This window comes from Streptomyces sp. NPDC056580 (assembly GCF_042793175.1).
GTDB lineage: Bacteria > Actinomycetota > Actinomycetes > Streptomycetales > Streptomycetaceae > Streptomyces.
The window spans coordinates 57,204-113,084 of sequence record NZ_JBHTVE010000020.1; the positions used below are offsets into that span (position 1 = coordinate 57,204).

A 55,881-nucleotide genomic window follows, 5' to 3' on the forward strand; every position below is an offset into this window, starting at 1 on the left:
CCTTCCTATTTCTGCTGGGGCAGGCCGACAGCCCTCGCTGATCCCACCCTCGGCCCCGTGCTCGTCTACCCCGTCACGGCACGGCCTCTCGACGTCGTCCCCGAGAACGACAGCCGGGTCGACCGCCTGCTGGGCCGCACGAGGGCATCCGTTCTCACCGAGGTCGCCCGCGGACGGCCCCGGAGCACATCCGAAGTCGCCTCAGCCGTCGGCATAGCGCTGCCGAGCGCGAGCTACCAGTTGACCGTCCTGCGCGACGGCGGACTGGTGACAAGCCACCGGGAAGGACAGCACGTGCGCCACTCGGCGACACCCATCGGCCACCGGCTCCTCGACGGAGACCGGGCAAGACTGCACTAGGGCCTGTCCCCCCGGCGGGGAGCGATCGCGCCGGCGCCGGCCGCACGAGCGGGGCGGCGGCCGCGATCCTCCCGAAGTCCCGCACGGGTCCCCGGAACGCCGGCCAACCGGGGGACGTTTCGAGCAGCATCGAATTCGTTGCCCCACTCCCGGACCCTGAGCACGATCGTTCGAAGCGCCTGCACGTCACGGGGGAGTGGAGTGAGACAGCAAGGCCGCCACAGCGCCCGGCCAGGCGCCGGCACGGGCCGGAGCCCGCAGGCACACGCCGGCGCCGCAGACGCCGTCAGCGCCACCGGCCGCCGTCGGCCGAGACGGGCCACCGGCGCCGACCTCCGAGCGGCACCGGCGCAGGCACCGGTCCGGACGGCCCGGACGACCGCCCACCACATCGAGAACGAGACCGACTGATCGACGACCCGGGCCGACGCCCGTGACCACGGCGTCGACACTCGCAGGGGGAAAGCGTCATGCACCGCAGCACTTCCGTCACCCTCGCACGCACCGTGCGTCCCGCACACCGATCGGCTGCCGGGGGCAGCCATGTCTGATCTCCGCGTGCCGTTCGCGCACGTGGACGCCGAGAACGGCCGGCTGCTCGCGGCCTTCGCCACACCGCTTGCCCAAGGCCTCGCCTCCGGCCGGTTCATCGGCGGCGACGACGTCACCGAGTTCGAGACCCGGTTCGCCCGGCTGCACGGCGCGGCGCACGCGGTCGCCGTGGGCTCCGGCACCGATGCGCTGAAGCTGACCATCCGGGCGCTGGGCCTCGACCGCCGGGGAACAGGCATCACCGTCGCCAACACCTTCCTGGCGACGGTCGGCGCGATGGTCACGGAGGGCGTGCGACCCGTACTGGTCGATGTCCGCGGTGACGAGAACATCGACGTCACCGCCGTCGAGAAGGCGATCACACCGGAGACGACGATGGTGGTCGCCGTACACCTACGGGGCCTGCCCGCGGCCGTCCACGCGCTGCGCGAACTGTGCGCGGCACGTGGTCTGACGCTCATCGAGGACTGTGCGCAGGCCGTGCTCGCCGCGGTGGGCGGCGTCCCGGTCGGGACGTTCGGCGCCGCGGGCTGCTTCAGTCTGCACCCGCTGAAGAACCTCGGAGCCTGCGGAGACGCCGGAGTCGTGGTGACCGACGACCCCGACCTCGCCGCCGAGATACGGCTGCTGCGCAGCCACGGCCTGCGGGACCGGGACACCGCCGTGCGGTGGGGCGAGAACTCCCGCCTCGACGCGCTGCAGGCGCGCCTGCTGAACCTGAAACTCGATCACATCGAGGAGTGGACACGGCGCAGACGCGACCTCGCCCGCCTCTACGACGAGGAACTGTCCGGGCTGCCGTTGACCACCCCGGCCGGCGACGACGGACACGTGTACCACCGTTACGTGATCCGCGTGGCAAACCGCGACGCACTCCGCGCGCGCCTGCGCACCGCGGGCATCGAGACGGCCGTGCACTACCCGGTGCCCGTGCACCGTCAGCCGGCCGCCCTCGACGGAAGCGTGGACGTGGCCGGCGGCGCGCTCCCGGTCACCGAGCAGCAGGCCGAGGAAATCCTCTCGCTGCCACTGCACCCGCTGCTCGGCGAGGACCAGATCCGCTACGTCGTCCGGCGGATCGAGGAGTCCCTCTGATGCCTACGCGCCGGGGGGGCGACACGCCCACCCGCACACGGACCGTCGACACACCGAAAACCTACGAGGGGGAGCACATGAAGGACCTCGCCGAGCGCGGGGGTGGTGAGTGGCATGGCTAGGACGGGCAAGGTCCTCACCGTGCCGCTGGGCCGCAGGATCCGCGACCACCTGGCGCAGACCGGGGCGACCGTGGGTCTGTGCCACGGATGCTTCGACATCCTCCACCACGGTCACGTGCACTACCTCACCCAGGCGGCGGCCCAGGCAGACGTCCTGATGGTCTCCGTCACCGCAGCACGCCACATCGACAAGGGCGTGGGCCGCCCCGTCTTCGGCGACCGGGCGCGTACGTCCGTGGTCGCGGCCCTCGGCATGGTCGACTACGTCGTCCTCAGCGACGCTCCCACCGCAGTGACCGTCATCCGCGAACTGCGCCCCGACCTCTACTTCAAAGGCGCCGACTACCGGAACGCGGCCGATCCGCGTCTCGACGCGGAACTCGCGGCACTCGCCGACGTGGGCGGCGAGTACGTGCTCACCGACGACCGCGTGAGCGACTCCTCGACACGCGCGGCCCGCATGCTGCTCGGAGCGGAGGGACGATGACAGTGCTCCCACTCGTCCCGGACGCCGACGGCCTGGTCGTCCTCGACATCGACGGCACCCTCCTCGACACGCCCCATCTGGCCGCCTGGCGCCAGGCCCTGCGGGAGCTCGGTGACCTTCCCGAGGAGCGGGCGGCCCGCCTCACCTCGCGCGCCTACCAGCGGCGCGTCGCCGGCCGCGACCGGCTGACCGGGGCCGACGCCGCCCTGCGGATCGCGGGCATGACACCGAGCCCCGACCTGGTCGAAGGCCTCGCCGACCACAAGCAGCGGCTTTTCCGGCACCTGATGCACACCACCAGGCTCTTCCCCGACGCCCGGCGCTTCCTCGCAGGGGCCGCGGCACACCGCACGCCACTCGCGTTCTGCACGGCGTCTCGCAACGCGGGCGAGCTGCTGCGCCGCTGCGTCGCCGGCGAACCGTACGCGCCCTGGCTCGTCCCACGCCTCGACCGCAGCCTCGGCGACCACGGCCACCGCGGGGGCGTACCGCGAGGCGAGGCGCTGCTGCGGGTCGTCGAGGCGTGGGACGGGTATCCGGCGGGCTGCGTCGTCGTGGACGACGCGCCGCACGGCGTCGAAGCCGCCGTCGCCCTCGGCATGCGCGCCGTCCTGATCGATCGCTCCGGCGCACTGCCGCCCGCTCCCGCGGGACGGACCGCCGTCACCTCGCTCGACGAGACGACCTGCGCTCCCGTCGACCCCGCGCGGCCGGTGCGCCGCCCCACCACTCACTCGGAGGCGTCCTCGGCATGACGAACACTCCTCGCCCCCCGTTCGTCCTCGTCACCGGCGGCGCCGGCTACATCGGCTCGGTGCTCACCCGTCGTCTGCTGGCGAGCGGCAGCCGCGTCCGGGTCCTGGACACCCGGGTCTTCGGCGACGGGCTCGCGGACGTCCACGACGCACGGCTGGAGAACGTGCTCGGCGACATCCGCGACGCCGACCGGTACCGCGACGCCCTCGACGGCGTCGACGTCGTCGTGCACCTGGCCGCGGTCGCCAACGACCCCAGCTTCGACCTCGACCCCGAACTCGGGACATCCGTCAACCACGAATGCCTCGAACATGTGATGCGGCTGCCGCGGGAGACGGGCGCCCGCCGGTTCGTCTACGCCTCCTCCGCCAGCGTCTACGGCATCAGCGAGGCCCCCGAGGTCGACGAGAGTCACCCGCTGGTGCCCGTCACCGACTACAACCGCTACAAGGCGAAGGGCGAGGAACGGCTGTTCCCGCTCACCACCGACGGGTTCGAGACCGTCGCCGTACGCGCCGCCACCGTCTGCGGAGTCTCCCCGCGCCAGCGCCTGGACCTCACGGTGAACCTGCTGACCGCACAGGCCGTGGCAAAGGGCGAGGTCACCGTGTTCGGCGGCCGGCAGTACCGGCCCAACATCCACGTCGAGGACCTGGTTTCGGTCTATGCGCGCCTCGTGCTCGACGAACGGCTCGGACCGCTGAACGCCGCGCCGCTCAACGTGGGCCACGAGAACCTGCCCGTCGCTGCCATCGCGGACCGCGTCGCCGGCTGCGCCGAGGCGCTCACCGGCGCCCCCGTCGCCGTCACCACCACGAGGTCGGACGATCTCCGTTCGTACCGCCTGACCTCCCGCCGTCTCACCGAGACCCTGGGCATCACCCCTCGGCGAACGGTCGACGACGCCTGCCGCGAGGTCGCCGCGGCGATCCTCGACGGCCGTATCCCGAACCCCCTCACCGACGAGCGGCTTCACAACGTGCGCTGGATGAAGCGGCACCAGGGCCGTCTGTCCGCCGGGCGGCCGGCATGACCCGTACCCCACCAGAGGGCGCCGGTCACCCTCGCGCGCTCACGCTCAGCGCACCGCCCTGGCTGGTGGAGATCACCGATCCGCCCGCCGACGAGCGTTCCCTGTGCGACGCCCTCACACACTTGGCCAACGGCCGCCAAGGCGTGCGCTCCCGGCCTGACCCGTCGGACGGCCAGGCCGAACCGGGCTTCCACGTCACCGGCCTCTACGACACCGGCCTCGACGTCACCCGCGAACTGGTCAATCTGCCCCACCCGCACGGCCTGGCCGTCCGCCGGGGCGGCGAGCCGCTGCGCACGGCAGGTCTGCGCACGGTACTCGACATGCGGCAGGGCGTCGTCGTCCAGCAGCGGGAGCTGACGGCGCGGGACGGCGCCCGCTGGGAGCTGGAGACCGTCTGCCACCTGCATGCCGTGCACAGCCGGCTCGGCGTCCTGACCGGATACCTGACACCGCTGTCCGAGGCGCCCGAGGCCACCCTGGAGGTCTTCTGGGACAACAACACTGGCAACCCCTACCTGGGCGGCGTCCTGCCGCACCTGCGCACCTACCACGTCGAGATGCGCGGCACCCGGCGCGAAGGCGACCACCTGCACCTCGACTGCGCGCTGCGCGGCACCGGCCGCACCTTCCGCCTGCGCAGCAGACTGACGGTGTACCCGAAGTGCGAGCGCCGCCCGCTGGACTCGCCCGGCCGCGCGGGGGAGATCCTGGTCCTGCCGCCGGGACACCGCGCCCTCCGATTCGACCTGCTGTGGTCCGTGCCCGGACCCGGTTCCGACCCGCTGGACGAACCAGGCACCGACCCCGAGGCACTGCTGGCCGCGCACCGGGACGAGTGGGAGCGCCGCTGGCGGCGCCACGACATCGTCGTGGCGGGCGACGAGACGGCCCAACAGGGCGTCCGCTTCGCTCTGTTCCACCTCATGCAGCAGGAACTGCCCGTCGACGGGCCCCGCCTCAGTCCCGCACGAGGCCTGTCCGGCCCGTACCACTCCGGTGCCACGTTCTTCGACACCGAGCTCCACAAGGACGCCTTCTGGACCTGGACGGAGCCCGCGGTCGCCCGCGCCCACCTCGCCTTCCGCCACGCCACCCTGCCGGCGGCGCGGGAGTTCGCCGCGGCCACCGGGCACACCGGGGCACGCTTCCCGGTCGCCGCCGACGACCTCGGCCAGGACGCCGGACCCCATCACGTGCGCGACGCGCACGGCGGGGGGAGCGACCAGTGGAACGTACGCGAGGCCGTACACATCTCCGCGGATGTCGCCCACGCCGTCGTCCGCCACCACCGCGTCACCGGTGACGAGCGCCATCTGCTCGACGAGGGTCTGGAACTCCTCCTGTCCACCGCCGAGTTCGCGGCCAGCGTGCTGGAGCGGCACGAGCCCGGCCGACCCTGCGGAGCCCGCTCGGTGACGGGGCCCGACGAGTACCACCCGCACGTCGACCACAACCTCTTCACCAACGCCATGCTGCGCGAGAACCTTAGTCAGGCGTTGCGCCTGGACGCGCACGCCCGGCGGACCGATCCGGTGGCCGCGGCCGACGCCAGGGTCCGGGCCGGCGTCGACGAGGCCCGCCTCGCCCGCTGGCGCGAACTCGCCTCCACCGTCCACGTGCCCGTCCCCGCCACCGGCCCGCCCGCCCAGCACGAGGGCTACTTCGACCTGCCCGACTGTGCTCCGCGCACCGACCCGGGTTCGCCCGCGCCCCGCCTGCTGCCCGACGAGCGCGCCCAGGCGGCGAGCGGGCAACCGCTGCCGACACGGGCCGTCAAGCAAGCCGACGTCGTCCTCCTCGCCCACCTGCTGCCCGGCCTCTTCACCCCTGAGACAGCCGCGGCGATCCTGGACTTCTACGAGCCGCGCACCGCCCACGCGTCGTCCCTGAGCTTCGCACCCCACGGTGTGGTCGCCGCCCGCCTCGGCAGGACAGCCGACGCCCGCCGCTTCCTGCTGCGCTCCGCCCGGTACGACCTCGATCACCAGCCGCGCACCGCCTACCGGAACGGACTGCATCTGTCGGCCTACGCGGGAGCCTGGCAGATCCTGGCCGAGGGAATGCTGGGCCTCACCGCGGACGACGACGGCCTGCTCCGGCTCGACCCGCACCTGCCCGCGCACTGGAGCGGCCTCACCCTGCGCATCGGGATACGGGGCAGGCAGCTCACCGTCGAGGTGGACCAGCGCCAGGTCCGCCTCACCCTGGCGCGGGGACCCGCGTTGTCCGTCCGGATCGGTGACATGGCGCTGACCCTGGCGCCCGGCGAACCCGCCAGTGCCGCGCTGCCCCGCCCACACGAGGAGAGCCACCATGCCCCGAACGACCGTGCCGACCGACCCGGCATGCTGGTTCCGTGAGTTGCTCGGCACCGCCGACGACGACCTCGAACGCTTCCGCCTCGAAGCGCTGCGAATGACCCTGCGGTACTGCCGCGACACCGTGCCCTACTACCGGGAGGCCTTCGCCGGCCTGCCCGAGCCCGAAGCGCTCGCCGACCTCGCCGCCTATCCGCTGCTGCCCTCCGCCCGCATCGCCGCGTACCGGCACCCCGTGCTCAGCGAAGCTGTCGGGACCGACTTCGTGGTGTGCAGCGGTGGCACCAGTACCCAGGCGTTCACCAGGACCGCGCCCGCCTCCACCTCACCCAAGATGATCCACCGCTCGTTCGCCGAGTACCCGCATCTGACGGCGTTCCGCGACTGGTGGTACCCGCGCATGGGCTACGGATATTCGTGGGACGCGCGGCCCGGCGACGCCCGCTACATCATCATGGAGGACGAGCACGGCATCCGGTACATCGAGCCCCGCCGCGGCCCGCTGCGGATGCTCAACTTCCCCCTCTACAACGAGTCGCACTTCCACGTCGCCCGCGACGTCCTCACCACCCACGGGCCGGGCGACCCCTCCCTGCGCGTGTCCGAACTGCGCGGCACCTACCGCAAGGTGCGGCTGCTGACCATGTACGCGCTCGAACACGGCTGGAACCTCGCCGAGGAGGCCTCAGTGCGACGCGTCGTCGCCGCGGGCTTCTTCACCTCGGTGCGCTGGCGCGCGCTGTTCAAGGAGGCGTTCGGCGCGGAGCTCGTCCAGGAGTACGGCCTGACCGAGTTCCACCAGGGGTACGCCAACGAGTGTCTGCACTGCGGTGCCCACCACTTCGCCCCGATCGTCGTCGAGGAGGTGGTGGACCCCCGGGATCCGGCACGCGCCGTCGGCGCGGGCGAGGTGGGAAGGCTCGTCCTCACCCACCTCTACCCGACCGCTCTGCGCCAGGTGCTCGTCCGGTACGACAGCGGCGACCTGGTCCAGGTCGGCGACATCTGCGACGTGGTGGGGGCACGCGGCTACCGGCCTGTCGGACGGCTGAAGAACACCCTGACGGTGCCCGTTCCGGACGGTGAACTGCTTTTGTCCACCGGACACTTCATCGACGCCGTGGACATCCCCGAAGCTGCCTTCCACGTACGTGACCTGCTTGAGCACAGTCACGTCACCCGGTTCACCGACTACGGCGCACCGAAGTTCAACATCCACCTGGAAGACGACCGGAGCGGTCCCGTCGTACGGCTCGACCTGGAGCTGAAGAAGTCCCTGGCCGCCGGCGCCGCCCGCCGCCTGCGCGATCGCGTCGAGGCCTCCCTCTTCCGCAGCCATCCAGAGGTGCGCAACCGCCTCGAGAAGGAGGAGTTCGCGGTCGACGTCCAGCTCCACGAGCCCGGCGCCCTGACACAGAACATCCCGGGGTGACCCTCCCGGCCGCCGACCCGCACCACGACACACCGACCCACCTGGGGGATCCGTGAAGGACACACTCGACCGCATCGCGCCACGGCCCGGGCCGACCGCACCCGCACGTTCCTGGCCGCTCCTGGACACCGAATTCGACCGGCGCACCGCACCGGTGCTGGACGCGCCAGACGGGAGGCTCGTCCAGAGCGACCTCGACCGGGCCTACCTGTTCACCGCGGACCGCCACGTGCCCTACGGCCGGCCGCTGGCCGTCGAGCCCGGCCGCCGCGAGGACCTGGCCCGGTTCGTCGCCGCCTACCACCGAGCCATCGAGACCGTCGTCGGCGCCTACCCGACCGATCACCGGCTGCAGTCCGTCCTGTCGATGCCGCCCGCGCTGCGCGCCGACCTCCGCGCCCGACCCCACCCGGCTGACACCCGCGTGCACTTCATGCGGGTCGACGCGCTGCCCCAGCCGGACGGTTCGCTGCGCGTCCTGGAGACCAACGCCAACTGCCCGGGGGCGCTGGTCGTCGCGGGCCTCGCCGCCCGCCGGTGGCGCCACCACCTCACCACCTGGGGAGAACGGCTCCCCGAACCCCTCGACGGCGAGGATCCGTTGTGGATGGGGCGGTGGTTCCTGCGGGTGGCCCGCGAGGAGACCGGCGAGACCCCGGCCACCGTGGCCCTGCTGCGTCACGAGGGCGGCAACCGACTCGAACTCGATCTGATCCGCGCGGCGTTCGAGGAGCTCGGGGTGCGCACCCTGGAGGCCGATCCGCGCGAGGTCCGAACCGCCGCGGAGGGTGCCGTGGTACGGGGAGTACCCCTGCGCCACGCCTATCTCAAGGTCGGGCTGCAGGAGTTCTGCGCGATGCGCGGCGACGCGCGGGAGTTCGTGGAGGCCGTACGGGCCGGTGACCTGTTCGTGCAGAACCGGCAGCTGGGACGCTGGGTCGGCGACAACAAGCTGTGCCTCGCGGTGCTCTCCGACCCGGCCTTCCACGACCTCTTCGACAAGGACGACCTGGCCCTGCTCGCGCCGGCGGTGCCCTGGTCGCGCAACGTGGCCCGGCTGACCTCCGACCTCGTCACCGCCATCCGGCGCACGCCGGCCGACTACGTGCTCAAGAAGCCCCTGGACACGCGGGGCCGGGGAGTGGTCGTCGGCCGCGAGATCCGCGATCCAGCCGCATGGGACAGCGCCGTGGACCTCGCCCACCGGGAGGGATGGCTCGTGCAGGAGTACTGCTCCACTCCCGAGATCGAGACGGGCTCCGGCGAGACGAGGGGGCACGACCTGGCCCTCGCCGCCGTCAACGGCGTCCTGTCCGCGGCCTTCCTGCGCAGCAGTGAGGAGGCACGGGTGAACATCGCCCGCAGCGGACGCCTCCACCCCCTGTACCTGTGACCCCCGCCGAGAAGGGCCCGCGATGAAACTCCAGGGCAAGGTGGCGGTCGTCACCGGCGCGGCCCGTGGTATCGGCCGGGCCGTGGCCGCCCGCTTCGCCGCCGAGGGGGCGCACGTGGTGTGCGTCGACCGTTCGGCGCAGTCCCTGCACACGACGGTGGACGCCATCACCGCGGCCGGCGGCAGAGCCGTCGCCGTGACCGCGGACGTCTCCCGCGACGAGGACAACGCACGCGTCACGGACGCCGCACGGTCACTCGGCCGCCTCGACGTCCTGCACGCCAACGCCGCCGTACAGACGATGGGCGGCCTGGAGACCACGACTCCGCGGGACTGGGACGAGATGTACGCGGTCAACGTCCGCGGTGTCGCACTCGGCATCCGGCACGCGCTGCCTCTGCTGCGCGAGTCGGGAGGCGGCTCGATCGTCATCACCTCCTCCCTGCTCGGCATCACCGGAGACCCGGACCTGGCCGCATACGGGGCCACCAAGGGCGCGCTGCGTGCGCTGTGCCGCTCGGTGGCCGCGGCACACGGTCCCGACGACATCCGCTGCAACACCATCTGTCCCGGCGACGTCGAGACCGAACTGCTGGAGGAGTTCTTCGCCTACCAGGACGACCCCGTGGCGGCACGCGCCCGCGTCACCGAGCGCTACCCGCTGCGCAGGTTCGCGACGCCCGACGACGTGGCGGGGGTCGCCCTCTTCCTCGCGAGTGACGACGCCCGCTACCTCAGCGGGATCGACATCCCCGTCGACGGCGGGCTGCTCGCCCGCATCTACTGACAGAGAGGACGCCAGGCATGGTGAGCACCGGCCGCCCACCCCCGCGTGTCGTGGTGGTGACCGGCGTGGGAGGCGTGGGCAAGACCACGGTGGGACGCCTGCTGGCCGCCGAACTCGACGCTGACTTCTGCGACGGCGACTGGCTGCATCCGCCGCACAACGTCGAGAAGATGCGCGCGGGCCACCCGCTCGACGACGGTGACCGGGCGCCCTGGCTGCGCGCCCTGGCCGCCCACATCGAGGGGACCCTGGAGCGCGGAGGCAGGCAAGTGGTGTGCTGCTCCGCCCTCAAGAAGGCCTACCGGGACGTCCTCGCCGTCTCCCCGCACGTGTTCTTCGCCCATCTCACGGCGGACCCCGACCTGATCAGGGCCCGCCTGGCCGACCGGTCGGGGCACTTCTTCCCGGCCTCGCTGACCGACTCCCAGTTCGCCGACCTCGAACCGCTGGCGCCCGGAGAGAGGGGCGCCACGCTCCACGCGGCGCCGCCTCCGGAGCGGATCGTCGCTGATCTGCTGCGCCTTCTGCGCGGCCCCGCCACCGCCGTATGACCCACGCCGGGCTCACACCGGCCGCCGACTCCTGGAGGAGGAACAGGACATGAACACCCCCGACGGAGGCGGACCGCCGGCCGACGTGGCCGTCGTCGGCCTCGGCGTGATGGGTGCCAACCTGGCACGCAATCTCGCACGCCACGGACACCGGGTGGCGGTCCACGACCGGCTCCCCGCGAAGGGCGCCGCCCTGCTCGGCCGACACGGCCACGAAGGCCGCCTGCTGCTCACCGGCACCGTGGGCGAGCTGGCCGCACGGCTCACCCGGCCCCGCCGGGTGCTGCTGCTCGTCCCGGCCGGCGCGGCCACCGACGCGGCGATCGACGCCCTCACCGACGTACTGGAACCCGGCGACGTCCTCGTCGACTGCGGCAACGCGCACGCCGACGACACCGAACGGCGTGCGGCTGCCCTGCGAAGCCGTGGCCTCCACCTCGTCGGAGCGGGCGTCTCGGGCGGCGAGGAAGGCGCCCTGCGGGGGCCGAGCATCATGGCGGGCGGCACCGAGCAGGCCTGGGAGGTCGTCAGGCCGCTCCTGGAATCCGTGGCCGCGAGGGCCGGCGCCGCGGTGTGCTGCGCCAGAGTCGGTCCCGGCGGGGCCGGGCACTTCGCGAAGACCGTCCACAACGGCATCGAGTACGCGGTGATGCAGGCCCTCGCCGAGACCTGCGACCTCGTGCTGCGGCGGACGGACAGGGGCCACGCCGGGCTCGCGGAGCTGCTCGCCCGCTGGAACGAGGGCCTCCTCGAGTCGTACCTCGTCGCCCTCACCGCGGCGGCCGTCGCCCGCGTCGACCCCGTCACCGGCGCGCCCTTCCTCGACGTGGTCGACGATGGGGCCGACCAGCTCGGAACCGGCCGCTGGGCCGCCCAGGCGGCCCTGGACCTCGGCGTCCCGGCGGCACCCCTCACCCAGGCGGTGTTCGCCCGCTCGCTCTCCCGGGACCGGAAAGGACGGGCCGCCGTACGCGGCGCGCTCGGTCCGCTCCGGGTGACCCGTGCCCGGTCCGGCGCGGAGCCGGCCGAGGCCGACCTGCACGACGCGCTGCTCGCCGCGACGGCCGTCGCCTACGCACAGGGACTCGACGTCGTCCGCGCCGCCGACGCCGCCCGCGGCCGGGCCACCGACCTCGTCCGGCTCACCGGGCTCTGGCGGGCCGGCTGTGTCATCCGAGGGCGCCTCCTCGACCAGATCGCCGACACCCTTGCCGCCCGGCCCGACACGCCGCACCTGCTGGCGGCCGAACCACTGGCCCCCATCCTCCGCACCGGCACGGCGGCCCTGCGCCGGGTGGTCCTCGACGCCTTCGCCACCGGGGTTCCCGTCCCTGCGCTCGCGTCCGTGCTGACCCACCTCGACCAACTGCGCACCACCCGCATGGCCACGGCCGTGGTGCAGGCGCAGCGGGACGCCATGGGCGCCCACGCCTACCGGCGAGTGGACCGGTCCGGCACCTACCACACCCGGTGGAACGGCGACGGCGCCGAGATCCGGCTCGACGCCTGACATCCGCGGAAGCGAAGAACTCGAAGAGTCCGAGAAGAAGGAGCCGTACGAGGTGACGACGTCGATGGGCCCGCGACACGTGGGCGTGGTCGGGCTCGGGCCGATGGGGGCGAACCTGGCGCTGAACCTTGTGGACACCGGGCACTGCGTCACCCTCCACAACCGCACCCGGGGCCGCACCGACGAGGTGCTCGCCTCGGTGACGCGACCCGATGCGGCCACCGGTGCCGACAGCCTCGCCGCACTGGTCGCCTCCCTGCCCCGGCCCCGTACCGTCGTCGTGCTGGTCGCACCCACCGGTACCGGCGAAGTCCTGGCCGGGCTGCGCCGACTGCTCGACTCCGGAGACACCGTGGTCGACGGGGGCAACTCCCCACACGAGGACACCGAGCGGCGCCAGGCCGCCTTCGCCCAGCGGGACCTCGGACTGCTCGGCGCCGGCGTGGCCAGCGGTGTGGACGGCGCCCGCCGGGGGCTGAGCGCCACACTCGGCGGTGATCCCGAGGTCTACGCGGCGGTCCGTCCCCTGCTCGAAGCCGTCGCGGCCCGTGTGGACGGTGAACCGTGCTGTGTGTACGCAGGGGCGGCCGGCGCCGGACACTACGTCAAGACGATCCACAACGGCGTCGAGTACGCCCAGATGCAGCTCGTCGCCGAGACGGTGACCTGGCTGCGCGTGGCCACCGGACTCGCACCAGCCGACCTTGCGGCCGAACTCGACCGCTGGAACCAGGAGTTGCGCTCCTACGTCGTGCAGACCGCGGTCGACGCGCTGGCACGCGTCGACGAGGAGACGGGCGCACCCTTCCTGGACGTCGTCGACGACCGGGCCGTCCAGCACGGCAGCGGCCGGCGCGCAGCGATCGGCGCACTGGACCTGGAGGTCGCGTCGACGGCCTTCAGCGAGGCGTCCTCGGCCTGGTACCTCTCCAGCGACCGGCAGCTGCGCGCCGCCGCGACCGCCCACCCCGCCCCTCACCACCGCAGCGTCCTCCCGGCCCGTGACGCGCTCCGCGTGGGGCGGCACGCGCTCGCCGCCTCGCTCCTCGTCGTGCACGCGCAGGCACACCGTCAGCTCGCCGCGGCTGTCGAGCGGCGGGGCACCGCCCACCCGACCGCCGTCCTGCACAGCTGGCGGGCCGCCTGCATCCGGTCGTCGTCGCTCGACCTCGTGCACCGGACGGCCGCGACCCGTGACGGCCAGGTGCTCGGCGCACCCGAGGTGGTCCGTGAGACGGCCCGCCACACCGGCGGCTGGCGCGCGTTCGTCGCGGACGCGGTCGTCCGGGGTGTCGCCGTCCCCTGTACGGCCTCCGTCCTCGCGTACCTCGACGGCGCCCGCACCGCCCGATCGTCCGGGGCGGTCGTGCAGGCCCTGCGCAGCCGTCTCGGCGGCAACCCCCACGGTCGGGTCGACCGCCCCGGCTCCTTCCGCACCGACTGGACGGAGGCGCGGACATGACCGGCCACGGCACGCTCTTGCGCGAACTGGACGAGGACGGCCTCGACGGACTGGCCGCGCGAGTTCTGGCATCGGCCCGTCCCGGCGACTTCGCCGTCCTGGACGCGGACAACACCCTGTGGCGTCACGACCTGTGCGAGGCGCTCCTCGCCCTGCTGGAAGCGGAGGGCGTCCTGAGCGTCAGGCGCCTCGACCCGGCCCTGCGCGCTTTCGAGCCGGCCGAGGACGGCAGTCTCTACGCCCATGCGCGGACGCTGCCCGGGCGAGTGGGAATCGACGCCGCATACCGCTGGATGACACGGGTTTTCGCCCACTTGCCCGTCGACCTGCTCAAGGAGCAGGTCGACCGGCTGATGCGCCGGTCGGGACCCGTGCCCTATCTGGTCCGCGTCGACGGGCGCAGCACCGTCGAGCACGTGGACCCGCCCGTGATCCATCCCGCGCAGCGGCGTCTCGTGCGGAGCCTGCGCGAAGCGGGGCTGGGCGTCCACGTCGTGACCGGTGCGCTGGGCGTGGTCGCGCGCATGGTGCTGTGCGATCCGCGGTACGGCTTCGCTCTGCCGCTTGCGGCGGTGCACGGCGCCCGCCTCGCCCCCGTGCCCGGGGACACCGGCAACCTGACGGGCACACTGGCCATCCGTGAACCCGTCACCTGGTACGCGGGTAAACCGGCGGTGGTGCGGGCCCGCGTCGACCGAGTGCGTCGCCCCTTGCTGGTGGCCGGCGACTCACCCAGTGACTGGGAGCTGCTCGCGCACTGTGACGCCGACCGCGGCGTACGCCTGTGGGTGGACCGCAGTGAGCGTCACACCAGGGCGCTGGTCGAAGCGCTGGATCAGGGCCTGTTCGTGCCCGGTGCGGGGGATCGCACGGGTATGGTCGCGGGCTGGGTCCGCGTCACTCCCGAGCAGCTCGCGTCATGACGGCCGACGAGAAGGCCGCGTCGGCCGCCGCACCGGCCCGCCCGGCCGCACCCGACGGCGGACGTGAGCCGTCGCCCTTCGGCGACCGGGGCTTTCGCCGGCTGTTCCTGGCCGCCGCGGTCAGCCAGACCGGCACCCAGGTCACCGCCCTCGCAGTGCCGGTCCTCGCCGTGACGACGTTGGACGCCGGACCCGCCGCGGTCGGCGGCCTGGGCGCGCTCAGCACGGCGGCCTTCCTCGTCGTCGGTCTTCCCGCGGGTGCCTGGGTGGACCGGTGGCGCAGACGACGCGTCATGATCGTCGCGGACCTCGTCCGCGCGGCGCTTCTCGCCTGGGTGCCCGTGGCCGCCTGGCTCGGCGTACTCGCGCTGTGGCAGCTGTACGCGGTGGTGGTGTGCACCGGGGTTGCCACCGTCTTCTTCGACGTCTCGTCCCTGAGCCTCCTGCCCGGGCTCCTCGGCCGGGATCGCCTGCTGCGGGCCAACGGCGCGCTGAGCGGCATGTACGCCACGAGCGAGGTGGCCGGCCTCACTGCGGGCGGTGTTCTGGTGCAGACGCTCACCGCTCCGGTCGCGCTCCTCCTCGACATCGCCAGCTACTTGTGGTCGGCCGCCTGCCTCCGCGGCATCCCCGCGCGAGTCGACGGCCGGCCGCGTCCCGCCGGAACCACCCTGCTGCGCGAGGTCGGAGAGGGACTGCGCTACGTCCTCGGCCACCCGGTCCTGCGCCCCGCCCTGTTGGAGGGCGCCTGCATCAACGCGGGCGCACAGATGTGCTTCACCCTGCTGCCGGTCCTCTTCCTGCGCGATCTGCACTTGTCGGAGGGCGCCCTGGGCGCGTATCTCGCCGCGGGCGGCGTCGGGGTCTTCGCCGGCTCCACGGCGGCGCGCGCGCTCGGAGAGCGGCTCGGTCAGGGGCGGGCGCTGTGGCTCGTGGGACTGGCGGCCATGCCTGCGGTGGCGCTGGTGCCGCTCGTGGACCGCGGACCGCTGCTGTGGGTGACCGCCGTGGCCTGGATCGCGGTCACCTTCCGGGTCGGCGTCAACACCGTCATCAAGGCCAGTTTCCGTCAGCGCGTCACCCCCGACCGGCTGCTCGGCCGGATGAACGCCACCTTCCGCTTCCTGCTCACCGGATCGCTCACCGTCGGTGCCGCTCTGGGCGGCCTGCTCGCCCAGGGTGCCGGGGTGCGCAGCGCCCTCTGGGCGGGAGCAGCCCTTCTCGGCCCGAGCTGGCTAATCATCCGTTTCTCGGCCGTTCGGACCTTGCGCACGCTCGACGGCGGCCTTCACGGAAAGGACCCAAGCGATGCATGACCCGACCCACGACTACCTGGAGCGGTGCCGCGCCGAGCACGGTGCGCTGCGCTCGGTCGTCGACCGTCTCGACCTGCCGCCCCGCTTCCGGGCCGCCTACGACGGCAGACTCACCTCCCGGCCCTTCTTCGCCCGCGAGAGTGTCCTGCAGGACCTCGCACGCGACCTCGCCGCCCTCTACGACCTGTTGACCTCGGTTCCCGAGCGTATGTACGACGGAGATGTCGGGCGGTACGCCGAGGCGCTCAACATCCCACCGGCCGAGGCAGCGCTCATGCGGCGCGTCGACGACCACCGCCCGCCCTTGCACGCCCGCGCCGACCTCTATCGGGACGGCGACTCCTTCACCCTTCTCGAACTCAACATCGGCAGCCAACTGGGCGGTATCGACCTCGCCGAGATGTCCCGGGCCCTGCTGCGGGACGAGGAGTTCGCCCACTTCGCCGACCGGCACGACCTGCGCCACGGCGACCAGGGGGCCGAACTGGTCGCGTCGGTGCGGGAGGCGGCCGAAGCCGCCGGCGTCCTCGGCGACCCGACCGTGGCCCTCGTCGAGGCCGACGGCACGTTCGCCCGGTATCCGCTGGTCTTCGCAGCGATCGAGGAGATGCTGCTCGCCCTCGGTCTGCGGGTGCTGCCGGCCGAACTCGGCGAGGTGAGCACCCGCGACGGCCGGGTCCGGGTGCGCGGCGAGCGCGTCGACGTGGTGCTGCGCTTCTTCTCGCCCGACCAGATATCCCGTGACCAGGACGCGCTGAACAAGGTCCACGAACTCCTCAGCCTCCACGAGCGTGGCGCCGTGGTCCTGTTCACCCCGCCGGAGCACTATCTCTACTCCAACAAGGGCACCTTCGCCCTGCTGTCGGCGGCCCGGAGCCGTGGACTCCTCGCCCGGCACGAACAACTCCTGGTCGACCGGCTTCTGCCCTGGACACATCTGCTGACCGAGGACCGCGCGCTAGTGGAGGGACAGGACGTCGACGCGCTGGACTACTGCCGTGAGCACCGCGCCGACCTGATCGTGAAACCGGCCGCCGACTTCGCCGGCAACGGTGTCGTAGCCGGGTGGGAGTGCGGACCACGCGAATGGACGGAGCTGCTGCGTGACCGTCGTTCTCGCGGCGGGGTCGTCCAGCGGCGCGTCGTGCCCTGTCCGGAGTACGTGGTGGACCCGCGGACCGGGGAGACGACCGAACTCGTCGGCAACTGGGGCGTCTACCTCACGCACCGAGGGCTCGCCGGCTCCCACGTGCGAGCCCAGCCCGCGGGCAGCGGCGCAGTGATCAGCTTCGGTGGCAACACGGCCACCACGATGTCCCCGGTCATGTACGCATGAACGGGCTCACCGTCCCCGTTCCCGAGGCCCGGCGCGAGCAGGGGCCGCACCGCGGCCGGCTGATCCGGTCCTTCCACGACCTCGGCACCCTTGACCCGCACCGCCCAGTCGTCACCCTCTTCAGCGGGGGACTCGACAGCACCTATCTCCTGCATCGCCTAAGGCAGTCGGGCTTCGCCGAGGTGCACGCCCTCAGCGTCGCCCTCGGCGGCGAGGAAGGCGACGACGGCGCACGTGCGACCGCCGAGACGCTGGGTGCCATCACGCACACGGTGGACGCCAGGGAGGCCTTCGCCACGGAGTTCGTCGCTCCCGCCATCGCCGCGCAGGCCGTCTACCTGGACGCACACCCGGTGAGTTCCACGCTCAGCCGACCGCTGATCGCGCGGATCGCACTCCGGCTCGCCGGCGAACTCAATGCCCGCGCCGTCCTGCACACGGCGAACCGCTCACAGAACTCGCTGCGCCGCCTCAACGGGGCGATGGGGCTCCTGGGCTGGTCCGGCCACTACGGCAGCCCCTACGACCTGTGCCCGGTGGACCGGGAACGCAAGATCGCGGAACTCGCCGCGGCGGGAGTCGGCCACCTCAGCGGCCGGACCGTCAGCGGCGACGCCAACCTGTGGTGCCGGGAGTTCGAGTCCGGTGTCCTCGACGATCCCGAGGACCACGCGGTGCCCGAACACCTCTACCGCTGGAGTGTTCCCGGAGGGCGACGGCCCCCCGGGTCCGACGAGATCATCGAGATCGGCCTCGAGAGCGGTATCCCGGTCGTCCTCGACGGCCGCCGGCTGCCGCTGCACGACCTCATCGGCGAACTCAACACACGGGTGGGAGCCCACGGCCTCGGCCGCTACAGCGGGCTGGAGCACCTGGAGGGCGGGCAGAAGGTGCTGGAGGTCCGCGAGATGCCGGCCGCCTGGCTCCTGCTGCGTACGTCGAGGCACTTGGAGCACGCGACCCTCACCGCGGAGACCGTGCGCGAGAAGTTGCACATCGAGCAGATCTGGGTGCGCGAGGCCCTGGAAGGGCGCTGGTACGGCGAACTCCGCACGGCCGCACAGGCGTTCATCGACGCTTGCACCCCTCACGTAACAGGGTCCGTGAGATGGCGCCTCACCGACGGACGCGCGCATACCGTCGGGATCGTCGCCCACCGCCCACGGTACCTACGGGACCGCGAGGCGTGGGAGAGAGAAGGCGTCCGCGCGGAGACGGAGACATACCGGGACGTGGCGTGTGCGTCACGGCGTACCTTCCCCGGGGTGACCCCGAGGGCGTTGCGGGAGGGCCGTCTCATGACCTGACGACGGGGCAGGTGGTCCGGCCGCGGCGCTCATGCCGAGCGCGGCGAGATCGACACCTGGCCCCCTCCTGCCCTGTTCCCTGCCCCGCCGCCTGGCGCCCGCCAGGCGGCGGGGCAGCCGTCTGCCCAGCCGAGCGGAGTGCGGCCACTACCCGCCCGCTGGGCGCGCGGACGGCCAGGGTGAACCGTGCCATGAGGACCTCCCACCCGACGCCCGGGGTGGTCGAGCCCCGGCCGTGAGGGAGTGATCGATGAGCCCTTCATGGCGAAGCACCCCTATGCCCCCCGCTGTCGCCCACCTGCCCCGCAACAGCGCCAGGCGCCCGGTCCCGGGCGACATCGCCTGGTACACGCCCGACGACGCCTGGTACACACCCGATGACGCCTGGCACAGGCCCGACGACGCCTGGCACAGGCCCGTCGACGACGGCGCGCCCCTCGTGGCCCGGGACACCGCGCGACCTGATCGATCGGCGCGTGGTTGTTTCGCGTCGGAGGCCGACGGAAACCCGCCCGGTACGCCGTCGGAGCGCCGAAGCTCCGCCTGGCGGGCCGGCGGCGGAAGCACCGCTCTCCGGTGCCGAGCTGGGCAGCGAGAGCTGCGTCCCAAGCGCCTGCAGGACACTCCGCGGACCCGTGTGACCACGGGCGGCCTGGGACATCGCCGTTCAGAAAGGAACGAAGAAGCCATGACGAAGCCCACAGCAGGCGGCGCGGTCTCCACCGTGGTCAGCATGGGAACCGAGGCCCTGGGCGCCGCGGTCTCAGCGGCCCGCCGCGCCGGCGAAGCCATCCGGTCAAGAGCCTCCCACGCCGGGGAGACCGAGCCACGGTGGCACGTGATGACAGTGTGCGCGTCCGCCGAGGAGGTGGCGCCCGGCGGAAAACTGCCGGAGCCGCTCTCCCGACTCGGCGACGCCATCGACACCCAGCTGCGCCCCGCCCCCGGGGAACGCGGGACGGAACTGGCCTGCCGGCTGCACGACAAGGAGCATGCCGGGTCGCACGGCACCGCCGAGCCGGTGACCGGACACGACGCGGTCCATGAACTGCGGACCGCGCTGCGGCACGCCAAGGCGCTGGTCGAGACGGGAGAGATCCTCCTCCCCGACCGCCCGTCGACCAACCGACCCACGGTCACCGGACGCCCGCTGGACAAGATGATCGAAGAGGCTCAGGGGGAGGGACGGCTGTGAAGGCACTGACCTGGCAGGGCACCAACGACCTGTCCGTCGAGCAGACACCCGACCCCGAGATGCGCAACGAGCAGGACGCGATCATCAAGGTGTCGCAGACCGTGACCTGCGGCTCGGACCTGCACCTGCTGGGCGGGTACATCCCGTTCATGCGGGCCGGCGACATCCTCGGCCACGAATTCATCGGCGAGGTCGTCGAGACCGGACCGCGGGTGAAGCGGCACAAGGCGGGCGACCGCGTGGTGGTCTGCTCGTTCATCTCCTGCGGCCGCTGCTGGTACTGCAGACAGGGCCTCTTCTCCCTCTGCGACAACGGCAACACCAATCCCGGCATCACCGAGCACCTCTGGGGTTCCGCCCCAGGTGGCTGCTACGGCTACTCCCATGCCCTGGGCGGCTTCGCCGGCAGCCATGCCGAGTACATTCGCGTCCCGTTCGCGGACCAAGGGGCCTTCCCGGTGCCGGACGCCCTGGACGACACCACGGCGCTGTTCGCGTCCGACTCGGCGCCCACCGGGTGGATGGGTGCCGACCTCGGCGGGGTGAAGCCGGGCGACGTGGTCGCCGTGTGGGGGTGCGGAGCGGTCGGCCAGATGGCCGCGCGGGCAGCGCTACTGCTGGGCGCCGATCGGGTCATCTCCATCGACCGCTTCGAGTACCGTCTGGAAATGACCCGCCGGCACGTCGGCGCAGAGACCCTGAACTACGAGCAGACCGACATCGACGCCGAGCTGCGCGAGATGAGCGGCGGCCGCGGCCCGGACGTGTGTATCGAGGCCGTCGGCATGGAAGCCCACAGTTCCGGAGCCCAGCAGCTCTACGACCAGACCAAACAGCAGCTGCGCCTGCAGACCGACCGGTCCGCCGCCGTACGCCAGGCCATCCAGGCATGCCGCAAGGGCGGCAGCGTATTCATCCTCGGCGTCTTCGCGGGCTTCGTCGACAAGTTCCCGCTGGGCGCGGTGATGAACAAGGGCCTGACCCTGCGCAGCGCCCAGCAGCACGGCCACCGCTACATCCCCATGCTCCTGGAGCGCATGGAAAGGGGCGAGCTGAAGACAGCCCACCTGGCCACCCACGTCATGTCCCTCGACGACGGGCCCAAGGGATACCACCTCTTCAAGGAGAAGCTCGACGGATGCGTACGCGCCGTCTTCCAACCCGGCGGGTGACGCGGGATCCCGGAACAGGCTCGTCACAGGGAAACGCCAGGGTGCCGCAGGCAGCAGGCCTGCGGCACCCGTGACGAGCACCCGGACCGCAACGACGTCACCCAGGGGGCGTTCAGCGGGGCCGGCCGAGTGCCGCCGCTGGACGCAGGTTCTCCTCGAGTTCTTCGGACGTGGCCGCGCCGGCCAATGCCCGTCCCAGTCGGGGTGCCTGCTTGAACAGGTTGTGCCCGGCGGTGAAGAAGATTCTTTCGGCTTCCCAGACCGCCATGCCGTCTTCGCTCCATGGCAGGCTTGTCACCCAGCAGTGCAGGTACTCGACGGGCTCGGGGTCCAGCCCGGGCATGGCGCGGGAGACGTAGGCGCGGGCGCGGTCGTTGAGCGCCGCCAGCGCATCGGGGTCCGCGAAGCTGCCGTCCTCCCGTACGTCGACCGTTTGGCTGAGGCCCACCGCGTATCGGCTGTTGCCGGGGTAGGGGGCTGCGTAGACGCCGACCTCGCCGAAATCGCCGCTGCTGTCCTGCAGGCAGGCGACCCGTTCCGGGGGCGCTCCCCTGACCTGGAAGGTGAGGCGGACGTGGGCTGCCGGCTCCACGGGGAGCGAGAGCCCCACGTTGCGTGCCAGCCGCGCGGTGCTCATGCCCGCGCACACCACGGCCGTTGCGTACTCTTCGCGGCCGACGGAGCTGAGCACTTCCACCGTGCCGTGGCCCGTCGGATGCAGCGAGATGACCTCGTCGGTGACCACCGCGTCACCCAGCGCGTCGGCCAGGCTCTCGATCGCGACACGGGTGCGGATGGCGCCGCCGTCCTCGTCGAGCATCGCGGGACCGCTGTAGTCGGCGAGCAGCGGCATACGGCTGTGAAGCTCGGCGCTGCCCACGGTCCGGACCGGTATGCCGCCCGCCTCCTGCAGGATGCGCAGTCTCCCAGGAACGGGACCGCCCAGGGCGACCACTCCGTCCTGGGAGATCAGTTCGGTGCCCCACCGGTCGGCCCACTCCTCCCAGACGGCGCGGCCCTGCCGGGTGAATTCGACCAGCCGAGCGTCGTCGTGCGCGTGGCGGAAGATGCGGGACTGGCCACCGGACTGTCCGTGACCTGGAACGCCGCTTTCGTAGACCCGCGCCGCCGTTCCGCGTTCGGCCAGTGCGTAGGCGGTGCAGAGGCCGACGATGCCGGCTCCTACCACGGCCACCTCGGGAACCCGGTCCATTCGATCGCCTCACTTCGCGTCCGGGGAGCTGTCCCCCTACAAAGCTTGGGTCGGGTCAGTCCGTCGCCGCCGCGAGCCGGTGGGTGACTGGATCCGGTGGGCGGCATCGTCAGGCTCTACGTGACGCGACGGCGGAACCGTGTCTCCTTCAGCCTCACACCGGTCCGGAATATGTCAACCGGCCACCTCTGGCGACGGCCGTGACCGACTGGCGGAGAGCCGCGGGATCGGACGCCCGGTCAAGGCCTGGGAGGAGGTTTCTGAGCCGTACGTCGGCCTGGCCGGCGATTCCGTGGCCGTCCGGACCAGCGGGCCGCGCCACCGGCGGCACCGGCTTGGAGTCCCGGACCACCACCCCGACCAGGTCGCCGACGATACGCGGATCCACCAGCACTGGGCTGGGCGCGTACCTGCGGTGTTGCTGACCGGCTCGCTGACTCCCAGCAACCCCCGCAACCCGGCCATGTCCGCATTGGTCCCCCTCTACGACGCGTCCCGCGCGTGCCTTCGACGACGCGGCCAACAAGGAGAACGCTCGCCGAGCGCCTCGCCGCGTAACCTCCGCCCGGGCCGTGGGCGCCGTGTGATGCCCCGACCCGGGACGTCGTGCCGCATCCTCGTCGCCTGGGACTTCGGCGGGCCGGCCGGCCGGCCGGGCACGCGGCGCGGCAGCCGTGCGGGCTCAGCCCTGGGAGCGTCCGCGTACCGGCGTGACGGATGCCCTCGGGGCAGCCGCGAGGGCGTGAGCCAGCGTGTGGTGAGGGCACGGACCGACGGGGGAGTGCTGAGGCGCGTGCGGGCCACGTCACCCGGACGGCCGCGAGAGGCGGCACCGGTACGACCTCGGTATGTCACCCGGACGGGCCACGACAGCCGCCGCGTCCTGACTTCGAGCGCGCTCAATCCCTAGAGTTCCGGTCACGGACTTCCGCCCACGGGTACGCCCTGCCACCGAGGACCACGGTCGCGATCGGTGACCGTGACCGCGGCGGTGAGCGTGACCACTGACCCGGCCAGGCCGGTTCTCAGGACAGAGGTGATCCGATGAAGGTGCTGGTGACAGGCGGGACGAGCGGACTCGGGCTCGCCATGGCCTCCGCCCTGGCCGCGACGGGGGCCTCCGTCGCGCTGACCGGGCGGTCCGGCGAGCGTGCGGAGGCCGTCGCCGCGGGACTGCCGGGGGCGACCGGCGTCGAAATGGACGTGCGCGACGAGTCGTCGGTGGCCAGGGCCGTCGACCGAGCGTGGTCGCGGCTCGGCGGCATCGACATGCTGGTGAACAACGCCGGCATCGGCATGCGCACGGTCAACCCACGCTTCATGACGCAGCCGCAGGGCTTCTGGGAGGTACCACCCGACGCCTTCCGCGCGGTGATCGACACCAACCTGACCGGCTACTTCCTGGTCGCCCGCGAGATCACGCCACGGATGCTGGCATCCGGCGGTGGCCGCATCGTCAACATCTCGATCAACCACTCGACCATGCGACGCGCCGGCTTCGTTCCCTACGGGCCGTCGCGTGCCGGCAGCGAGGCGATGTCCCGCATCATGGCGGCCGACCTGCGGGGCACGGGCGTCACCGTCAACCTGCTGCTGCCCGGAGGCGCGACGCTCACCGGGATGCTGCCCCAGGACGTTGCCACCGAGGGCCAAGGGTTCCTGGATCCAGCGGTGATGGGCCCACCCATCGTCTGGCTGGCCTCCGACGACGCAGCCGGCGTGCATGACGAGCGCATCGTCGCCGCCGAGTTCGAACAATGGCTGCGGGACTGGGAGAGCCGACGGTGAGGGCGTGAGCGTGCGCGTGGGCCTGGCGGCCGTGGACGTGCCACACGAACGCTGCGCCGGTGCGGACATCAGGAAGAAGGACGCTTGCCGCGGTCGCCCCCGACATCACGGGCGTCTCCGACCGGCCCATGCCGTGGACCCTCGCGATCTGGGTGAGAGGACTCGTTGCCCTCTTCGACTGACTCGCATGCTGCATCACTTGTCCACGCCGACTGCAGGCACCGTCCCGGAAGCATCAGTAGGGTCGTTGGCGTGCGTGATGTACGGGTGGTTCTGATCGGCGGGACGTCGAACGTCGGAAAGTCGACCATTGCCCAAGTGGTGGCGGAGAAGCTCGGGTTCGAGTGCCTGAGCACCGACAGGCTGGCCCGGCACCCTGGGCGACCCTGGAGAACCTCGGAGTGGGAGGTGCCGGCGCACGTCGCCGAGCACTACAGATCACTTACGGTTGACGAACTGATCACGTCTGTTCTCGGCCACTACGAACGACTGTGGCCCCGCATCGAAGAACTGATCACGACCCATGCGACCGAGGACCGAGGCAGGAGGGGCCTGGTTCTGGAGGGGTCGGCACTCTGGCCCGTACGCGTCGCAGGGCTGCAGGTCCCGCGCACGGCCGCCGTGTGGCTCACCACCGACCACTCCGTAGTACGCGCCCGCGTTCACGCGGCGGGCTGCTATGAAGCAGCCGCGGACGAGGAACAAGTCCTGATGGACAAGTTCCTGGCCCGCACTGAGCGCTATCAGACACTCATGGTCGATGCCATCGACAGGCTGGGTCTGAACCGCATCGACGCGGGTGGCGCACAGTCCGCCGCAGAACTGGCCGACACCGTGCTCGCGGCAGCCGACGCGCAGACCGCGGTGGGACGGTCAGCCAGCGGTCGGTGACCACTCGTGGCGGCTCACCTACGGCCCATCCCGACGCCAAGCGGTCCACCAGCTCATATCGAAACGATCAGTAAGTCCCCGGGCCGTGTCGAGCTGCCGCGTCGGTCAGCGGCCGCGACCCGGACGCTGTCCGTCCTCCGCTGAGCCACTCGCCGCCGCTCTTGCCGTCGGCGACTGCCGGCACAGATCCGAACCGGTGGCGTTCATCGGACCCGCGAAGCCGACCTCGGTTCTCTTCCATGCCTCTCTTGGCCGATCAGCAGGCCAATTCATGATGTACTCACACAGTGAGCTATATGTCATGTTAAGCAGGTGAATTTGGCGAAAGGTGCATTATGAAGATCGCGGTCATCGGCGGTACCGGACTGATCGGGTCGCAGGTCGTCAAGAACCTCACCGCCGCCGGGCACGAAGCAGTACCGCACTCGAAGTCCACCGGGGTGGACATCCTCAGTGGCAGAGGACTGGACGAGGCGGTGGCGGGAGCGGACGTCGTCGTCAACCTGGCGAACTCCCCGACCTTCGACGAGGCCTCCCTCGCCTTCTTCCAGACCTCGATGGACAACCTTCTGGCCGCGTCCGACAAAGGCGGAGTCGGCCACTTCGTCATCCTCTCGATCGTCGGCGTGGACCAGGTGCCGGAGCTGGACTACTACCGGGCCAAAGCGCTCCAGGAGAAGATCCTCGAGGCCGGGCCGATCCCCTACTCGATCGTCCGAGCCACGCAGTTCATGGATTTCATGGACGCGGTTCTGTCGTGGACCGCCGACGCCGACACCGTTCGGCTGCCCGCCACACCCATCCAGCCCATCGCCTCCAAGGACGTGGCCGCCGCGGTGGCGGAGGTAGCCACCGGCGCCCCCCTGAACGGCATCCGTGACATCGCCGGCCCGGAGGTCTTCACCCTGGACGAGGTGGGCCGGATCACCTTGACCCACAAGGGCGACAGCCGCACCGTTGTCACTGACCCCACCGCCGGCATGTTCGCCCTCGTCAAGGGTGACGTCCTCACCGACGAGAACGCCCAGCTCGCCCCCACCCGCTACGCTGACTGGCTCTCCTGACACCCCCGGCACCGGCCCGCCGGAGAACGTCCGCCGCTACTCCAAGCCGTCTCCCGAGGCCATCTCAGGGCTGGCCGGCCTGCTCACGCCGGGCAACGCGCACCCGTGACCAGCTTCCGGGGACGTTTCCTCGGCCGGCGGCACTCCGGTGGATGCGCTCAGGCAGGTGCCGTCACTTCCCGGGCAGGCTCGTCGGTGGCTGCCCGGCGGGGTTCGGGGCGCCAGGTGGCGACAAGGGCGGCGGCCAGGAGCAGTTCGGCGATGTCGCCGCCGTAGTACATGATCTCCGCGCCTGCCTGGACCTGGGGGATGGGGGCGTGGATGTCGACCCAGAATCCGCCGTACATCATCTGGGCGATGACCGCGTGGGCCGCGATCGCGACGCCGAGGTAGACCAGCCGAGCGCGCACGGTCGGCCGGGAGGGAGCGGGGTCGGGGCCGGCGATGACGTAGGCGAAAAGGCACCCGGACAGCAGGAAGTGTGCGTGCAGCAGCCAGTGGGCCGCCGGAGTGTTCATGGTCGCGTTGTACAGGGGTGTGAAGTAGAGGGCCGCGAGGCTGCCCGTGGAGATCGCCAGTGCGACCGCTGGATGGGCGATCAGCCGGACGGGCGGGCTGTGCAGCACGGTGGTCAGCCGCCTGCCCCGGGCTGAGGGGAGGGTGCGCAGCAGGAGGGTGACGGGGGCGGCCAGGACGAGCGCGAGGGGCGCGTACATGCCGATGAGCATGTGCTGGGCCATGTGGCCGCGGAAGTCCTCGTGTGCGAAGGGCGCCACGGGCGGCAGCAGCGCGGTGCCGAGCAGGAGGACACCGCTCAGGAAGCCGGCCGTCCGCCACCGGCTCCAGCCCAGGACCGGGTTGCGGTGCTGGGCGCGGCGGGCCAGGAGCAGGTAGGTGCCGGCGGCGGCCAGCAGGGCGAGCGTGGGCAGCAGCCACTCCAGGACGCTGCTGCCCGCGACATGCCCGTGCGCCGGCATGTCGTGGTCCATCAGGCTCGCCGCCCCTTGTTCCGTCCGGCCGGGGCGCCTGGGTCGAAAGGCTGTCCGCTGCGCTGGAGCAGGTAGCCGCCGGCCAGGAGCAGGCCGCCCAGGACCAGGAATCCGGCGTCCCACCATGCCTGGTAGGGGCCGCCGTGGACGTGGTGGATGCCCAGGATCTGGTGGTCCAGGAGGCCCTCGACCAGGTTGAACAGGCCCCACCCGGTCAGCATCCAGCCCCACAGGACCCGTGAGGTCCACACCGCCCGCCGGTTGTGTGTGACCCGGGAGTACAGGATGGCCAGGCCCGTCAGGACGGCGATCCAGCACACGGCGTGGAAGATGCCGTCCCATACGGTGTTCATCTCCAGCCCGGACACCGTCTTCGGGTTGTAGTACTTCAACCCGATGTGGTCGTGGTTGGTGCTGGTGAGCATGTGGTGCCACTGCAGCAGCTGGTGGAGCAGGATGCCGTCGACGAAGCCGCCGAGTCCCACCCCGAGCACGACGCCCGGCAACTGAATACTCGTCGGCTGCGCCGTGCCGGCGCGGGCCTCGTCCATTGTGGTGGCCATCGTCTCCGCTCCCGCTGTTCGGGGTCTGCTGAAGGTGCCTCACCGCAGGTTCCCCGCTCAGTCGCACTCACGCGCGTGCGTGGCCGCCATCCGGCCCAACCGCAGCAAAAGCCCGCTGGCGGGCGATCACCGGCGCCCGCCCGGTCCCTCGGGTCAGTGCGGGCGCCCGCTTCGAGAACGGCCTCCACCCCGGCCTGAGCGCCAAGAAGACGCTGCTGGCTGACTACACGCCAACCGGTCTACCGCTCAACTGCTCATGGAACGGCGCCAGCGGCCCTACGCTGCTGTGTCATGCAGGAGACGCGCCTCGACACTGCTCGGATCCGGGCGGCTCGCCGGGTGGTCGACCCGATTTTTCTCGACACCCCGCTGTACCGCTGCGAGGCGCTGGAGCCCGGTTCCGGGTGCAAGGTGAGCATCAAACTCGAAACGGCGAACCCGGTCCGTAGCTTCAAGGCCCGTGGCACCGAGGTAGTCGCGAGCCTGCTCGCCGACCGTGGCCCGCGAGCCGTGGTCTGCGCCAGCGCGGGCAACCTCGGCCAAGCCCTCGCCTGGTCCGGTCGCGGCCGGGGGCTCGACGTCACCGTCGTGGCATCCCGCTTCGCGACTGCGGCCAAGCTTGATCGCATCCGCGCATTGGACGCCAGGCTGGAACTGGTGGACGGCGACCACGAGATGGCGCGCGAGCGGGCAGCGGCCATCGCCCGCTGCGACGGCATCAGGCTGGTCGAAGACAGCCTGGACATCGAGACCTGCGAGGGCGCGGCGACCATCGGCCTGGAACTGGTGGACACCGCGCCGTCTTTCGACACCGTCCTGATCGCTCTCGGGGGCGGGGCGCTGGCCACCGGCGTGGGTCATGTGGTGAAGGCCATGGCGCCCGGAGTCGAGGTGATCTGCGTCCAGCCGCTGGGCGCACCGGCGATGACGCACTCGTGGCGCCAGCGGCGCGTCGTCACCACCGACTCCACCGACACCATCGCTGACGGCGTCGCCGGCCGATGTCCCATCCCGGCCGTCCTGGACGACCTCCTCCTGGTCGCCGACGACGCCGTCCTGGTCCAGGAGGCGTCGATCATCGCCGGTATGCGGATGCTCCTCGACCACGCCGGCCTGGTCGTCGAACCGTCGGCCGCGCTCGGCATCGCGGCGATCCTCGAGGACCGCGCCCGCTTCGCCGGCCGACACGTGGTCACCATCGTGTGCGGTAGCAATGTCGACGTGGACGCCTATCGCCGCTGGGTCGGTGCGGCTCCCGTCCACAGGTCTTGACGATTGCTCGATCGTCTCTCAGGCGCCGGGGATGTGCCGTGCGGGTTCCCCGAGCCCGGGTCACGACGAACCGGGCAACCGCAGTGTCCGTCGACTGGGTGACCACGTCAGCCAGAGCGCGGTCGGCGAACACGGCCAACACCAGGCCGCGGAGCTCGCCCGCCTCCGCCGCCAACTGGGAGACGGTCGGACCAAGAGCGAGGTGTCACGCCGGCGGCGTGGTGAGTTTGACGGCCACGGCGTCGAGGACCCAGTCCAGGCCGGTCTCGAAGGACGCCTCGGCGTCCACGTCTGTGCCGTCGTACACGGCCTTGGTCAGTGCCGGGAAGCGGCCCGTGGCCAGCATCCTCGTCAGATACGGGCCGGAGGCGCGCTGCCAGTCGTGCTTGGACAGGCCTGTGGCGCGCTCGGCCCGCAGGTTCGCGATCTCCCGCCTGATCGCGCCGGTGAAGTAGGAGCTGACGGTCTCCATGGCGCGCATGACGGTGTCGATGTCAGCGAGGTCGTCGAGGGCGGCCAGCGTGGCTTCGGCTACGGCGAGGCCGTTCGGGCCCAGGGTCGGGCGGCCGCCGAGCAGGTCGGCCAGCCATTCGTGCCGGAGAGCGGTCCGCCTGGTGCCGATGGCGAGGTTGCGCAGCGCCTCCCGCCAGTCACTGGGGCACTCCTCGGGGAGGATCTCGGCCTGGACCTCGTCCACCATGAGGTCGAGCAGCTCTTCCTTGGTGGAGATGTATCCGTACAGCCTCATGGGGCCGGCATTCAGCCGGGCGGCGACCTTGCGCAACGACACTGCCTCCAGCCCGCCCGCGTCAGCCAGCGTGATGGCGGCGGCGACGATCCGCGCCCGGTCGAGCGGCACGGGGCGAGCCGGCGGCTCCGGCCGGTCCCACACGGTCATGTGTCACACCGTTCTGTTGCGATGCATCGTATTGCGAAAATACAGTGTATTGATATGAGACACCGTATCGCCGTAGTCGGCGCCGGCCCTGCCGGCCTTACCTTCGCCCGTGTGCTGTACCGTCACGGCTACCCCGCCGCTGTCATCGAACGCGATCCCGCCCCCGACGCCCGCCCCCCGGGCGGCACGCTGGACCTGCACGAAGGGCTGGGCCAGCTCGCGCTGGACAAGGCGGGGCTGCTGGCGGAGTTCCAGGCGCTGTCCCGTCCCGAAGGGCAGGCCATGCGCATCCTGGACACGGCCGGGACCGTCCTGCGCGACTGGCGACCCCGCCCAGGTGACCGTGCCAACCCCGAGATCGACCGCGGGCAACTCCGGGACCTGCTACTCGGCCCTCTCGACGTCCAGTGGGGCCGGAGCGTGACGCAGGTGGTGCCGGGGACCCGGGATGGCGTGCTGGTCCATTTCGCGGACGGGCGACAGGAGACGTTCGACCTCGTGATCGGCGCGGACGGCGCCTGGTCCCGGACACGCCCGGCAGTCACCTCGGTGACGCCGCACTACACCGGCGTCACCTACGTCGAAACCTCCCTCGACGACGTCGACACCCGCCACCCCGACCTCGCCCGGCTGATCGGCGATGGCTCCATGGCTGCCTACGGCGTGAACCGAGCTCTCGTCGCCCAGCGCAACAGCGGCGGCCACGTCAAGGTGTACGCCCAGTTCCGCGCCCCGCTGGACTGGCACACGGACCTGGGCCTGGCCGACGGCGAGGCCGTGCGATCGAGCCTCCTGGCCCTTTTCGACGGCTGGGCCGCTCCCGTCCTCGACCTCCTTCGCCACGCCACCGCTTTCGTCCACCGCCCCCTCTACGTCCTGCCCGTGTCCCACACCTGGACCCACGTCCCCGGGGTGACACTCCTGGGTGACGCCGCCCATCTGATGCCCCCTCTGGGAGCGGGCGCGAACCTCGCGATGCTGGAAGGCGCCGAACTTGCCGAGTCCATCGCCACCGCCACCGGCCCTGAAGCTCTGGACGAGGCCGTCCGCGCCTTCGAGGAGCAGATGTGGGCACGGGCCGGCAAGTGGGCGAAGATCACGACGGCCGGTCTGGAACGCCTCGTGAGCCCGGATCCCGCCGAAGCCCTCGCCCTCTTCGACCAAGTCCAGCCATCGCCGGCTCGATGACCGAAGACGGCCCGCTCGGCACGGCATGTACGCCCCTGACGGTGACGGCCTCGCCACCGCACACCCAGCAGCCCGGCGTCCAGCACACGCCGGGCCGGGCCGCAGGAGAAGCCGCGTGAGCGCGGGGCGGTCTGAACTTCTGGGCACTCTCGCGAGCCGAGCTGACGCCGGTGTCATGTCACCCGATCATCGGACGCGTCGGCCGCCCGTCGGCAAGCGATCGTTTGACGACAGGAGCCTGCGGCTGATCGAGGGCAGCTACGAGCCCGCGCAGACAGGCGGCGTGGAAGTAGGTGGGCACAGGCCCCAGTGATCATGTAGGTGCGACACTCTGTAACCACTGGCGAGACCTGTGCCAGTCCTATGTTTCAGGTCGCCGGCCTGGCCAGCCTGTGCAGGGTCCGCGCGGCAGGTGATCCGGGGTCGGCCGTGATCAGGACGACTTCCTGGTCATCCTCGGGCACGAGCAGGACGTCACAGTTCAACCGCAGCGTGCCGGTCTCCGGGTGATCGAGGATCTTGGTGCGGTGCCCGGGGGCGTGGACCGGACGCGTTTGCCATATCTGTCGGAACTCCCCGCTGCCGGCGTGCAGTTCGGCCAGCAGAGCGATCAGCTGCGGGTCATGCGGGTAGCGGTCGGCGGCCCGTCGCAGCCGCGCCACCACAATGTGCCCGAACTCCTCAGCGCTGGAGCTCTCGTACATCCGCCCCTGGCCAAGGAAGCGGCGCCGGGCCAGGTTCGTCCTCCCGCCTCCGAGATCGCCGCCGAGCAGCGCCTGGGCCAGGGGGTTCCAGGCGACGACGCCGTACGCCGCGTCAGTGACGATGGCACCGGTCTCCGGCAACCGCTCCAGCATCCGGGCCACATGGGGGCGTACCCACCGCACGGCGCTGATGCCGGGCGGCGCGCTCGATCCCGCCAGGCGGAACAGGTGGCTGCGCTCGGCCGGCGTGAGCCGTAGTGCCTGGGACAACGCGTCCAGGATCCGAGTGGACGGCCGCGGGCCCCGGGCCTGCTCCAGCCGCGTGTAGTAGTCGACCGACATGTGGGCGAGTTCCGCCACCTCTTCGCGGCGCAGGCCCGGTGTCCGGCGATCGGTGCCCGTCGCCGTCAGGCCGATCTCGTGTGGACGCAGGCCCGCCCGGCGGTCCCGCAGGAAGCGGGCCAGCTCCTGCCGTGCCATGCCGCTTCCTCCCACTGCCTGGTACAGGTTGTCCCTGGCAGGGCGCCCACAGCCAGGGAACGGTAGTTGCCATGAACGATCGCACAGCTCTTGTCACCGGTGCCAACAAGGGCATCGGCAAGCACATCGCCCGGCTCCTCGCCGCCGAGGGCCTCACCGTGTACGTGGGCTCTCGCGACCGCGGGCTCGGACAGCGAGCCGTCGAGGAGATCGGCGCAGGTGCCCGCCTGCTGGTGCTCGACGTGACAGACCTTGACGGCATCGCACGGGCCGCGACCCAGGTGGACCGTCTGGACGTGCTGGTCAACAACGCCGGGATCTCACCGTCACTCGCCCCGCCGGCCGACACTGGCGTCGAGGAGTTCCGGCGCACATACGAGACCAACGTCTTCGGCGTGGTGGCGGTGACCAATGCCTTCCTGCCCGCCCTGCGCCGGTCCCCGCATCCGCGCATCGTCAACATCTCCAGCGGCACCGCATCGCTGACCTGGAGCACGAACCCCAACCCCCAGTTCATCCCGGGAAGCGGTGGCGCCGCCGCCTACCGGTCGTCCAAGGCCGCCCTCAACGCCCTCACCGTCCTTTACGCCCAGACGCTGGCCGAGGACGGCTTCAAGGTCAACGCGCTCGCCCCCGGCGTGCGGGCCACCGACCTCAACCCCCTGGCCGCCGCTGCCGGCGACGACCCGGCCGAGGCCGCCCAGGGAGCCGCCCGCCTGGCCCTGCTGCCAGATGACGGCCCCACCGGTGGCTTCTTCTCCTGGGACGGAACGCCCGTGCCCTGGTGAGGGGCGCTGGGATCCCAGGCGACGGCACTGACTCGCACGCCCCAAGAAGCGTATTCCCACAGCGGCGGTCCTCCTCGGACCGAAGCGTGCTCGGCAGCAGCGCAAGGAGGCCGCGCGGACAGGTGCGCCCTCATGGGCAGCGGTTCGGGCGGTCGTCCCACCGTGGGTCGTCCAGACCCGGCGGATCAGGCTACGGACGGCGATGACGGTGTCGGCGAGGTCGAAGAAGGCGTGGATGACGGTCGCGCGGCGCTCGTGGCAGCGGGCGAGGCGGTGGAAGGCGTTCTCCCTGCCGAGCGGGATCCCGTAACCATGCCGGGGCTCCCCATGCCGCCTATCTGCGCGAGCTCTACGTCACGTGGCTGAAAGGCATCGAGCAAGTGCTCCGCGAGTGGGGGAGAGCCGGGATCATGAAGCATGCTTCCGGATGACTGGCACCTCACCCAAGACGTCGACGACTTCCTCGTCCGAGCCGGGAACTTCCTGCGCTCGCGCCCCGCCCTGCACAACACGCCGCTGACGGACATCGAGAAACTGCGGATACGCAGGCCGGACGCACACGGACCCGTAACCGCCGTCTTCGGTCGACTGGAGTCCGGAGGTGAGGTCCACGCGGTCTTCTATCTCACTTCGCGTGGACGTCTCGGCCTCACCCCCCTCTCTGTCGAGCAGACCGACGCCCTCGCCGCCCACCTGGCCGTCCTCGGCCACCGGCCCGCCAACGTCATCGCGGACCACGAGACCGCCACCGCATTCGCCGGCTCCTGGCAACGGCACACGGGCGCGGCGCCAGCACTCTTCTGGCGGACGCATCTCTACCGTCTCGGCACACTCACCCCGACGCACCCGCACCCGGAGGGCCGGGGCCGTCTCACGGGCGGGACGGACCGCGAACACGTCGTGCGCTGGTGCCGCGAGTTCTGCGTCGACGTCGGGGAGCAGTCCTCCATCGACCTGATCGACGCCGGCTCCTGGGACGACTCGCGCTTCGGCGACCGGCACTTCACCTTCTGGGAGACCCCGGACGGCACCCCCGTCTCGATGGCGGCCGCGACCTCGGTCATCGGCGGCATGCTCCGGATCGACCCCGTCTACACCCCGGCCCACCTCCGGGGCCGCGGCTACGCGGGCGCCGTGACGGTCGAGGCGAGTCGGGCAGCGCTGGCCGCGGGCGCGACGGACGTCGTCCTGTTCACGGACCCGGACAACCCCACCAGCAACGCCCTCTACCAGCGCATCGGGTACGTCCACGTCGCCGACTTCGCCGGGTACAAGTTCTCCTACGGCGCACCACAAGCCGGGTGAGGGCGTGATCGGTGCAAACACACCTGCCACGTAGCGGCTTCGACCGCCGCGAAGCAGCTGACGAAAGCGGTGGCGGCCCTCTGATCAGCTGGTTGTGGTCGTACTGGAGCGGGGGAGCCGGGCGAGCAGTTCGTCGGTGACGGGGAAGCCGTCGGCGGCAAGCTGGTTTGACGGCGGCGTCGATGTCGAGGCTGTAGGACAACACAGTCGAGGGCCAAGCCGAGGGTGCCGAGCTGGTCTTAGGCCAACTTGGCATGCTGACCGCCTGGGGCCGTCTGTCCGCCGATAGGCCGCTGAGAGTAGCGGCCGAATTTCCTGAGGACCGACGGCCTCCCGGGCGTGTCGCCGAGCCGGTTCTTGCAAGGGTGCCAGACGAGGACGTCGCTGGGGCCTTGGAAAATGCAGCTCATGGACGATGCCTTCACGCTCCTTCGGCGAGCGACTGATCAACTCCCCGAGGGCGCTCGGGCTGAAAACGGCGTGACGGTTGACGACGTGCGCGACTGTCAACGGCACCAGGAGTGGGAGCTTGTCCTCGACCTCCTGATGGAGATCGCGGACGAGCAGCCGGTTTCCTTGCGATTCTGGTCCCTACTCGAGGACGCAGCGCGCCAGATGATGCTGGAGCACAGCGCCGACTGGTGCGAGTGGCGGGCCTGGGAGATGCAGCATGGCACCCTCCGGGCCAGGCTGAGCCTGCTGAGCACGGAGGAGGGCGGACGTCGAACCGCCTTCGCCGGCCAGGGGCAGCTTCGGCCGCTCTGGGATGTCGGCAACCAGGCGCCCGATGGCGGGCAGGCAGTGAACGTCGCGCGACTGTGGGTGGAGGGCGCGCCCGGCCTGGCACCGGGAGAAAGTGCGACGGTCCGTCTGGCACCACTCAGCCCCGAACAGTGGCGCCATGTCCAGCCTGGCGACGTGATCACCATGCACGAGGGCAGGCCGGTTGTCGGCACGGCCGTGATCATCGAGGTCACACCGCCTTCCGTCGCTGGGTGCGAGGGAGATCTGTAGGCCCGATCTGCAGCGTGTCCGAGGCGCTCGGAGGGCTGCGGGTCAGTCCGGGCTGGTCGCGTAGCGCCCGCAGATAGGAAGATGACCAGCATGACGATCAACGGGAAGGTCGTCGGCGACGTCGCAGACCAGGGCCTTCGCCTGCTCGCCTCATGGGCGGCCACACCCCGGACCCTCGCGCCGCACTCCGGCGACTGACGATCCGCGGGGACCACCAAGGACCAGGTCGCCGCCGCCGTCGACCGCACCGTGGAGAGCTACGGCCGCCCCGACATGGCCTACGACAACGCCGGCGTCAATGGCCCCGCCCACCGACGCCGCCGACGAGAGCGCCGAGCAGTTCGACCGAGTCCAGAGCATCAACCTTCGCGACATCTGGGCGAGCATGAAGCACGAACTGCGCCACAAGCGCGACCAGGGCAGCGGGACCATCGTCAACTGCTCCTCTCTGGGCGGCCTCGTCGGCAACCCCGGCCGCACCGCTTACCACGCCACCAAGCACGGCGTGATCGGCCTGACCAAGAGCGCCGCCCTCGAATACGGCTCCCGCGGCGTCCGCATCAACGCCGTCTGCCCCGGCACCGTCGCCACCCTCATGGTCGACGCCGTGATCGACGGCGGAGAACTCGACCGCAGCCGGGCCGAAGCCGGCTGGGGCGACACGGGCCGTCAAGTGCGCGCCCAGCTTGGACCGGATCAAGGTCTCCCCGTAGACCCGTGTCGACGCCTCACTCAAGGCAGGGCGCACGTGCCCCGGTTCACGCCGCCCGTCCCAGGCTGTCGCCGCCTCGCCGGGTGCGGATGGTTGTCACTCACTTTCGGGTGGCGGCCGGGTGGCGGGGTGGGGCTGCGGAGCGACGTTCGCGGCGGTGGTACGGCTTGACGGGGCATCAAAGGGTGGATTCCATGTGTTGATGCAGCATGCAGGTAAGAGTCACGAGATTATGGGTGATACGTAACAACGCTCGTGTACTGCGCGTACCAGGCGTGTCGGTGGGGAGGGTGGGGTGTGCGGCCGACCGGCCGTCACCGCCTTCGCGTAAGCCCTGCTCACGGCCTGTGGCCGCGGGAGGATTGCGCCGATACCCCGCAGGGAGAGCCTGTGCGCGTTTCCGCTTTCGTGCCCGATGCCGGCACAACGCTGGGGGCCTGTCCTGACCTGCGAGAGACGATGCGTCGGCGCCGATAGACGGCGGCCGCGCAAGAGGGTCAGGACCGGTAGCGAACCAAGTGCACAGCACACCCGGCGCCATGGGTGCCGGGCGTGCGAACGAAGCCTAGGCAGAACGGAGCGAAATCATGCAGACCACCACCGCATCGACCGACCGAGCGCGGCACGACGTCCCGGCGGAGGACTTCCTGCTGGCGCCGCCCAAGTCCGCGGACCGCATCGCCTGCCGCGTCGATCCTCGCGACCTGCGGCGCCTGAACCTGTACGCAGTGCTGACCGCTGCCGGGATCGCTCCCTGGCCAGGAGACCGTGAAGTGATCGAGGAGCTCAGCGCGCTGCCCGACAGCGTGCACGCGGCCCTGCACCACTGGCTCAGCTCCGGCAGGTGACGCCCTGGACGCCGCCCAGCGCGTCCACAGGACCGGCTGCGGGGAAGGAGAGGCCTGCTCGATCCGCCGCGGACTCTGTGCCCCTCACGGATCCGCCTGTTCGACCGCCCCCGGTCAGCGGCGCCGGGCCGCGGCCCGCTCCTCAGGCCAGGCAGGTGAGGGGGCGTCCGCCGTTGTAGGCGACCATGTCGCCGAGGGCGGCCGCGGCGTCGATGGTCCGGCCGAGCGGGCCGTCCTCCAGCTCCGCGTACGCCCGGTGCAGGTTGCCGACGATGCGCTCGGCGTCGAGCAGCCCGGCGTACTCGCCCAGGTCGGTCTCGCGGGCGGTCTCCAGGGGCGTCAGCCCGGCGTCGCGGCCCGCCCGGGCGGTGCGCTGCACGAACCGCAGGTAGCCGAGCACCTCGTCGACCAGCTCGGGACCGGTGACCCCGCCGTGGCCGGGGACGATGGTCGTCGCGCCCAACGGCTTCACCACCTCCTCCAGCACCTTCACGGCGCCGGCCACGGAGCCCTGCAGGAGGAAGGGCGTGCCGCCGTTGAACAGCAGGTCACCGCTGAACAGGATCCCCCGTTCGGGCAGCCAGACGATGGAGTCGTTGGTGGTGTGGGCGGGCGTGCCGACGTGGCGCACCTCGGCGCGCAGGTCGTCGGACCACACCGTGACGCCCTCCGTGTAGGTGAGGAAGGGCGGTTCGATCGTGACGTCGCCCCACTCGACGTCTGTCCAGAACGCGGCCGCCGCGCCCGGCTCGCCCCACTGCAGGACGCTCGTCCGGGTCGCCTCGTGGCCGACGATGGTGGCGCCGTCGAACAGGTGGTTGCCGAAGGTGTGGTCGCCGTGGTGGTGGGTGTTGATGAGGGTCCGTACCGGCTGCGACGTGACGGTGCCGATCGCGTCCAGGTAGGCCCGCGTGCGCCGCACGGTCGAACAGGCGTCAACGCTGATCACGCCGCGCCGCCCCACGAGGAATCCGGTGTTGTTGATCCACCAGCTGCCGTCGGGCTGTATGTAGGCGAAGACGTTCTCGCTGACCTCCTCGACCCGGGGCGGGGGGAGGAGGCTGACGTCGTGGTGGACACTGCTCACTGCGAACTCCTGTCGTAAGGAGGGGAGTTTCCCCGGGCGGTCACGGAGCCCCCGCACCCGGCCGGGTTCGTTCGGACCCCGCGGTGATCATCGCACCGGCGATGGGTTCCTGTCCGTGTGGTGCTTCTCCGGCTCAGATGCTGACGGGCGGGTAGGACTCGGTGTACGAGTCGCCCAGAGCGCCGTGGTAGGTGCAGGGTCAGTAGCCATCCGCGGCCGCACTACCCGCCCCCTGGGCTTTGGAGGAGTTACGCCCGGAGGGCGCCCCCGCGGGAGCGCCCTCCGGGCGTAACTCCTCCAAAGCCCTTCTTCAGGCGCCTCTCGGCCCGGCGCAGGAACCGCGGGCTGTCGATCTTCGTACCGTCCGAGAGGACCGCGAAGTGCCCGAGCCCGAGGTCGACGCCCAGCTCGGGCGTCGTCTCCGACAGGATTTCCTCCGGGCCGGTCTGCACGACGAAGCTCGCGAAGTACCGGCCCGCCGAGTCCTTGACTACCGTCACCGTGGACGGCGTCGAGGGCAGCGTCCGCGACCACTTCACCTTGAGATCGCCGATCCTCGGCAGGCGCAGCTTCCCGCCCGCCGTGATCGACCAGCGGGCGTTCGCGGTGAACCGGACGGCCTGCCGGGGGTCCTTGCGGGACTTGTACCGGGGCGCGCCCATACGCGGACGCTTGCCCTTTCGCGCAGGGCCTGCTGGAGGACGACCGCCGACACCTCGCCGAGCCACGACCGCTCGGGCGTCTGCTTGGCGTCAGTGATGAGCGTCTTCGACAGATCCCCGGTCTTCGGGAACGCCAGCCCCTGGCTGCGGGCGGTCTCCCGGGCCCTGAGCGCGTCGTTGTAGACCACCCGCGCACACCCGAACGCCCTCGCCAACGCCATGCACTGACCGGCCTTCGGTACAGACGGAAGCTGTACCGAAGGCGTGGCCGCGCAGAAGACCTGGGCCACCGCGCACGCCCAGCATGCCGCTCAGCCCACCCCGGACCGCCCCGACGGGGCGGTCATCGCTACCACAGCCTCTGAGCGGTGGCAAGGCCAGCCGGTCCGCGTTCTCGACCTCACCCCCTGACCAGGGACTGTAAATCGTTCAGTGCAACTCACGGCCATCCGACAGTCGCAGAACCGGCAGCCCTCCTACCAGCGGACCGGCTCGCAATCCCCATCGGCCACCTCCATCCAGCGACGTCTGAGATCGCGCTCGCGCGCATCAAGTATCTGCGGGCCGAGAACAGCGAACTCACCCGACGGCTAGAGACCGCATACGGTGAGATCCGCAGGCTGCGCAGCGAACGCGGCGTCGCCGAGGCCGGCCAACTGCCTCCCAGTAGCCGCGGAAAGGGCTGTTCTGCCGACCGCGGAGACTCAAGCCAGTAGCCTGATCGAGCGGAGTCCGTGAGCCATGGGGGTGGTGAGTGCAGGCGCCTGCGACCGTCTTGCAGCTCGCTCTACTCGTCTTTCTGGTGCTGCCCGGGGTCACCTATCAGTTCGTCCGGGAACGCCGCCGTGGGCCGGTGCCCGGTGAGCGTGATCTGGGGGAGCGGGTACTGCGGGCGATCGTCGCGTCAATCGCGCTGGACGCCCTGTATGCAGTGGTGGCGGGGCCAGCGCTGGTTCGCCTGGCTCGAGGCGCCGACAGCGGCTGGGATGGCTTCGTAGAGCGGCCGCGACTGGTCGGCTTCGTCGCCTTGGTGCTGTTCCTCGTCGTGCCGGCCGTGGCGGCGGTCACCGTTTCCCTGGTGGATCGGCAACGGCGCAAGGCTCGGTTCCTACGCACGCCCAGCGCCTGGGACCACGCGTTCCGCGACCGCGAACCGTGCTTCGTGCGCGTGCGGCTCAAGGACGGCAACTGGGCGGGCGGCTGGTACGGCAACCGGTCGTACGCCTCCTCGTACCCCCACCCGGCCGAGCTGTACCTCGAATCGGCGCGCGTGATGGGTGCCGATGGGGCGTTCGGCGCGCGCGTGCACGGGACGGCGGGCCTGCGGCTGCGGGCGGAAGACTTCGACGTGCTGGAGTTCGTCGAAGCCGGAGAACCGGCGGCCGTGCCGGAGGAGGAGCGATGATGGCGCACGAACCCGAACGCTCGCACGAACCCGAGCTCACGCCCGAAGAGGCGGCGCTGCTGCAGGAGGCCGCGGAACGCGGCTACACCCCGAAACGCACGGTCGCCGAGCCGGACGAGGCGCCCGGCGGCCCAGCCGGCACCTCGAACGGCAACGAGGACTGACGCGTGGGCGGCGGGCCCGCGAACGCTCTGGCCGAGCGGTTCTGGGAGGCGTTCCGGGTGGCCCGGCACAGCGCGGATCCCGCGTCGGTCGAGAAAGCGATCGACCTCGGCCATGCCTTGCTGGCTGCCGAGGACGTGGCCGAGCGCTGTTCCGTCCTGTCCAATCTCGGAGGCCTGCTGCAGACCCGCTACCACCAGACCGGAGACTTCGAGTTCCTGCGGGAAGCCGTCCGCAAAGTCATGGAGGCTTATGTACGTGCGTACGAAAGCCCGGATGATTCGGCCAACTACGCCAACAACATCGGCATGCTGCTGCACACCGCGTTCCAGCAGAACCAGGACCGTGGCACCCTGACCGACGCGCTCTACTGGAGCCGGACGGCCGTCGACGAGGCACCGGCCACGAAGAAGGCGTACTACCTGGGCAACCTCGTTGTCGCGCTGCGGACGGCGTTCACCGTGACGAAGGACCTTGCCCACCTGGCGGAGGCCGCCAAGTACGCGCGTGCCGCCGCCCAGTGCTCCCCCGATGACGTGACCACCGCCAGGAGTCTGCACTTCCTCGCCGTCATCCTGCGCGACAGGTCCCATGAGACCGGGGAGACCGGTGTCGTGGAGGAAGCCGTCGACGCCGCGCGGCGAGCGGTGGAGCTCACGCCGGCCGGGTCGTCCGACGTGCTCGACCGGTTGAGGATCCTCGCGTACCTTCTCCACGACCGCTACCGGGCTCGCGGAGCGCGGGATGATCTGGCCGAACTGCTTCGGGTCCGGCAGACCCTGGTGGCTCACACCCCGGTCACCGATCCGCGGCACTCGCAGAACCTCGTCGAGCTGACGACCACGGAACGAGAATGGGCCGCGCTCACCGGCGAGCGCCCGAAATCGAACAGTGGCTGGGAACGCGCCGACACCGAAGCCGAAGCGTGCGGACGGTACGCCGCTGAGTTCGAGCAGACCCGGGACTCGGCACTGCTCGAGCGGGCGATCGAGCTCGGACGTTCGGCGGCGGCGGCCACTCCTGCCGGGCACCCCCGCCGCGGCGTGCGGCTGGACCACTTCGCCACGGCGCTGGCCACCCGGGGTGAAGCGTTCGGGGACCACGCCGCGCTCGCGGAGGCCGTCATCATCGAGCGGGAGGCGGTCGCATGCACGTCGGCGGGCCATCCGCTGCGCGTTCAGTTCATGGGCAACCTCGCCGTCAACCTGAACGCGTTGTTTCACGCGACCGGAGACCTGGCCCATGTGATGGACGCCATCGACGTCGCTCGCCGTGCCGCCGAGGCCACCGCCAGGCAGGGTGGCCACCCGCGTTCGCTCGGGATCCTCGCCGTCATGCTGCACACCCGGTACCGGGTGACCGGCGAACTGCAGATGCTGTCGGAGGCGGTTGACCGCGCGAGGGAGTCCGTCCACCTCGGTGCGAGCCTGGTCGCCGGGCAGGCCCAGCGGCTCTCCAACCTTGGCGCCATACTGTCCGACTTATTCACCAGGACGGGTGAGGCGAGCGTGCTCGACGAGGCGATCGACGCGCACCGCGCGGCCTCGGATGTCACGGCGGACGACGACCCGCACCGGGCAGTGCGGCTGGCCAATCTCGGCGGTGTGCTGACGATGGCGTACGAGAAGTTCGGCGACCGGAACGCGTTGCGGGACGCGATCGCCGCGCGTCGCGCGTCCGTGGCCGCGACTCCGCATGCCAGCCCGCACTGGCCCAGGTACACCGCGAGCCTGGCCGCCGCACTCGGCGTCTGGTGCACGAACCCCGTCGCACCCGCCGCCGCGCAACAGGAGCCGCCGGATCCGCAGGTCCTCGCCGAGGCGGTCGGCCTGGCCCGGAGTGCGGCGCAAAGGCACGAGCAGGACGCCTATTCCCGAGCGGATTTACTGACCCGCGTCGCCAACGTCCTGGCGCTCGGTTTCCGGCACCTCGGCGACGGTGACGCGCTGACCGAAGCACTCGGCTGCTACCAGGAGGCCGCGGCGTCTGCCGGATCGCCGGCGGAGAGCCGGGCGGAAGCGGCGGACCGGTGGGGCGCTCTGGCCGCCGAGGCAGGGCAGTTCGACGTGGCCGCTGAAGGGTACGCCGCCGCGGTCCGGCTGCTGCCCCGGCTCGCCGGGCGCCGCCTGGGCCGCGAGGACGCCCAGTACTGGCTCGGCCGGTTCGCCGGGGTCGCCGCCGACGCGGCCGCGTGCGCACTGGCCGTCGGCGACGAGGTGAGCGCGGTGACCCTGCTCGAATCCGGACGCTGCGTGCTCGCCGCCCAGGCACTCGACAGCCGCGACGATCTTTCCGACCTGCGCGAGCGGGCACCCGAGCTGGCCGATCGCTTCCGAACGCTCACGGCGCAGTTCGAAACCGACACCACGAGCGACCGCGTGGCCCTCGCCGACGAACTCGACGCGGTCACCGACCGGATCCGCGCGCTGCCCGGGATGGAGCGTTTCCTACGGCCCCCGCTGCTCACCGACCTCACCGCGCAGGCACACGAGGGCCCGATCGTGTACGTCAACGTCAGCCAACACCGGTGTGACGCGCTGATCATCACTCCGGACGGGGTCCGGTCACACGCGCTGGACCGGCTGAGCGAAGAGACCGTGAGCCACCGCGTACGCGCTCTGCACACCGCGTTCACGGAGAGGCGGCTAGCCGCCGAGCAGGCGATCCATGACACGCTCGAGTGGCTGTGGGACACCATCGCAGGCCCTGTGCTCGGCGAACTGGGGCTGACGGCGGAACCGGCGCCGAATGGTCCATGGCCAAGGATCTGGTGGGCCCCGGTCGGGCCGCTCAGCCTGCTCCCCCTGCACGCGGCGGGCCACCACCGCGACGGCGGACCTGTGCTCCTCGACCGCGTCGTCTCCTCGACGACGCCGACGATCCGCGCCCTGGGTCACGCCCGCGCGGGCCGCCGCGACGACCGGAACGAGCCGCGGCTGCTGGTGGTCGCGATGCCCCACACTCCGGATGCCCCGGACCTGCCCGGCGCCCAGGCCGAAGCCGACCACCTGGCCGCTCTCATACCCAGCGCCACGGTCCTGGTCGGCGCGGACGCGACTCGTGACGCCGTTCTCGACGCCTTGCCGGCCAGTGGCTGGGCGCACTTCGCCTGTCACGGGTACAGCGACCCGGACAACCCTTCGGACAGCCACCTCGCGCTACATGACCACGACCGCGCGCCGCTTCGGGTGCTGGACCTTTCCCGGCTGCGTCTGCGGGACGCGGAGTTCGCGTTCCTGTCAGCCTGTGACACGGCCCGCACCACTGTGCGCCTGTCCGACGAGGCGATCCACCCGTTGGCGGCTTTTCAGATAGCCGGCTTTTCTCAGGTGGTCGGCACGCTCTGGCGCGTCGACGATGTGGTGGCGCCAGCCTTCAGCCAGCAGCTCTACGGCGAGTTGATCGCGGACCGATCTGGTGCGTTGTGCGCGGCGGCGGCGGTCCATCGCACGGTCAGGCAGCTCAGGGCGAGGTATCCGAACCTGCCGTCGGTGTGGGCCGCACACGTCCATGCGGGCGCCTGATGAGACGCAAAGGTGAAGGCGAGGGTCAAGGCGGAGGGGTGCCCGGCAGTGCTGGTGCTGTCGGGCGACTTCGACGCGAGCGGCATGGGTATCAGCCGCAGATCGTCGCCCATGACGCGGGAGCAACTGACTATGTGGAGCGGGAGTTCATCGAGCCGTACCTGCCGATAGGCGGGTACGGCCCGTATCCCGAGCGGCTCCGGCAGCAGTTCGAGGGTGTGATCTGGCGGTTCAGGACGGGCGGGCAGTGGCGGAAGATGCCGGCCGAGTTCGGCGCTTGGCCGGCACCGGGTGCAGCCGCAGCCGTTCCTCGGCCAGGAGCTCGGCCGGGATCCGGCGGGTCTCGCGGTGGATGCGGCCGTTCACTTCGGCCATGAAGTCCGCGCAGGCCTCCTGGAGTTCGGCGAAGTCGCCGTAGTCGGGGCGAAGGTTGACTGCGGTGGGGACCAGGTCTCGCTTCGCGATCCGGACCGTCGCCTCCGTCCCACCCTTCGAGGCCGGGTCGGCCGGCATGCACGACCTGACGACCGTGCCGTAGTAGCGGGCGATCGGCACCAGCGCGGGGTTGCGGACCGCGATCCGGGCCACGTGCTCGACCGTGACGCGATCGTGGCTCCCCGGGCCACCCACAGCTGTCCGTCCGCGTTCTCGCCCGGAACACCGACCGTCACCTCCGCCCTGCCGTCCTTCGTGAGGTCGACCAGATACGTCGAACCCGCGAACCTGTCGTCCGCTTCGGCGGCTCCGGGCACGCCGCTGGTGTTCTGCGAGTAGCCTCGGGCGCCGGTGCCGGTGAGACCGGCGGCCGACCCCCGCAACCGCCCGCATCACCACCCCCGAAAGCGCCCCCACCCCCCGACGGCGCCCCGGCCCCCGCCTCCGTCTCCGACGCCCCGGCCGTGACCGCCTTCCGCCAGGGCGTCGACGACCACGGGGCAGTCCTGGCCCGCCGATGTGCGTTCCGTGTCCACCGGTGACGTCGTCAAGGTCACCGGCCCCGACCACTGGATCATCCACCTCAGCGTCGACCCCGTCGGCTTCTCCGCCGTCCCCGAGCCCCCCTGGCCGGCCTCCCCGGCACCGGCGTCACCAGCCGCCACTGACCCGCCGCGCCGCGCACTATGCGGTCGCAACGCCCAGGAAGCGCAGCACCGCTAGGACGCGGCGGTGGTCGGCGTCGGCCTTGGGCAGCTGGAGCTTGGTGAAGATGCTGTTGATGTGCTTGGCGACCGCGCTCTGGCTCACGACCAGCTCGGCGGCGATGCCGGAGTTGGACCGGCCGCCCGCCATCAGCTCCAGCACCTCCCGCTCGCGCGGTGTCAGCCGGTCGAGTGGATCGCTGTGTCGGCGCACCAGCAGCTGCGCGACGACCTGCGGGTCGAGCGCGGTGCCGCCCGCCGCCACCCGGCGTACTGCCTCGGCGAACTCCTCGACGTCGGCGACCCGTTGCTTGAGCAGATAGCCGACGCCCGAGGTGTTAGCGGCGAGCAGATCGGCGGCGTATCGCTCCTCCACGTACTGCGACAGCAGGAGCACGGCGGTACGCGGGTACTGGCGGCGGATCACCAGCGCGGCGCGCACTCCCTCGTCGGTGAAGCCGGGCGGCATGCGCACGTCGACCACGGCGATGTCGGGCCGGTGCTCCTCGACGGCTGCCAGCAGCCCTTCTGCGTCGGCGACTTGCGCGCGCATCTCGAAGCCGGCCGCCTCCAGCACCTTGACCACGCCGATGCGCAGCAAGAGGGAATCCTCGGCGATCACGGCGCGCACGGCAGCTCCACGGTGATGACGGTCGGGCCCCCGGCGGGGCTGCGGCAGGAGAACGTGCCGTCGACGGACGCGACGCGCTTGGCGAGCCCGGCGAGCCCGGTGCCACCGCCGGCCGCCGCGAGATCCGCGCCGCCCGCGCCATCGTCCGCGACGACCACGAGCAGTGTCTCCCCGATCCGCTCCACGGTCACGTCCGCCCGGGTCGCCTGGGCGTGTTTGAACACGTTCGTCAGGGCTTCGGAGACCACGAAGTACGCGATGGCCTCGACCGTGGGTGAGGGGCGCTGCGGCAGGTTCACCGCCACACACACCGGGATCGGGAGGCGGGCGGCGAGCCCGGACAGCGCGGCGTCGAGGCCGCGGTCCTCAAGGACGGCCGGATGCAGGCCGCGCACCAGGTTGTTCAGCTCGGCGATGGCCTCCTTCGCCTCGCGGTGCGCCTCTTCGATCACCTTGCGGGTGTCCTCCGGCAGGTCGCCGAGGGTGGACCTGGCCAGGCCCAGGTTGACGGCGAGTGAGACGAGGCGCTGCTGTGCGCCGTCGTGCAGGTCGCGCTCGATCCGCCGCCGCTCGGCGTCGGCGGCGTCGAGCACGCCGGCCCGGCTCTCGGTGAGGTCGGCGACCCGGCGGGCCAGCTTCTCCGTGCGGCTGGGGCCGAGTAGGACCTCGGCCGCCCGGGTCTCCAGCCGTACCAGAGCGCCGGTCAGCCGGGGCCCGAGGAACAGCAGGGCGAGGCCGCCGGCGGTAATGTACGCGGCCTGCGTGGTGTACCCGAGGTCGGTGACCCGCCACTGCGGGGGCAGCGCCCAGATCCACACGTAGATGGAGGCGGCCACGAGAGCGGCGGCCCAGACGGCGAGGACGGCGAGGTCTAGGACGGCGAGCAGCGGACCCGCCACGGCGTGGTAGCAGACCTGCCGCCACAAGGCCCGGCCGGTCAGCCGACGTACCGCCGTCTTCCAGTTGCGTCCGGGCCCGGGTACGGCGGGGCGCGGGAGGTCTTTGCCGACGAGCGCCCGGTAGCGTCGCCGCTGCCCGACGGTCAGCAGGGGTGTCACCACGAGCGTGAGCAGCACGGGCAGCGCCACGAGTGTGAGCAGCACGGGCAGCGGAGTCACGACCGGCACCAACGCCGCCATCGTGCCGATCAGCCAGAGCCACAGGGGCACCACGGCGAGGTGGAGCGGCAGGCCGGCGGCGACGAGCGCGGTCCGGTGTCCCGCCCTGCGGAACGGCCGGCCCAGTACCAGCTGCAGCCGCGTGGTGAGTTGCATACGTCAAACGGTAAAGCCGCAGGCCATCCCCGTGCGATGACGCTCCCGCCCGGTTCGGGGGTGCACTTTTCTCCACCCCGGGTCGGAACCCTGCGTGACTGACGGCGCCCTGGTGTGCGGCGGAGGGTGGAGCACGTGAAGGGGAGAGCCGGCGGGGAACGGGGGAAGACGATGCGTCAACTGGTGTCATGCAAGGACGAATTGGCCGGTGCCGAGGGATTCGACCGCGCCGAGGTCATCCCGCTCCGTGAAGAGGCGGAGCAGCCGCGGCCGGCGCGGGGCATGCGGCGGGCCGGGTGGCTGCTGGTCGCCTGCGGGCTCGCCCTGCTGCCGTGGCTGTGCGTGCTGGCCACCGGCCTGCCGGCCACCGCGACCGCGGCGCACTGGCCGGTCGCCTGGGTTGGGCTCGACGCGCTGGAGGCGCTTGGCCTGATCGCCACCGGCCTCCTCGCCGCCCGCGGCGACCGCCGGCACGCCCTGCCAGCCGCCGCGACCGCGACGCTGCTTGTGGTGGACGCCTGGTTCGACACCACGACCGCAGCCCCGGGCGGCGACTTCGCCACCGCGGTCGCCATGGCGCTCGGCGCCGAGCTGCCGCTCGCCGCGCTGTGCGGCCGGCTGGCGCTGCGGGCGCTGAGCCGGCACGCGTGACGCCGACCGCCCAGCCACATGCCACGGTCCAATCGATCCACTCGAGAACACCCTGCACCGCATCACCACCGCCTCCGTCGCCCCGATCCCCGCCCAAACCCGCTGGGCGGTCGTCGCCGGCGTCGACGCCGCGTCGGCCGCCGCCTGGTGGCTGGGCGACACGGCGCCCTATCCGTGCGCCCAACGCGGCCTCCTCGACCTGCCGTTGCCGTTCCTGACAGCCGACCGGATGGACGCCCTACTGCAACCGCGGCCGGGGAGCGGATCCTGGAGATCGACCCGGGGACGGGCCCGCAGTCGCTGCACGTCGCCCCGCAGCCCGGACCGGAGGGACGGCTCGATGTGCTCGACATGCCCACCCCGACACCCTGGTCAGCCGCAACAACCTCGCTCGTGCTCGCAAAGCCGACCAAGCTGTACAGCAGAGGAGTACAGCAACCTCAACGGCCGCAGGTGAAGGTCAGCAGCCGTCTACGGCCGATTGACCAGCCCAACAGACATCAATGGCACCTGTCTGAAGCCGTGCCGCCATCATGGCTCTTCCTCACCTACGGCGGATCGCGCCAGAGCCCACCAAGTTGTGGGCGCGCTGCGCCGAATTCGAGTCCGCCGGAGCGGCGGCTGCCACGAGGGCGGCCGCCGCGGCGGGTTGCCGTAGTCCTGTGGTGCGGCGGTGCGGGAATGCGTGTTCACAGGTCACAGCTGCGGCTGTGGCATCCGTTGCCAGCTGAAGGGGCCGTACGTGGTGTCGGTGACGGGGTGGTTGGCGTTGGGGTCTGCGGTCAGTTTGAGCCACTCCAGCGGCGTGGTGCTGCCGTGGACGACGATGCGGTGGAAGTTCGGAACGTTGTAGTGGGGGTGCTCATTCCACGCGTTGTTGCCCGGGTCGTGGGCGCACACGCCGGCGCCGGTGGCCGGGTCCGTCTCACCGGTGCATGGCGCCGTGGGGGACAGCGGGTTGTCCGAGCGGTACAGGTGCGAGTCGCCGTTGAGCATCAGTACCGGACGGCTGAACTCGACGGTCTTCGCTGCTGTTTCGCTGATGATCGGCTCGTAGTTGGTCAGGTGGTCCTTGGTCTTGCCGTCGAGATCCCACATGTCGGCCTGCGCCGAGATGACCACTGCCTTGGCGTGGCGGCCCTGGGCAGCGGCGAAGGCGGCATCGAGCCATCGGACATCGGCGGCCGTCCGGTTGGTCCGTTCGTCGGTCTGCGCCTGAGTCGTGGTCGGCACCTTGTACCAGGGGTCGGCGTCATTGTTCGAGCCGCCGGGCACGTTGATGGTCACGAAGACGATGTCGTTCTGTGCCCACATCACGTTCTCGGCATACTGGGCGTCGCCCGGGTGGCTCGGGTCGTAGGCGGTGGCCTGCGAGACCACGTTCAGTGCGCCGCTGCCCAGGGTGTGGCCGGGCCGCGCGAAGAAGTCCTGGCGGACCTTCGCGAGGTTGTCGAGTGGGTTGCCGCAGCGGTAGCTGACGCAGTCCGCGGGGTTGGTGGACACACCGCTCGTGCCGATGTAGTTGATCGACCCGGTGGCCGGGTCATAGAAGCCACCGCCCTGGCCGGGTGAGGTGAGGCTCGACGCCTTGTGGCAGTCGGCCCACTCGTTGTCGCCCGGCGTGTAGACGAGCGGTTTGTTGAAGCTCTGCCACGCGGACGCGATCGAGGCGTCGTAGTCCGCGGTGCAGAACTCCTTGCCCGAGTGGATGTCGCCCACCTGGATGACGTCGCTGACCGTGGGGTCGCTGTTGATCGTGCCGATGAACGCCGGGGTCTTCTGGAACTGCGAGGTGTCGGCGGTCTGGCCCGCGGGCGCGTACGCCGACCTGCCGTACGGCGAGTCTCCGAACACGGCGAGCGTGAGGGGGTTGCCGGCCGCCGATGCGGTGGCGGTGGGCAGAACGGAAGTGGCAAGGCCGACGGTGACGAGCGTGATGAGCCCGCGCTTGCGCATGCGTCCCAACGTGCGTCCTCTCTAAGGTCCGGTCGAGGGGGGCGCTTAAGTGGACTAGGTCACAGCGAGCGCGGTATGGCATCGAGTGCGGCTTGGAGATGACGGCCAGGCGAACTTCCAGCGGTTCAACGCCCAGCAGACGCGCCAGCGGTGATCGAGGGGACCTAGTGACCTGAGTCAGAGATTCGTTGACAGTAGGCGGAAACTTTATCGAGGATCTCGTCGGCTGTCTTCATCCAGATGAACGGTCTGGGGTGTTCGTTCCAGTCGGTGACCCAGGTTCGGATGTCGCGTTCGAGGGCGCCGGTGCCTCGGGGTGGACCCGGGGCACCGGGGCCGCTGCGGCAGCCGCTTTCCCTGTGCCGCAGCGACGCCTTCCTGCCGCGGGACCATAGTGGCCGGTGAACCGTGCGGGCCGCGTCCGCCGGCCCGGGCACGTCACCGCACCGTAAGAAGGGCCGCCGGCGACCGCGGTCTGGTGTCCGGCTTTCCAGTTGGCGTGCTCGGGCTCAGCCAGGAGGCCTATACCGCTCGGGTGGCGGCCGGGATCCTCGGCGTGCAACCGCTTCGCTGCCCGACCGAGCCCTTCGGCGAATGCCCGCGCCTCGATCGTGCGGTGGTGGAAGGTGACGCACCGCGTCAGACCATGCGCGGCCATCGTGTCCAGCAGCGCGGCCTGGAGCACCGCGAGACGCTCCCCGCGCACCTCCTCGGCTGGCGTCACAGGTCACAGGCTCGCTGAGTCTTCACCACACAGCATCGGTGGGCGGCTTCATTGCCAGCCGCCCGCCGGCCGCGCGTCTCGCCATTGTGCGCGTTGAAGGGGCTGGCGGGGAGGGGACGCCCGGGTCCGGGGCTGCTCCCGCTACCGGTCGTCGAGCGGCTCGGCGGCGACGCACCTGTGCCTCCACGATCACGTGATCATCCGAAGGTGGTGCGTTGATCACTTGAGGGCGCCATCGTTTGACGACAGGATCGGATCCGTCTTCCTATGGATCAACACCGACCGCACCTACGGCCTCAGATGTGGAGCTCCTGCGGGAAGCCGGTCCAGCGGAGTTCGGCGGGGAGGTGGCCGGTGTCGTTGAAGAGGAGAATCGCCGGGGGGCGGCGGGGTGCGTAGCGGATGACGGTCAGTGCCGCGTTGGCATGGTTGATGCCCATCCAGCGCCACTTGGGCGCGTCGAGGGCGGCTCGGACGAGCCAACCGACGAGGAAGTTGTGGGTGACGACGAGTTCGTGGCGCGGCTCGTCGCCGATGACAGGTCCGGTGAACTCCTCGAACGCTGCCGCCACGAGCCGGGGTCCGTCCTCGCGCTCCTGGGCTGGGAACTGGTCCAGGAACCCGATCATGGCGTCAGCTGTCTCGGGCGGCAGCTCCTCACGTGCTGGCAGGTACGGGATGTAGTCGCCAGCCGCTTCGGAGAGCTGCACGCGGACGCCGTCGAGCCGTTCGCCGACCAGCCGGGCGGTCTGTTCGGCACGGGCGAGTGGCCCGTGGTGGATCGCCGCCAGCGGAACCCCACGCAGCCGCTCCCCCAGCAGGGCGGCTTGGCGGCGGCCCGCATCCGTCAGTTCGCTCTCGTCCGGGGATGCCTCGCCGTGACGGGTGAGATAGAGGTAGCGGGCGGCCGTACCGGGCATGGATGCGTCCTTCAGTGAAGCCGATCTTGCGGACTCATGGAAGGACGCCGACCCACGCGGACCGGTTCCACGAAGGGGGAGTCGGGCCTCAAGCCAGATCAGCGCGTTGCAAGGTCTGGACGACGTGTCTTAGAGGTCGTTTTATCCCGGTGTTTTATCCCGTGATGCGGGCTTGTTCCGGTGGTGTCGGGTCGCGCCAGGAGATGGTGTTCTCACCGGTGAGGCGGCGGGCCATGAGGTCGGTCATGGCGAGGTGGATCATGGCTTCGGAGCGTTCGGGGAGCGTTTCGTAGTCGCGGGCGAGGCGGCGGTGGAGCATGAGCCAGCCGTAGGTCCGCTCGACGGTCCAGCGTTTCTTAACTGGTGTAAAACCCCTGGTCCCGGGGGCGCGTTGGACAATTTCGAGGTCGATCCCGAGGGTGGCGGCGTATTCGAGGAAGTGTTTGCGGTAGCCGCCGTCGACCCAGACCTTGCGGATCGTGGGATGGGCTGCGGCTGTCTGGTCGAGGAGTCTCTGGCCTGCGGCGGAGTCCTGGACGCTGGCAGCGGTGACCAGGACGGCCAGCAGGAGGCCGAGGGTGTCGGTGACGATGCTCCGCTTGCGGCCGACGATCTTCTTGCCGGCGTCGATGCCCTGGCTTGCGGCGTGCACGCTGGTGGACGTCTTGACGCTTTGCGCATCGATCACGCAGGCCGACGGCTCGGTGTCCCGGCCTTCCTTTTGCCGTAAGAGCCGTCTGAGCAGGCCGTTAAGCTGGGCGAACACGCCCTCCTGCTGCCACTTGGCGAAGTAGCCGTAGACCGTGTTCCAGTGCGGGAAATCGTGCGGCAGGTAGCGCCACTGCACGCCTGTGCGGTCCACGTAGAGGATTGCATTCATGATCTCGCGCAGGTCATGCTCAGGCGGCCTGCCGAAGTCGAGGGCCCGGCCGCGGCGCTCGAACCGCCAGGCCGCAAGCACCGGCTCAATCAGCTCCCACCGGGCATCGGACAGGTCACTCGGATACGCACGTCGTTCCGTCATGACCTGGGCGTACTGCCGGCCGGGGGCGTGCGCCCAGGCGTGCGTCATGCCGTGTCGAAGCACGGAACACACCCTGGCGTCATGGAATGAGACAGGCGCAAGTGGACTTGCGCCCCAGCCGTGATACCACCAGCTCCACCACGCAGAAGTGCCACCGCAGCCACACCAGCAGCACGCCGACAGGCAGAACAAAGCAACTCAGAGCACCACACTCAAGAGGAAAACGACCTCTTAGAGGTCGTTTTATCCCGGTGTTTCATCCCGTGACGCGGGCTTGGTCCGGTGGTGTCGGGTCGCGCCAGGAGATGGTGTTCTCGCTGGTGAGGCGGCGGGCCATGAGGTCGGTCATGGCGAGGTGGATCATGGCTTCGGAGCGTTCGGGAAGGGTTTCGTAGTCACGGGCGAGCCTGCGGTGGAGCATGAGCCAGCCGTAGGTCCGCTCGACGGTCCAGCGTTTCGGCCGACGCTCCGGATCGAGGTCATCGTGGACGCGGAGACCCGCCTCGTAGTGGCGGCGGCCCGGCCGGTACCCGGCAACACCGCCGATGCCAGGGCATGGCGGGGCTCCGGCCTGGCCGAGCACTGCCAGGGCGTGACCGTGCTCGGCGACGGCGCCTACATCAACACCGGCCTGATCATCCCGCATCGCAAACGCCCGGGACGGGCACTGCTGAAGGGCGAAGAAGAGGACAACGCCGCCCACCGCAAGGTCCGCGCACGCGTCGAGCACGTCTTCTCCCGGATGAAGAATTACAAGATCCTCCGCGACTGCCGGCAGCGCGGCGACGGCCTCCATCACGCAGTCCAGGCGGTGGCCCGCATGCACAACCTCGCCCTCGCCGCATGAACCGACGAGCCCGGCAGCCCGCTTCAGGCTGCTTGATCACAGCCTTGTGCAACACCCTTTAGAGTGACGTGCGTGCGGCGGCTGACACCAGTAGCTGACACCAACACGCGCGAACCGCAGCGGACGAGGCCGGACCTCAGTGAGCTTCTTCGAGATGGCCACCGATCAGGTGACGGTCCGCGGGCCGCAACGAGCGAGGCCCCCGGGCTGTTGATCGAGATGTCTGACGTCTCAACCACGCTGCTCGGGGGCCTCGTTGGTCGTCTATCCTGCCGCACTCGACCTGCCGCATGCGCTCGTGGAATGGGTGACCATGCTCGTCGTCACCCGCGAGGGTGACCGGCGCTGCAAGCTCCGCCCGTCCCAGCGAGCGATGGTGGCACTGGTGTATCTGCGTGAACACACCACCTTGGCGAAGATCGCTGTTGGGTTCGGGATCAGCGAGTCCACCGCCCACGCCTACACCAGCGCGGTCATCCACCTGCTCGCCGCGCGTGCACCGGGCCTGTTGAAGGTCTTGCGCGAGACCGACCCCGACTTCGCCTTGCTGGACGGCGCCCTGGCCGAGTGCGACCGGGTCGGCGACTCACGCGCGGACTACTCCCACAAGCACCGCCGGCACGGAGTGAACCTGCAGGTGGTCACCGATCCGGATGGCCGGCTGCTGTGGCTCTCACCCGCGCTGCCGGGCCGCACTCACGATCTGACCGCCGCCCGCACCCACAGGATCATCCGCATCTGTGAGCGCCCGGGCGTCCCCATCCTGGCCGATCTCGTCTACCAGGGCGGCGGCCCCTGGCTGACCACGGGCATCAAACGCAGGCCCCTGCAGGAACTCACCCTCACCGAGAAGACCGTCAACCGCGCCCTGGCTGTGGCAAGGGCACCCGTCGAACGCGGCGTCGCCCGCCTGAAGGCCTGGTGGATCTTCCGCAGATCCCGAAGCAGTCCGAACCGCATGACGTCAATCGCCAAGGCTGTCCTCACCCTGGAGCGGCAACGCTGAGTGAACGATCGGTCGAAGCACAGGGCCAGTTGGTCGACGTGGCCGACCCCTGTGATCGACCTGATAAGGATGGGGCCGGATCTCAAAGCCTTGACCTCGTACGGGCGCCGTCCCCGCTGTGGGACGGCACCCGTCACCTTGACAGGGTCATCGAGATCCCGCCCACTGACCTCACGTGATTTCAGTCCACGGCCCAATCGTCTCGTCTTTGGGAATCCAGAGCAGTGGTTGTCCCGTACGGCAGCGCTCGTCCGCTCCCTCTTCCCAAGGGAACCGCCCGGCCTTGTCGGGCCAGAACAGCTGTGTGATTGGCAGTGGCGGGGTCTGGTAGAAGTCGATTCCTGCGCCGAAGAAGTCGTGGTACCAACTGGGATGCACGGGCCGGACGGCCACGTCGTAGCCGTTGAGGACGTCTCCCCGGCGCTGGTCCGGCTCGAGTGGGTTGCCTTCCCGTATCGCTGCCCCAGCGGCGTTCGCCACGCGCATCGCGGTCTGCGATGGCAGGCCGAACACGCTCACCTCGGGACTACGCAGTGTGTGCCAGAGGCCGATCGAGTAGCCCCAATCGCCGGGGGCGTCACCGCCGGCCACGCCCATGACGTGCCAGCCAAAGTCCGCGACACTCTTGGCTATGCGGCTGTCGCGCTCCTCCCACACGGGTCCGCCCCATTCCGTTGGGGCGCAGAGGAGGCAAAAGCAAGGGGCGTCGTCCATCTGAGGAGAGTAGACCTGCTCGCACACGAGCCGTCTCTTGGGTTGGCGTACAGCAACGAAGTACCGCAACCTCAACGGCCGGCCCCGACCGTTAGCGTCTGTCCCGGGCCGTGAAGCGACCGGAATGACTGTCGCTGACAGATCCACATAGAGCTACGGGTCAGAGGGGCGCAGGTTCCGGCGGAGCCTGTGACATCAGCGGGTGACATCTACACCCCTGTGGGGTGCCGTTCAGTGCCTATTCCTGATGCGGCCATGCCAAGACGGTGTTGGATCCTAGATTCGTTGCGCGGGCCCCGTGAGTCGTGTTTGGCTCGCTGGATGAACTTTCTGTTGACGGCGAGTGGCCTGCGTAACGAGACGCTGCGGGATGCATTGCGGGACATGCTGGGTAGGCCGTTCGGATCGGCGAACGTCGTGTACATTCCCACGGCATCAGTCGCCGAGTCCGGGGATCATGGGTGGTTCCTCGCGGACACGAACCGGCTGCACGGCCTCGGCTGGCGGGAGTTCGACGTCCTGGAGCTGAATGGACTGCCCCGGCAGATGGTGCTCGACCGGCTGCTCCACGCCGACGTCATCTATGTTGGGGGCGGCAGCCATTACCACCTCGCGCGCAGCATCACCGGCAACGGCCTGGCCGACGGCTTCCTGGAGGCGCTGGAGAGCCGGGTCTATGTGGGGTTCAGCGCCGGATCAATGATCTTCAGCCGTGCTCTCACCGAACACTCTGCCGACGTCATCGGGGACACCACCGACCTCCACGTGCTCGGCGCGGCAACCGTGGAGCCGCCGTTCGGCCTCTTCGACTGGTATCTCAAGCCTCACCTGTACTCGCCGGATTTCCCCGATCGAGACGACGCCTGGGCTGATCGCATCGCTGCGCGGGCGGACTTCCCGATCTACTTCATCGACGACGAGACGGCCGTTCGAGTCAGGGAAGACGAGGTGGATGTCATTTCTGAAGGCCGGTGGCGGTTCCATCCGTGACTACGGATCAGAAGAGCACTCAGCTCACGAGACGGCTCAGCCACAGACCGGGCCGTCTCAGTTCCCGTCTCATTCAGCCCCGTACAGAGTCGTGTAGACCGGGCCGTGAGCGAGGCTCGTCCCGGCACCCGGTTAGCCATGAACACAGGTGAACGACCCTGCACGAGCCTCACCACCCCGCCAACACAGTTGAGAAGCGTGCGCCCTCGAGCAACCTCCTTGGGCCGCCGTGCACCCGCTGCGCGGGAGGAATTGTCAAGACTTGTGGATGAGGAGTGGTTGCCTGCTGGCAGGCGAAGGGACTTGAGTCTCCAGTAGGGGGAGACACAAAGGTGGGG

At 70.7% G+C, this 55,881-nt stretch carries 46 protein-coding genes and 8 pseudogenes (1 of these 54 cut by a window edge); 37 read left to right on the forward strand and 17 right to left on the reverse strand.

From position 1 onward, the window contains the following. The 18 genes from ACFQ9Z_RS34360 to ACFQ9Z_RS34445 form a co-directional block, all read left to right on the forward strand. Positions 1-360 carry the 3' end of an ArsR/SmtB family transcription factor gene (locus ACFQ9Z_RS34360; RefSeq protein WP_383029235.1) on the forward strand. The gene continues 636 nt to the left of window position 1, outside the view, so the window shows 360 of its 996 coding nt (coding positions 637-996); its start codon lies beyond the left edge, outside the window; its stop codon occupies positions 358-360. 543 nt (positions 361-903) lie between these two features. Then, positions 904-2,007 (forward strand): DegT/DnrJ/EryC1/StrS family aminotransferase, encoded by a 1,104-nt coding sequence (locus ACFQ9Z_RS34365; RefSeq protein WP_383029237.1) that lies wholly within the window; start codon positions 904-906, stop codon positions 2,005-2,007. 114 nt (positions 2,008-2,121) lie between these two features. Next, positions 2,122-2,616, forward strand: a complete 495-nt coding sequence (locus ACFQ9Z_RS34370) for an adenylyltransferase/cytidyltransferase family protein (RefSeq protein ID WP_383029241.1) — start codon at positions 2,122-2,124, stop codon at positions 2,614-2,616. Continuing rightward, entirely contained in the window at positions 2,613-3,371 is a 759-nt protein-coding gene (locus ACFQ9Z_RS34375) for an HAD family hydrolase (RefSeq protein WP_383029244.1), read from the forward strand. The genes ACFQ9Z_RS34370 and ACFQ9Z_RS34375 overlap by 4 nt, the downstream gene beginning before the upstream one ends. Next, on the forward strand, positions 3,368-4,405 hold the full coding sequence (locus ACFQ9Z_RS34380; RefSeq protein WP_383029249.1) for an NAD-dependent epimerase/dehydratase family protein: 1,038 nt from the start codon (positions 3,368-3,370) through the stop codon (positions 4,403-4,405). The genes ACFQ9Z_RS34375 and ACFQ9Z_RS34380 overlap by 4 nt, the downstream gene beginning before the upstream one ends. Further along, a complete protein-coding gene (locus tag ACFQ9Z_RS34385; RefSeq protein WP_383029252.1) occupies positions 4,402-6,768 on the forward strand; it encodes a glycosyl hydrolase family 65 protein in 2,367 nt (788 codons plus the stop codon). Before ACFQ9Z_RS34380 ends, ACFQ9Z_RS34385 begins: the two co-directional genes overlap by 4 nt. Beyond that, entirely contained in the window at positions 6,722-8,158 is a 1,437-nt protein-coding gene (locus ACFQ9Z_RS34390; RefSeq protein WP_383029254.1) for a hypothetical protein, read from the forward strand. Before ACFQ9Z_RS34385 ends, ACFQ9Z_RS34390 begins: the two co-directional genes overlap by 47 nt. Before the next feature lie 52 nt (positions 8,159-8,210). Beyond that, positions 8,211-9,551, forward strand: coding sequence for a hypothetical protein (locus ACFQ9Z_RS34395; protein ID WP_383029257.1), 1,341 nt, complete (start codon positions 8,211-8,213; stop codon positions 9,549-9,551). 22 nt (positions 9,552-9,573) lie between these two features. Next, positions 9,574-10,338 carry an SDR family NAD(P)-dependent oxidoreductase gene (locus tag ACFQ9Z_RS34400; RefSeq protein ID WP_383029261.1) on the forward strand — a complete coding sequence of 255 codons (765 nt, stop codon included), beginning with the start codon at positions 9,574-9,576 and terminating at the stop codon, positions 10,336-10,338. Positions 10,339-10,355: 17 nt separating this feature from the next. Next, positions 10,356-10,889 (forward strand): gluconokinase, encoded by a 534-nt coding sequence (locus ACFQ9Z_RS34405; RefSeq protein WP_383029263.1) that lies wholly within the window; start codon positions 10,356-10,358, stop codon positions 10,887-10,889. Between the two features lie 49 nt (positions 10,890-10,938). Continuing rightward, a complete protein-coding gene (gene gndA / locus ACFQ9Z_RS34410) occupies positions 10,939-12,399 on the forward strand; it encodes an NADP-dependent phosphogluconate dehydrogenase (RefSeq protein WP_383029265.1) in 1,461 nt (486 codons plus the stop codon). A 52-nt stretch (positions 12,400-12,451) separates the two neighbouring features. Beyond that, positions 12,452-13,861 (forward strand): NAD(P)-binding domain-containing protein, encoded by a 1,410-nt coding sequence (locus ACFQ9Z_RS34415; RefSeq protein ID WP_383029268.1) that lies wholly within the window; start codon positions 12,452-12,454, stop codon positions 13,859-13,861. Continuing rightward, complete coding sequence (locus ACFQ9Z_RS34420; protein WP_383029271.1) at positions 13,858-14,784, forward strand: haloacid dehalogenase-like hydrolase; 927 nt, start codon at positions 13,858-13,860, stop codon at positions 14,782-14,784. The genes ACFQ9Z_RS34415 and ACFQ9Z_RS34420 overlap by 4 nt, the downstream gene beginning before the upstream one ends. After that, positions 14,781-16,100 carry an MFS transporter gene (locus tag ACFQ9Z_RS34425; RefSeq protein ID WP_383029275.1) on the forward strand — a complete coding sequence of 440 codons (1,320 nt, stop codon included), beginning with the start codon at positions 14,781-14,783 and terminating at the stop codon, positions 16,098-16,100. The genes ACFQ9Z_RS34420 and ACFQ9Z_RS34425 overlap by 4 nt, the downstream gene beginning before the upstream one ends. Beyond that, a complete protein-coding gene (locus ACFQ9Z_RS34430; RefSeq protein ID WP_383029277.1) occupies positions 16,093-17,436 on the forward strand; it encodes a hypothetical protein in 1,344 nt (447 codons plus the stop codon). The genes ACFQ9Z_RS34425 and ACFQ9Z_RS34430 overlap by 8 nt, the downstream gene beginning before the upstream one ends. Beyond that, positions 17,433-18,743: an argininosuccinate synthase-related protein gene (locus tag ACFQ9Z_RS34435; RefSeq protein WP_383029280.1), complete on the forward strand. Its 1,311-nt coding sequence runs from the start codon at positions 17,433-17,435 to the stop codon at positions 18,741-18,743. The genes ACFQ9Z_RS34430 and ACFQ9Z_RS34435 overlap by 4 nt, the downstream gene beginning before the upstream one ends. 688 nt (positions 18,744-19,431) lie before the next feature. After that, positions 19,432-19,938 carry a hypothetical protein gene (locus ACFQ9Z_RS34440; RefSeq protein ID WP_383029282.1) on the forward strand — a complete coding sequence of 169 codons (507 nt, stop codon included), beginning with the start codon at positions 19,432-19,434 and terminating at the stop codon, positions 19,936-19,938. Further along, positions 19,935-21,110, forward strand: a complete 1,176-nt coding sequence (locus tag ACFQ9Z_RS34445) for a zinc-dependent alcohol dehydrogenase (protein WP_383029285.1) — start codon at positions 19,935-19,937, stop codon at positions 21,108-21,110. Before ACFQ9Z_RS34440 ends, ACFQ9Z_RS34445 begins: the two co-directional genes overlap by 4 nt. 112 nt (positions 21,111-21,222) lie before the next feature. Here the strand turns inward: ACFQ9Z_RS34445 and ACFQ9Z_RS34450 are convergent, their stop codons facing one another. Beyond that, positions 21,223-22,323 (reverse strand): NAD(P)/FAD-dependent oxidoreductase, encoded by a 1,101-nt coding sequence (locus tag ACFQ9Z_RS34450; protein WP_383029288.1) that lies wholly within the window; start codon positions 22,321-22,323, stop codon positions 21,223-21,225. A 1,044-nt stretch (positions 22,324-23,367) separates the two neighbouring features. On the opposite strand from ACFQ9Z_RS34450, the gene ACFQ9Z_RS34455 reads away from it, so the two are divergent. The 3 genes from ACFQ9Z_RS34455 to ACFQ9Z_RS34465 all read left to right on the forward strand — a co-directional run bounded on the left by ACFQ9Z_RS34455 (position 23,368) and on the right by ACFQ9Z_RS34465 (position 26,066). Next, the gene (locus ACFQ9Z_RS34455; protein ID WP_383029291.1) at positions 23,368-24,111 is read left to right on the forward strand and encodes an SDR family NAD(P)-dependent oxidoreductase; all 744 of its coding nucleotides are present in this window, start codon (positions 23,368-23,370) and stop codon (positions 24,109-24,111) included. A 252-nt stretch (positions 24,112-24,363) separates the two neighbouring features. Further along, entirely contained in the window at positions 24,364-25,002 is a 639-nt protein-coding gene (locus tag ACFQ9Z_RS34460; protein WP_383029294.1) for a hypothetical protein, read from the forward strand. A 335-nt stretch (positions 25,003-25,337) separates the two neighbouring features. Beyond that, the gene (locus ACFQ9Z_RS34465; RefSeq protein WP_383029296.1) at positions 25,338-26,066 is read left to right on the forward strand and encodes an SDR family oxidoreductase; all 729 of its coding nucleotides are present in this window, start codon (positions 25,338-25,340) and stop codon (positions 26,064-26,066) included. A gap of 158 nt (positions 26,067-26,224) precedes the next feature. On the opposite strand, the gene ACFQ9Z_RS34470 is transcribed toward ACFQ9Z_RS34465, so the two are convergent. Both ACFQ9Z_RS34470 and ACFQ9Z_RS34475 read right to left on the reverse strand, forming a co-directional pair. After that, positions 26,225-27,055, reverse strand: a complete 831-nt coding sequence (locus ACFQ9Z_RS34470; protein ID WP_383029299.1) for a cytochrome c oxidase assembly protein — start codon at positions 27,053-27,055, stop codon at positions 26,225-26,227. Next, on the reverse strand, positions 27,055-27,618 hold the full coding sequence (locus tag ACFQ9Z_RS34475) for a DUF2243 domain-containing protein (RefSeq protein ID WP_383029301.1): 564 nt from the start codon (positions 27,616-27,618) through the stop codon (positions 27,055-27,057). Before ACFQ9Z_RS34475 ends, ACFQ9Z_RS34470 begins: the two co-directional genes overlap by 1 nt. Positions 27,619-27,909: 291 nt before the next feature. Between ACFQ9Z_RS34475 and ACFQ9Z_RS34480 the strand changes: the two genes are divergently transcribed. After that, a complete protein-coding gene (locus tag ACFQ9Z_RS34480) occupies positions 27,910-28,890 on the forward strand; it encodes a threonine/serine dehydratase (RefSeq protein WP_383029304.1) in 981 nt (326 codons plus the stop codon). A gap of 205 nt (positions 28,891-29,095) precedes the next feature. Here ACFQ9Z_RS34480 and ACFQ9Z_RS34485 read toward each other — a convergent pair whose 3' ends face one another. Then, entirely contained in the window at positions 29,096-29,788 is a 693-nt protein-coding gene (locus tag ACFQ9Z_RS34485; RefSeq protein WP_383029308.1) for a TetR/AcrR family transcriptional regulator, read from the reverse strand. Positions 29,789-29,842: 54 nt separating this feature from the next. Between ACFQ9Z_RS34485 and ACFQ9Z_RS34490 the strand changes: the two genes are divergently transcribed. Continuing rightward, entirely contained in the window at positions 29,843-30,976 is a 1,134-nt protein-coding gene (locus ACFQ9Z_RS34490; RefSeq protein WP_383029311.1) for an FAD-dependent oxidoreductase, read from the forward strand. 368 nt (positions 30,977-31,344) lie between these two features. On the opposite strand, the gene ACFQ9Z_RS34495 is transcribed toward ACFQ9Z_RS34490, so the two are convergent. Beyond that, a complete protein-coding gene (locus tag ACFQ9Z_RS34495) occupies positions 31,345-32,160 on the reverse strand; it encodes a helix-turn-helix transcriptional regulator (protein WP_383029313.1) in 816 nt (271 codons plus the stop codon). Positions 32,161-32,231: 71 nt separating this feature from the next. On the opposite strand from ACFQ9Z_RS34495, the gene ACFQ9Z_RS34500 reads away from it, so the two are divergent. Beyond that, on the forward strand, positions 32,232-32,948 hold the full coding sequence (locus ACFQ9Z_RS34500) for an SDR family oxidoreductase (RefSeq protein ID WP_383029316.1): 717 nt from the start codon (positions 32,232-32,234) through the stop codon (positions 32,946-32,948). Positions 32,949-33,078: 130 nt separating this feature from the next. Here the strand turns inward: ACFQ9Z_RS34500 and ACFQ9Z_RS34505 are convergent. Continuing rightward, positions 33,079-33,236 (reverse strand): annotated as a pseudogene (locus ACFQ9Z_RS34505) (IS5/IS1182 family transposase); the annotation flags it as partial. A 129-nt stretch (positions 33,237-33,365) separates the two neighbouring features. Between ACFQ9Z_RS34505 and ACFQ9Z_RS34510 the strand changes: the two are divergent. From ACFQ9Z_RS34510 to ACFQ9Z_RS34525, 4 genes and pseudogenes are all read left to right on the forward strand, one after another. After that, positions 33,366-34,253 (forward strand): GNAT family N-acetyltransferase, encoded by an 888-nt coding sequence (locus ACFQ9Z_RS34510; protein WP_383029319.1) that lies wholly within the window; start codon positions 33,366-33,368, stop codon positions 34,251-34,253. Positions 34,254-34,661: 408 nt separating this feature from the next. Next, complete coding sequence (locus tag ACFQ9Z_RS34515; RefSeq protein WP_383029321.1) at positions 34,662-35,267, forward strand: hypothetical protein; 606 nt, start codon at positions 34,662-34,664, stop codon at positions 35,265-35,267. A 210-nt stretch (positions 35,268-35,477) separates the two neighbouring features. Further along, positions 35,478-35,919: pseudogene (locus ACFQ9Z_RS34520) on the forward strand (SDR family oxidoreductase); the annotation flags it as partial. 647 nt (positions 35,920-36,566) lie between these two features. Beyond that, on the forward strand, positions 36,567-36,827 hold the full coding sequence (locus tag ACFQ9Z_RS34525) for a hypothetical protein (RefSeq protein ID WP_383029323.1): 261 nt from the start codon (positions 36,567-36,569) through the stop codon (positions 36,825-36,827). 142 nt (positions 36,828-36,969) lie between these two features. On the opposite strand, the gene ACFQ9Z_RS34530 is transcribed toward ACFQ9Z_RS34525, so the two are convergent. After that, on the reverse strand, positions 36,970-37,914 hold the full coding sequence (locus tag ACFQ9Z_RS34530) for an MBL fold metallo-hydrolase (protein WP_383029326.1): 945 nt from the start codon (positions 37,912-37,914) through the stop codon (positions 36,970-36,972). Between the two features lie 305 nt (positions 37,915-38,219). After that, a pseudogene (locus ACFQ9Z_RS34535) lies at positions 38,220-38,820 on the reverse strand (RNA-guided endonuclease InsQ/TnpB family protein); the annotation flags it as partial. Between the two features lie 510 nt (positions 38,821-39,330). Here ACFQ9Z_RS34535 and ACFQ9Z_RS34540 point away from each other — a divergent pair. The 4 genes and pseudogenes from ACFQ9Z_RS34540 to ACFQ9Z_RS34555 all read left to right on the forward strand — a co-directional run. Next, a complete protein-coding gene (locus ACFQ9Z_RS34540; protein WP_383029328.1) occupies positions 39,331-39,981 on the forward strand; it encodes a DUF6338 family protein in 651 nt (216 codons plus the stop codon). Next, positions 39,978-40,145: a hypothetical protein gene (locus ACFQ9Z_RS34545; RefSeq protein ID WP_383029332.1), complete on the forward strand. Its 168-nt coding sequence runs from the start codon at positions 39,978-39,980 to the stop codon at positions 40,143-40,145. Before ACFQ9Z_RS34540 ends, ACFQ9Z_RS34545 begins: the two co-directional genes overlap by 4 nt. 3 nt (positions 40,146-40,148) lie before the next feature. Then, on the forward strand, positions 40,149-43,667 hold the full coding sequence (locus ACFQ9Z_RS34550; protein ID WP_383029334.1) for a CHAT domain-containing protein: 3,519 nt from the start codon (positions 40,149-40,151) through the stop codon (positions 43,665-43,667). Positions 43,668-43,778: 111 nt separating this feature from the next. After that, a pseudogene (locus tag ACFQ9Z_RS34555) lies at positions 43,779-43,948 on the forward strand (transposase); the annotation flags it as partial. Between the two features lies 1 nt (position 43,949). Here the strand turns inward: ACFQ9Z_RS34555 and ACFQ9Z_RS34560 are convergent. The 4 genes and pseudogenes from ACFQ9Z_RS34560 to ACFQ9Z_RS34575 all read right to left on the reverse strand — a co-directional run. After that, a pseudogene (locus ACFQ9Z_RS34560) lies at positions 43,950-44,267 on the reverse strand (IS21 family transposase); the annotation flags it as partial. A gap of 35 nt (positions 44,268-44,302) precedes the next feature. Further along, positions 44,303-44,419, reverse strand: a pseudogene (locus ACFQ9Z_RS34565) (hypothetical protein); the annotation flags it as partial. 367 nt (positions 44,420-44,786) lie between these two features. Further along, positions 44,787-45,437, reverse strand: a complete 651-nt coding sequence (locus ACFQ9Z_RS34570) for a response regulator (RefSeq protein WP_383029336.1) — start codon at positions 45,435-45,437, stop codon at positions 44,787-44,789. After that, a complete protein-coding gene (locus ACFQ9Z_RS34575; RefSeq protein ID WP_383029338.1) occupies positions 45,425-46,711 on the reverse strand; it encodes a histidine kinase in 1,287 nt (428 codons plus the stop codon). The genes ACFQ9Z_RS34570 and ACFQ9Z_RS34575 overlap by 13 nt, the downstream gene beginning before the upstream one ends. A 135-nt stretch (positions 46,712-46,846) precedes the next feature. On the opposite strand from ACFQ9Z_RS34575, the gene ACFQ9Z_RS34580 reads away from it, so the two are divergent. Beyond that, entirely contained in the window at positions 46,847-47,362 is a 516-nt protein-coding gene (locus tag ACFQ9Z_RS34580; RefSeq protein ID WP_383029342.1) for a hypothetical protein, read from the forward strand. A gap of 696 nt (positions 47,363-48,058) precedes the next feature. Here the strand turns inward: ACFQ9Z_RS34580 and ACFQ9Z_RS34585 are convergent. Beyond that, a complete protein-coding gene (locus ACFQ9Z_RS34585) occupies positions 48,059-49,318 on the reverse strand; it encodes a hypothetical protein (RefSeq protein ID WP_383029345.1) in 1,260 nt (419 codons plus the stop codon). A gap of 499 nt (positions 49,319-49,817) precedes the next feature. Between ACFQ9Z_RS34585 and ACFQ9Z_RS34590 the strand changes: the two genes are divergently transcribed. Then, entirely contained in the window at positions 49,818-50,060 is a 243-nt protein-coding gene (locus tag ACFQ9Z_RS34590) for a hypothetical protein (protein ID WP_383029347.1), read from the forward strand. Between the two features lie 278 nt (positions 50,061-50,338). Here the strand turns inward: ACFQ9Z_RS34590 and ACFQ9Z_RS34595 are convergent, their stop codons facing one another. From ACFQ9Z_RS34595 to ACFQ9Z_RS34605, 3 genes and pseudogenes are all read right to left on the reverse strand, one after another. Then, positions 50,339-50,962 (reverse strand): histidine phosphatase family protein, encoded by a 624-nt coding sequence (locus tag ACFQ9Z_RS34595; protein ID WP_383029351.1) that lies wholly within the window; start codon positions 50,960-50,962, stop codon positions 50,339-50,341. 154 nt (positions 50,963-51,116) lie between these two features. Then, positions 51,117-51,986 (reverse strand): IS5 family transposase, encoded by an 870-nt coding sequence (locus ACFQ9Z_RS34600; RefSeq protein ID WP_383029354.1) that lies wholly within the window; start codon positions 51,984-51,986, stop codon positions 51,117-51,119. A 256-nt stretch (positions 51,987-52,242) separates the two neighbouring features. Continuing rightward, a pseudogene (locus ACFQ9Z_RS34605) lies at positions 52,243-52,446 on the reverse strand (transposase); the annotation flags it as partial. Positions 52,447-52,464: 18 nt separating this feature from the next. On the opposite strand from ACFQ9Z_RS34605, the pseudogene ACFQ9Z_RS34610 reads away from it, so the two are divergent. Together ACFQ9Z_RS34610 and ACFQ9Z_RS34615 are read left to right on the forward strand one after the other, a co-directional pair. Next, positions 52,465-52,833 (forward strand): annotated as a pseudogene (locus ACFQ9Z_RS34610) (transposase family protein); the annotation flags it as partial. 256 nt (positions 52,834-53,089) lie between these two features. Beyond that, entirely contained in the window at positions 53,090-53,839 is a 750-nt protein-coding gene (locus ACFQ9Z_RS34615; RefSeq protein ID WP_383029357.1) for a transposase family protein, read from the forward strand. Positions 53,840-54,010: 171 nt separating this feature from the next. Here the strand turns inward: ACFQ9Z_RS34615 and ACFQ9Z_RS34620 are convergent, their stop codons facing one another. Further along, the gene (locus ACFQ9Z_RS34620; RefSeq protein ID WP_383029360.1) at positions 54,011-54,553 is read right to left on the reverse strand and encodes a DUF4262 domain-containing protein; all 543 of its coding nucleotides are present in this window, start codon (positions 54,551-54,553) and stop codon (positions 54,011-54,013) included. Positions 54,554-54,874: 321 nt separating this feature from the next. Here ACFQ9Z_RS34620 and ACFQ9Z_RS34625 point away from each other — a divergent pair, with 321 nt between their 5' ends. Next, positions 54,875-55,543: a Type 1 glutamine amidotransferase-like domain-containing protein gene (locus tag ACFQ9Z_RS34625; RefSeq protein WP_383029364.1), complete on the forward strand. Its 669-nt coding sequence runs from the start codon at positions 54,875-54,877 to the stop codon at positions 55,541-55,543. Positions 55,544-55,881: the final 338 nt, after the last annotated feature.

Bases quoted from the DNA above. Each gene is read 5' to 3' on its own strand.
- ACFQ9Z_RS34585 (WP_383029345.1), bottom strand. From the start codon at position 49,318: ATGCGCAAGCGCGGGCTCATCACGCTCGTCACCGTCGGCCTTGCCACT.
- ACFQ9Z_RS34400 (WP_383029261.1), top strand. From the start codon at position 9,574: ATGAAACTCCAGGGCAAGGTGGCGGTCGTCACCGGCGCGGCCCGTGGT.
- ACFQ9Z_RS34405 (WP_383029263.1), top strand. From the start codon at position 10,356: ATGGTGAGCACCGGCCGCCCACCCCCGCGTGTCGTGGTGGTGACCGGC.
- ACFQ9Z_RS34525 (WP_383029323.1), top strand. From the start codon at position 36,567: ATGCAGACCACCACCGCATCGACCGACCGAGCGCGGCACGACGTCCCG.
- ACFQ9Z_RS34575 (WP_383029338.1), bottom strand. From the start codon at position 46,711: ATGCAACTCACCACGCGGCTGCAGCTGGTACTGGGCCGGCCGTTCCGC.
- ACFQ9Z_RS34435 (WP_383029280.1), top strand. From the start codon at position 17,433: ATGAACGGGCTCACCGTCCCCGTTCCCGAGGCCCGGCGCGAGCAGGGG.
- ACFQ9Z_RS34620 (WP_383029360.1), bottom strand. From the start codon at position 54,553: ATGGACGACGCCCCTTGCTTTTGCCTCCTCTGCGCCCCAACGGAATGG.
- ACFQ9Z_RS34465 (WP_383029296.1), top strand. From the start codon at position 25,338: ATGAAGATCGCGGTCATCGGCGGTACCGGACTGATCGGGTCGCAGGTC.
- ACFQ9Z_RS34370 (WP_383029241.1), top strand. From the start codon at position 2,122: ATGGCTAGGACGGGCAAGGTCCTCACCGTGCCGCTGGGCCGCAGGATC.
- ACFQ9Z_RS34485 (WP_383029308.1), bottom strand. From the start codon at position 29,788: ATGACCGTGTGGGACCGGCCGGAGCCGCCGGCTCGCCCCGTGCCGCTC.
- ACFQ9Z_RS34385 (WP_383029252.1), top strand. From the start codon at position 4,402: ATGACCCGTACCCCACCAGAGGGCGCCGGTCACCCTCGCGCGCTCACG.
- ACFQ9Z_RS34430 (WP_383029277.1), top strand. From the start codon at position 16,093: ATGCATGACCCGACCCACGACTACCTGGAGCGGTGCCGCGCCGAGCAC.
- ACFQ9Z_RS34600 (WP_383029354.1), bottom strand. From the start codon at position 51,986: ATGACGGAACGACGTGCGTATCCGAGTGACCTGTCCGATGCCCGGTGG.
- ACFQ9Z_RS34420 (WP_383029271.1), top strand. From the start codon at position 13,858: ATGACCGGCCACGGCACGCTCTTGCGCGAACTGGACGAGGACGGCCTC.
- ACFQ9Z_RS34365 (WP_383029237.1), top strand. From the start codon at position 904: ATGTCTGATCTCCGCGTGCCGTTCGCGCACGTGGACGCCGAGAACGGC.
- ACFQ9Z_RS34510 (WP_383029319.1), top strand. From the start codon at position 33,366: ATGCTTCCGGATGACTGGCACCTCACCCAAGACGTCGACGACTTCCTC.
- ACFQ9Z_RS34595 (WP_383029351.1), bottom strand. From the start codon at position 50,962: ATGCCCGGTACGGCCGCCCGCTACCTCTATCTCACCCGTCACGGCGAG.
- ACFQ9Z_RS34480 (WP_383029304.1), top strand. From the start codon at position 27,910: ATGCAGGAGACGCGCCTCGACACTGCTCGGATCCGGGCGGCTCGCCGG.
- ACFQ9Z_RS34625 (WP_383029364.1), top strand. From the start codon at position 54,875: ATGAACTTTCTGTTGACGGCGAGTGGCCTGCGTAACGAGACGCTGCGG.
- ACFQ9Z_RS34375 (WP_383029244.1), top strand. From the start codon at position 2,613: ATGACAGTGCTCCCACTCGTCCCGGACGCCGACGGCCTGGTCGTCCTC.
- ACFQ9Z_RS34455 (WP_383029291.1), top strand. From the start codon at position 23,368: ATGAAGGTGCTGGTGACAGGCGGGACGAGCGGACTCGGGCTCGCCATG.
- ACFQ9Z_RS34390 (WP_383029254.1), top strand. From the start codon at position 6,722: ATGCCCCGAACGACCGTGCCGACCGACCCGGCATGCTGGTTCCGTGAG.
- ACFQ9Z_RS34470 (WP_383029299.1), bottom strand. From the start codon at position 27,055: ATGGACCACGACATGCCGGCGCACGGGCATGTCGCGGGCAGCAGCGTC.
- ACFQ9Z_RS34545 (WP_383029332.1), top strand. From the start codon at position 39,978: ATGATGGCGCACGAACCCGAACGCTCGCACGAACCCGAGCTCACGCCC.
- gndA (WP_383029265.1), top strand. From the start codon at position 10,939: ATGAACACCCCCGACGGAGGCGGACCGCCGGCCGACGTGGCCGTCGTC.
- ACFQ9Z_RS34440 (WP_383029282.1), top strand. From the start codon at position 19,432: ATGACGAAGCCCACAGCAGGCGGCGCGGTCTCCACCGTGGTCAGCATG.
- ACFQ9Z_RS34500 (WP_383029316.1), top strand. From the start codon at position 32,232: ATGAACGATCGCACAGCTCTTGTCACCGGTGCCAACAAGGGCATCGGC.
- ACFQ9Z_RS34450 (WP_383029288.1), bottom strand. From the start codon at position 22,323: ATGGACCGGGTTCCCGAGGTGGCCGTGGTAGGAGCCGGCATCGTCGGC.
- ACFQ9Z_RS34380 (WP_383029249.1), top strand. From the start codon at position 3,368: ATGACGAACACTCCTCGCCCCCCGTTCGTCCTCGTCACCGGCGGCGCC.
- ACFQ9Z_RS34425 (WP_383029275.1), top strand. From the start codon at position 14,781: ATGACGGCCGACGAGAAGGCCGCGTCGGCCGCCGCACCGGCCCGCCCG.
- ACFQ9Z_RS34495 (WP_383029313.1), bottom strand. From the start codon at position 32,160: ATGGCACGGCAGGAGCTGGCCCGCTTCCTGCGGGACCGCCGGGCGGGC.
- ACFQ9Z_RS34515 (WP_383029321.1), top strand. From the start codon at position 34,662: ATGGACGATGCCTTCACGCTCCTTCGGCGAGCGACTGATCAACTCCCC.
- ACFQ9Z_RS34490 (WP_383029311.1), top strand. From the start codon at position 29,843: ATGAGACACCGTATCGCCGTAGTCGGCGCCGGCCCTGCCGGCCTTACC.
- ACFQ9Z_RS34475 (WP_383029301.1), bottom strand. From the start codon at position 27,618: ATGGCCACCACAATGGACGAGGCCCGCGCCGGCACGGCGCAGCCGACG.